Annotated in this window: 62 protein-coding genes, 1 tRNA gene, 4 pseudogenes and 1 riboswitch (2 of these 68 only partly in view); of the genes and pseudogenes, 24 read left to right on the top strand and 43 right to left on the bottom strand. The window is 44.1% G+C overall.

All coding sequences use genetic code 11. The features are described from left to right. The 22 genes from NSQ39_RS22845 to NSQ39_RS22740 form a co-directional block, all read right to left on the bottom strand. Positions 1–87: the 5' portion of a head maturation protease, ClpP-related gene (locus NSQ39_RS22845; protein WP_341017541.1), read on the bottom strand. It extends 639 nt beyond the left edge of the window; 87 of the gene's 726 nt are visible here — the first part of the coding sequence; it begins with the start codon at positions 85–87; its stop codon lies off the left edge, out of view. Continuing rightward, on the bottom strand, positions 38–1,342 hold the full coding sequence (locus tag NSQ39_RS22840) for a phage portal protein (RefSeq protein WP_341017539.1): 1,305 nt from the start codon (positions 1,340–1,342) through the stop codon (positions 38–40). Before NSQ39_RS22840 ends, NSQ39_RS22845 begins: the two co-directional genes overlap by 50 nt. Then, entirely contained in the window at positions 1,343–1,534 is a 192-nt protein-coding gene (locus tag NSQ39_RS22835; RefSeq protein ID WP_003185361.1) for a DUF1056 family protein, read from the bottom strand. Between the two features lie 11 nt (positions 1,535–1,545). Continuing rightward, positions 1,546–3,255, bottom strand: a complete 1,710-nt coding sequence (locus tag NSQ39_RS22830) for a terminase large subunit (protein WP_341017533.1) — start codon at positions 3,253–3,255, stop codon at positions 1,546–1,548. After that, positions 3,252–3,767, bottom strand: a complete 516-nt coding sequence (locus NSQ39_RS22825; protein ID WP_025807612.1) for a phage terminase small subunit P27 family — start codon at positions 3,765–3,767, stop codon at positions 3,252–3,254. Before NSQ39_RS22825 ends, NSQ39_RS22830 begins: the two co-directional genes overlap by 4 nt. Before the next feature lie 228 nt (positions 3,768–3,995). Beyond that, entirely contained in the window at positions 3,996–4,370 is a 375-nt protein-coding gene (locus NSQ39_RS22820; RefSeq protein ID WP_341017530.1) for an HNH endonuclease, read from the bottom strand. A 337-nt stretch (positions 4,371–4,707) separates the two neighbouring features. After that, positions 4,708–5,343 (bottom strand): hypothetical protein, encoded by a 636-nt coding sequence (locus tag NSQ39_RS22815; protein ID WP_341017527.1) that lies wholly within the window; start codon positions 5,341–5,343, stop codon positions 4,708–4,710. Positions 5,344–5,573: 230 nt separating this feature from the next. Then, the gene (gene cotD / locus NSQ39_RS22810; RefSeq protein ID WP_006637235.1) at positions 5,574–5,798 is read right to left on the bottom strand and encodes a spore coat protein CotD; all 225 of its coding nucleotides are present in this window, start codon (positions 5,796–5,798) and stop codon (positions 5,574–5,576) included. A 519-nt stretch (positions 5,799–6,317) separates the two neighbouring features. Next, on the bottom strand, positions 6,318–6,518 hold the full coding sequence (locus NSQ39_RS22805; RefSeq protein WP_341017526.1) for a hypothetical protein: 201 nt from the start codon (positions 6,516–6,518) through the stop codon (positions 6,318–6,320). A 462-nt stretch (positions 6,519–6,980) separates the two neighbouring features. Further along, on the bottom strand, positions 6,981–7,361 hold the full coding sequence (locus NSQ39_RS22800; RefSeq protein ID WP_006637234.1) for an ArpU family phage packaging/lysis transcriptional regulator: 381 nt from the start codon (positions 7,359–7,361) through the stop codon (positions 6,981–6,983). After that, a complete protein-coding gene (locus tag NSQ39_RS22795; RefSeq protein ID WP_341017523.1) occupies positions 7,358–8,713 on the bottom strand; it encodes a DEAD/DEAH box helicase in 1,356 nt (451 codons plus the stop codon). Before NSQ39_RS22795 ends, NSQ39_RS22800 begins: the two co-directional genes overlap by 4 nt. Further along, on the bottom strand, positions 8,703–9,038 hold the full coding sequence (locus tag NSQ39_RS22790; protein ID WP_006637232.1) for a VRR-NUC domain-containing protein: 336 nt from the start codon (positions 9,036–9,038) through the stop codon (positions 8,703–8,705). Before NSQ39_RS22790 ends, NSQ39_RS22795 begins: the two co-directional genes overlap by 11 nt. A gap of 255 nt (positions 9,039–9,293) precedes the next feature. Then, a complete protein-coding gene (locus NSQ39_RS22785) occupies positions 9,294–11,705 on the bottom strand; it encodes a virulence-associated E family protein (protein WP_341017519.1) in 2,412 nt (803 codons plus the stop codon). A gap of 25 nt (positions 11,706–11,730) precedes the next feature. Beyond that, positions 11,731–12,009 (bottom strand): DUF5052 family protein, encoded by a 279-nt coding sequence (locus tag NSQ39_RS22780; RefSeq protein WP_341017517.1) that lies wholly within the window; start codon positions 12,007–12,009, stop codon positions 11,731–11,733. Between the two features lie 333 nt (positions 12,010–12,342). Further along, positions 12,343–14,286, bottom strand: a complete 1,944-nt coding sequence (locus NSQ39_RS22775) for a DNA polymerase (protein WP_341017514.1) — start codon at positions 14,284–14,286, stop codon at positions 12,343–12,345. A 5-nt stretch (positions 14,287–14,291) separates the two neighbouring features. Further along, the gene (locus NSQ39_RS22770) at positions 14,292–14,537 is read right to left on the bottom strand and encodes a hypothetical protein (RefSeq protein ID WP_006637225.1); all 246 of its coding nucleotides are present in this window, start codon (positions 14,535–14,537) and stop codon (positions 14,292–14,294) included. Between the two features lie 61 nt (positions 14,538–14,598). After that, complete coding sequence (locus tag NSQ39_RS22765) at positions 14,599–15,165, bottom strand: DUF2815 family protein (RefSeq protein WP_048355997.1); 567 nt, start codon at positions 15,163–15,165, stop codon at positions 14,599–14,601. Positions 15,166–15,196: 31 nt separating this feature from the next. Beyond that, positions 15,197–16,369, bottom strand: a complete 1,173-nt coding sequence (locus NSQ39_RS22760; RefSeq protein WP_445662414.1) for a DUF2800 domain-containing protein — start codon at positions 16,367–16,369, stop codon at positions 15,197–15,199. Then, the gene (locus tag NSQ39_RS22755) at positions 16,369–16,731 is read right to left on the bottom strand and encodes a hypothetical protein (RefSeq protein ID WP_341017509.1); all 363 of its coding nucleotides are present in this window, start codon (positions 16,729–16,731) and stop codon (positions 16,369–16,371) included. Before NSQ39_RS22755 ends, NSQ39_RS22760 begins: the two co-directional genes overlap by 1 nt. A gap of 191 nt (positions 16,732–16,922) precedes the next feature. Further along, the gene (locus NSQ39_RS22750) at positions 16,923–17,192 is read right to left on the bottom strand and encodes a YqaH family protein (protein ID WP_341017506.1); all 270 of its coding nucleotides are present in this window, start codon (positions 17,190–17,192) and stop codon (positions 16,923–16,925) included. Positions 17,193–17,344: 152 nt separating this feature from the next. Next, positions 17,345–17,617 (bottom strand): hypothetical protein, encoded by a 273-nt coding sequence (locus tag NSQ39_RS22745; RefSeq protein WP_048356264.1) that lies wholly within the window; start codon positions 17,615–17,617, stop codon positions 17,345–17,347. A gap of 1 nt (position 17,618) precedes the next feature. Then, positions 17,619–17,804: a helix-turn-helix domain-containing protein gene (locus NSQ39_RS22740; RefSeq protein WP_341017500.1), complete on the bottom strand. Its 186-nt coding sequence runs from the start codon at positions 17,802–17,804 to the stop codon at positions 17,619–17,621. Positions 17,805–18,072: 268 nt separating this feature from the next. Between NSQ39_RS22740 and NSQ39_RS22735 the strand changes: the two genes are divergently transcribed. The 6 genes from NSQ39_RS22735 (at position 18,073) to NSQ39_RS22710 (ending at position 22,892) form a co-directional block, all read left to right on the top strand. Further along, on the top strand, positions 18,073–18,501 hold the full coding sequence (locus NSQ39_RS22735) for a helix-turn-helix domain-containing protein (RefSeq protein WP_057957673.1): 429 nt from the start codon (positions 18,073–18,075) through the stop codon (positions 18,499–18,501). 10 nt (positions 18,502–18,511) lie between these two features. Next, entirely contained in the window at positions 18,512–18,934 is a 423-nt protein-coding gene (locus tag NSQ39_RS22730) for an ImmA/IrrE family metallo-endopeptidase (RefSeq protein ID WP_341017496.1), read from the top strand. A 136-nt stretch (positions 18,935–19,070) separates the two neighbouring features. Continuing rightward, positions 19,071–20,243 (top strand): tyrosine-type recombinase/integrase, encoded by a 1,173-nt coding sequence (locus NSQ39_RS22725; RefSeq protein ID WP_341017494.1) that lies wholly within the window; start codon positions 19,071–19,073, stop codon positions 20,241–20,243. Positions 20,244–20,364: 121 nt separating this feature from the next. Further along, entirely contained in the window at positions 20,365–20,778 is a 414-nt protein-coding gene (locus NSQ39_RS22720) for a YrvL family regulatory protein (protein WP_046131147.1), read from the top strand. 109 nt (positions 20,779–20,887) lie between these two features. Continuing rightward, positions 20,888–21,469, top strand: coding sequence for a TetR/AcrR family transcriptional regulator (locus NSQ39_RS22715; protein WP_046131148.1), 582 nt, complete (start codon positions 20,888–20,890; stop codon positions 21,467–21,469). 1 nt (position 21,470) lies between these two features. Then, positions 21,471–22,892, top strand: coding sequence for an MDR family MFS transporter (locus tag NSQ39_RS22710; protein ID WP_175076324.1), 1,422 nt, complete (start codon positions 21,471–21,473; stop codon positions 22,890–22,892). Between the two features lie 36 nt (positions 22,893–22,928). On the opposite strand, the pseudogene NSQ39_RS22705 reads toward NSQ39_RS22710, so the two are convergent. From NSQ39_RS22705 to NSQ39_RS22695, 3 genes and pseudogenes are all read right to left on the bottom strand, one after another. Continuing rightward, positions 22,929–23,126 (bottom strand): annotated as a pseudogene (locus NSQ39_RS22705) (peptidase G2 autoproteolytic cleavage domain-containing protein); the annotation flags it as partial. Then, a pseudogene (locus tag NSQ39_RS22700) lies at positions 23,054–23,544 on the bottom strand (peptidase G2 autoproteolytic cleavage domain-containing protein). The pseudogenes NSQ39_RS22700 and NSQ39_RS22705, both read right to left, overlap by 73 nt. 103 nt (positions 23,545–23,647) lie before the next feature. Then, complete coding sequence (locus tag NSQ39_RS22695; protein ID WP_175076325.1) at positions 23,648–24,418, bottom strand: 3D domain-containing protein; 771 nt, start codon at positions 24,416–24,418, stop codon at positions 23,648–23,650. A gap of 384 nt (positions 24,419–24,802) precedes the next feature. On the opposite strand from NSQ39_RS22695, the gene NSQ39_RS22690 reads away from it, so the two are divergent. Then, positions 24,803–25,348, top strand: coding sequence for an IseA DL-endopeptidase inhibitor family protein (locus tag NSQ39_RS22690; protein ID WP_175076326.1), 546 nt, complete (start codon positions 24,803–24,805; stop codon positions 25,346–25,348). Between the two features lie 44 nt (positions 25,349–25,392). Here NSQ39_RS22690 and NSQ39_RS22685 read toward each other — a convergent pair whose 3' ends face one another. Then, positions 25,393–25,770 carry a VOC family protein gene (locus tag NSQ39_RS22685; protein WP_046131153.1) on the bottom strand — a complete coding sequence of 126 codons (378 nt, stop codon included), beginning with the start codon at positions 25,768–25,770 and terminating at the stop codon, positions 25,393–25,395. 64 nt (positions 25,771–25,834) lie between these two features. Beyond that, positions 25,835–26,713 (bottom strand): DMT family transporter, encoded by an 879-nt coding sequence (locus NSQ39_RS22680; protein WP_175076327.1) that lies wholly within the window; start codon positions 26,711–26,713, stop codon positions 25,835–25,837. Positions 26,714–26,814: 101 nt separating this feature from the next. On the opposite strand from NSQ39_RS22680, the gene NSQ39_RS22675 reads away from it, so the two are divergent. Continuing rightward, the gene (locus NSQ39_RS22675; RefSeq protein WP_175076328.1) at positions 26,815–27,690 is read left to right on the top strand and encodes a LysR family transcriptional regulator; all 876 of its coding nucleotides are present in this window, start codon (positions 26,815–26,817) and stop codon (positions 27,688–27,690) included. Between the two features lie 58 nt (positions 27,691–27,748). On the opposite strand, the gene cysI is transcribed toward NSQ39_RS22675, so the two are convergent. Beyond that, on the bottom strand, positions 27,749–29,467 hold the full coding sequence (gene cysI, locus NSQ39_RS22670; protein WP_046131156.1) for an assimilatory sulfite reductase (NADPH) hemoprotein subunit: 1,719 nt from the start codon (positions 29,465–29,467) through the stop codon (positions 27,749–27,751). A gap of 26 nt (positions 29,468–29,493) precedes the next feature. Next, on the bottom strand, positions 29,494–31,320 hold the full coding sequence (locus tag NSQ39_RS22665; RefSeq protein ID WP_175076329.1) for an assimilatory sulfite reductase (NADPH) flavoprotein subunit: 1,827 nt from the start codon (positions 31,318–31,320) through the stop codon (positions 29,494–29,496). 239 nt (positions 31,321–31,559) lie between these two features. On the opposite strand from NSQ39_RS22665, the gene NSQ39_RS22660 reads away from it, so the two are divergent. The 4 genes from NSQ39_RS22660 to NSQ39_RS22645 all read left to right on the top strand — a co-directional run bounded on the left by NSQ39_RS22660 (position 31,560) and on the right by NSQ39_RS22645 (position 36,487). After that, positions 31,560–32,447 carry a LysR family transcriptional regulator gene (locus tag NSQ39_RS22660; RefSeq protein ID WP_046131158.1) on the top strand — a complete coding sequence of 296 codons (888 nt, stop codon included), beginning with the start codon at positions 31,560–31,562 and terminating at the stop codon, positions 32,445–32,447. 215 nt (positions 32,448–32,662) lie between these two features. Continuing rightward, positions 32,663–34,093 (top strand): IS1182 family transposase, encoded by a 1,431-nt coding sequence (locus NSQ39_RS22655; protein WP_065894240.1) that lies wholly within the window; start codon positions 32,663–32,665, stop codon positions 34,091–34,093. Between the two features lie 334 nt (positions 34,094–34,427). Further along, the gene (locus tag NSQ39_RS22650) at positions 34,428–34,640 is read left to right on the top strand and encodes a hypothetical protein (RefSeq protein WP_046131159.1); all 213 of its coding nucleotides are present in this window, start codon (positions 34,428–34,430) and stop codon (positions 34,638–34,640) included. 209 nt (positions 34,641–34,849) lie between these two features. Next, positions 34,850–36,487: an APC family permease gene (locus NSQ39_RS22645; RefSeq protein WP_373688026.1), complete on the top strand. Its 1,638-nt coding sequence runs from the start codon at positions 34,850–34,852 to the stop codon at positions 36,485–36,487. A 57-nt stretch (positions 36,488–36,544) separates the two neighbouring features. Here the strand turns inward: NSQ39_RS22645 and NSQ39_RS22640 are convergent, their stop codons facing one another. The 9 genes from NSQ39_RS22640 to NSQ39_RS22600 all read right to left on the bottom strand — a co-directional run bounded on the left by NSQ39_RS22640 (position 36,545) and on the right by NSQ39_RS22600 (position 42,902). Beyond that, entirely contained in the window at positions 36,545–37,711 is a 1,167-nt protein-coding gene (locus NSQ39_RS22640; RefSeq protein WP_175077610.1) for a Gfo/Idh/MocA family protein, read from the bottom strand. Between the two features lie 25 nt (positions 37,712–37,736). Continuing rightward, positions 37,737–37,970 carry a sugar phosphate isomerase/epimerase family protein gene (locus NSQ39_RS22635; RefSeq protein ID WP_419761782.1) on the bottom strand — a complete coding sequence of 78 codons (234 nt, stop codon included), beginning with the start codon at positions 37,968–37,970 and terminating at the stop codon, positions 37,737–37,739. Then, on the bottom strand, positions 37,955–38,653 hold the full coding sequence (locus NSQ39_RS22630; RefSeq protein WP_272901922.1) for a sugar phosphate isomerase/epimerase family protein: 699 nt from the start codon (positions 38,651–38,653) through the stop codon (positions 37,955–37,957). The genes NSQ39_RS22635 and NSQ39_RS22630 overlap by 16 nt, the downstream gene beginning before the upstream one ends. Positions 38,654–38,791: 138 nt before the next feature. Further along, the gene (locus tag NSQ39_RS22625; RefSeq protein ID WP_175077609.1) at positions 38,792–39,661 is read right to left on the bottom strand and encodes a helix-turn-helix transcriptional regulator; all 870 of its coding nucleotides are present in this window, start codon (positions 39,659–39,661) and stop codon (positions 38,792–38,794) included. A gap of 272 nt (positions 39,662–39,933) precedes the next feature. Then, entirely contained in the window at positions 39,934–40,263 is a 330-nt protein-coding gene (locus NSQ39_RS22620; RefSeq protein ID WP_175077608.1) for an HIT domain-containing protein, read from the bottom strand. Between the two features lie 76 nt (positions 40,264–40,339). Next, positions 40,340–40,747, bottom strand: coding sequence for a hypothetical protein (locus NSQ39_RS22615; protein ID WP_046131162.1), 408 nt, complete (start codon positions 40,745–40,747; stop codon positions 40,340–40,342). A gap of 393 nt (positions 40,748–41,140) precedes the next feature. Then, positions 41,141–41,920, bottom strand: a complete 780-nt coding sequence (locus tag NSQ39_RS22610; RefSeq protein WP_175077607.1) for an alpha/beta fold hydrolase — start codon at positions 41,918–41,920, stop codon at positions 41,141–41,143. 169 nt (positions 41,921–42,089) lie between these two features. Continuing rightward, complete coding sequence (locus NSQ39_RS22605) at positions 42,090–42,296, bottom strand: DUF1657 domain-containing protein (RefSeq protein WP_046131163.1); 207 nt, start codon at positions 42,294–42,296, stop codon at positions 42,090–42,092. A gap of 99 nt (positions 42,297–42,395) precedes the next feature. Further along, a complete protein-coding gene (locus tag NSQ39_RS22600) occupies positions 42,396–42,902 on the bottom strand; it encodes a hypothetical protein (RefSeq protein WP_373688023.1) in 507 nt (168 codons plus the stop codon). A gap of 705 nt (positions 42,903–43,607) precedes the next feature. On the opposite strand from NSQ39_RS22600, the pseudogene NSQ39_RS22595 reads away from it, so the two are divergent. From NSQ39_RS22595 to NSQ39_RS22575, 5 genes and pseudogenes are all read left to right on the top strand, one after another. After that, a pseudogene (locus NSQ39_RS22595) lies at positions 43,608–43,796 on the top strand (DUF6597 domain-containing transcriptional factor); the annotation flags it as partial. 51 nt (positions 43,797–43,847) lie between these two features. Continuing rightward, positions 43,848–44,315, top strand: coding sequence for a helix-turn-helix domain-containing protein (locus tag NSQ39_RS22590; RefSeq protein ID WP_341017590.1), 468 nt, complete (start codon positions 43,848–43,850; stop codon positions 44,313–44,315). Positions 44,316–44,366: 51 nt separating this feature from the next. Then, positions 44,367–44,729 carry a VOC family protein gene (locus tag NSQ39_RS22585; protein ID WP_046131165.1) on the top strand — a complete coding sequence of 121 codons (363 nt, stop codon included), beginning with the start codon at positions 44,367–44,369 and terminating at the stop codon, positions 44,727–44,729. A 1,001-nt stretch (positions 44,730–45,730) separates the two neighbouring features. Next, positions 45,731–46,504: an acetoin reductase gene (locus tag NSQ39_RS22580; protein WP_046131166.1), complete on the top strand. Its 774-nt coding sequence runs from the start codon at positions 45,731–45,733 to the stop codon at positions 46,502–46,504. A 158-nt stretch (positions 46,505–46,662) separates the two neighbouring features. Continuing rightward, a protein-coding gene (locus NSQ39_RS22575; RefSeq protein WP_341017483.1) for an IS3 family transposase occupies positions 46,663–48,218 on the top strand; the annotation gives its coding sequence in 2 pieces (ribosomal slippage) (positions 46,663–47,320 and positions 47,320–48,218; 1,557 coding nt in all). 263 nt (positions 48,219–48,481) lie between these two features. On the opposite strand, the pseudogene NSQ39_RS22570 reads toward NSQ39_RS22575, so the two are convergent. From NSQ39_RS22570 to NSQ39_RS22540, 5 genes and pseudogenes are all read right to left on the bottom strand, one after another. After that, a pseudogene (locus NSQ39_RS22570) lies at positions 48,482–48,792 on the bottom strand (putative quinol monooxygenase). Between the two features lie 275 nt (positions 48,793–49,067). Further along, positions 49,068–49,418 carry a DUF3888 domain-containing protein gene (locus tag NSQ39_RS22565; RefSeq protein WP_046131168.1) on the bottom strand — a complete coding sequence of 117 codons (351 nt, stop codon included), beginning with the start codon at positions 49,416–49,418 and terminating at the stop codon, positions 49,068–49,070. Between the two features lie 339 nt (positions 49,419–49,757). Next, positions 49,758–49,830: transfer RNA gene (locus tag NSQ39_RS22555), tRNA-Val, on the bottom strand. A gap of 433 nt (positions 49,831–50,263) precedes the next feature. Beyond that, complete coding sequence (metC, locus tag NSQ39_RS22545; RefSeq protein ID WP_175076123.1) at positions 50,264–51,442, bottom strand: cystathionine beta-lyase; 1,179 nt, start codon at positions 51,440–51,442, stop codon at positions 50,264–50,266. After that, a complete protein-coding gene (locus NSQ39_RS22540) occupies positions 51,439–52,557 on the bottom strand; it encodes a methionine biosynthesis PLP-dependent protein (protein WP_175076124.1) in 1,119 nt (372 codons plus the stop codon). Before NSQ39_RS22540 ends, metC begins: the two co-directional genes overlap by 4 nt. A gap of 64 nt (positions 52,558–52,621) precedes the next feature. Then, a riboswitch (SAM riboswitch) is annotated at positions 52,622–52,739 on the bottom strand. 163 nt (positions 52,740–52,902) lie between these two features. On the opposite strand from NSQ39_RS22540, the gene NSQ39_RS22535 reads away from it, so the two are divergent. The 7 genes from NSQ39_RS22535 to galU form a co-directional block, all read left to right on the top strand. After that, a complete protein-coding gene (locus tag NSQ39_RS22535; protein WP_175076125.1) occupies positions 52,903–53,334 on the top strand; it encodes a hypothetical protein in 432 nt (143 codons plus the stop codon). A gap of 13 nt (positions 53,335–53,347) precedes the next feature. After that, positions 53,348–53,800, top strand: coding sequence for a helix-hairpin-helix domain-containing protein (locus NSQ39_RS22530; protein ID WP_216899195.1), 453 nt, complete (start codon positions 53,348–53,350; stop codon positions 53,798–53,800). A gap of 113 nt (positions 53,801–53,913) precedes the next feature. Next, positions 53,914–54,636, top strand: coding sequence for an esterase family protein (locus tag NSQ39_RS22525; protein ID WP_216899197.1), 723 nt, complete (start codon positions 53,914–53,916; stop codon positions 54,634–54,636). A gap of 65 nt (positions 54,637–54,701) precedes the next feature. Next, entirely contained in the window at positions 54,702–55,211 is a 510-nt protein-coding gene (locus NSQ39_RS22520; RefSeq protein WP_216899199.1) for a YjcG family protein, read from the top strand. A 9-nt stretch (positions 55,212–55,220) separates the two neighbouring features. Continuing rightward, a complete protein-coding gene (locus NSQ39_RS22515; protein ID WP_216899201.1) occupies positions 55,221–55,649 on the top strand; it encodes a GNAT family N-acetyltransferase in 429 nt (142 codons plus the stop codon). Positions 55,650–55,849: 200 nt separating this feature from the next. Beyond that, positions 55,850–56,242 carry a GtrA family protein gene (locus NSQ39_RS22510; RefSeq protein ID WP_216899204.1) on the top strand — a complete coding sequence of 131 codons (393 nt, stop codon included), beginning with the start codon at positions 55,850–55,852 and terminating at the stop codon, positions 56,240–56,242. A 28-nt stretch (positions 56,243–56,270) separates the two neighbouring features. Then, positions 56,271–56,695, top strand: the 5' portion of a protein-coding gene (gene galU, locus NSQ39_RS22505; RefSeq protein ID WP_302052214.1) for a UTP--glucose-1-phosphate uridylyltransferase GalU. Its footprint extends 466 nt past the window's final position; only the first 425 of its 891 coding nucleotides appear in the window; the start codon lies at positions 56,271–56,273; the stop codon falls past the right edge of the window.

Raw genomic sequence — 56,695 nt, 5'->3', positions numbered from 1 at the left:
AGTTATCGAACCGTAAAGCGTAATTTCAGCAGTCGAATCATTCAGAACCTTCATGTTCCAATACTTGTTTTTCTTCTTCGTTGCCATCACCCCCTTTCAGGCGATTTGAAGACCGTCTGACCTTGCTAAGTTGATACTCTTTCATAATCGAAAGGGGAACAAGGTTTAAGTTTCCATAATGCTCATCGCCGATCTCCCCGATACCTGTCATGTCCTCTTTTTGAAGAATAGTATTGACGCTAAAGGCGCCTACGCTTTGCATCGTTTTATAAAATTCAGCACGTGATTTACTATCCCCGCGAAGCTCTGATTCCAAGTTAAATTTAAAGTAATAGCCAGCTTCCCGCTGCTTCTCTGTCAAAACCTTATCGTTTAACTCTTGTTCAATATTTGTGACGATTGGCTGTAAAGTGGTTTTGACATAATCTAAAGATTGTTGCTCTATATTTGAAAATGTTGCCCGGTCCAGCTCACCTATTTTATGAGGCGGCACCTTGTAAATCGATGCAATCTGCTGACGATTCCACTTCATTGACTCTATAAATTGAGCATCCTTCATAGGCATTGTTACTTGTGAATAATCGAGGCCGGCGTCTAAAACTGCAATAGACTGCCCCGCATTCACCCGCTCCCAGTCTTCTCTAAGAATTTGTTTGCTTTTTCGGTCTAAAAGGGTCGGCGCTTTTACAACGCCAAATGGCGCGCCCCCATTCTTGTAAAATTTCGCGTTAAATTTTGTGGCAGCTCTATTTGATCCGATATTGTCCCGAATAACTGAAATCGGGGTTTGACCTACAATTCCGTCAAGAGATAGGTTTTTAAAATGCAGTACCTCTTCGTAAAAAAATTCACGGTACTTGCCGTCAAGTGTGGTTGAATACCATACCCGGCCGTTATTTGGATCAATATTCGTATTTGTCGCTTCAGGGTCTAATGGTCTGATACCAGCCACATTCCCGTCTTTATCAAAAAGCAAAAGATTATAGCTGTTTCCCCAAGTACACAGTCCCGTAACCAACAGCCGTTTCCACACAAAGCTTGTCATGAAGTCATTGACTTTGTTCAGAATAATGTCGCTTACTTCATTTTGAATCTGTTGTATGTTTCCGTTTTGATTCTGAAAAAGTTTAATCGGCAGTTTTGCAATATCATCAGCTAAAACAATCACGCAAGCATATACATCCGGATGCAAAACGGCCGTTTTTGTTGATACTCTTTCACCAGATGAACTCTCTGTCCCGGCAAAAATATTTCTAAACCAATTAGCCGGATGGAGAAGGGAACCGCTATCCTCTTCAGCAATTTCATTTTTTATTCCGCTCTTTAAACGGCTTAATAGCATCTATTTCCCTCCCTCATCCTTATTTTTTTGACGAACAAATCCTGCCAAGCTGGCAAGAGAAAATAAAAAAACACCGGTTGCAATTAAACCCGCGTTTACGTTTATTCGGTATATGGCTATTGAAATGAATACCATGCCCGCAATAAGCAAGATATCCTCTAAAAATAGCTGTAAGGTTTTTAAAATTTTCAAGTGCTCACCCCCTACAGACTGAAAGATCCAGACTGAATATAAGCGTTTAAGTCGATCGCCGTATCAATTTGTGAAGCCCGAACATGTGCATTAATAAGCGCGGCTGCCGGGTCAATCCGTTGTGTGGACTTGGACTTATCCAGCATTATATTTTCCTGGGCATCCACTTTTGTAACGGCGTTCCCCATAGCCCAAGTCAGCAGATCGTTTTTATTATGGATGATCTTTTTCGCCTTCACTTTTTCACGGAAGTCTTTCGTAGGCTCTGAAAGTGTGGCTACACCCTGTCGAATTTCAATCATCACATATCCGTCTGCTTCCATCTGTTGGGCAAACTGTGTAGCATTGTACGGATCGTAGGCTATTTCTTTTATCCGCCAGCCTTTTTCTTTCTCCATTTTTTTAATGTAGGTTCTGATATAGTCATAATCGACAACAGCGCCGTCGGTAACGGTTAGCCAGTTCTTTTTTCTCCACAGATCATAAGGTACGTTATCGGTCTTCATACGCTCATAGAAAGTATCTTCAGGCATAAAGCCGTGACTCTCAACAGCAAAGCTCCCATTATCCAATGGGAAAATAAACGAGACAGCTGTCAGGTCAATTCGTTTTGACAAGTCAATCCCTACATAGCACTCACGGCCGGATAGATTAGGGAACTGATCAGATCCGCAATCCTTCCAAGCCTGCATATCCATGTATCCACCGTCGCGCATATTAACCCAAACATTCATATTCTTGGTCAGGAAATCCCTCATCTTTTCAGGAACAGCCAGAGCCATTTCAAGACGATCTCGCAAATATTTTTTCCCAACTTCATGAGAAGCTAATATCGGATTAGCCTTTATCCAATTCCTTTCATCCTTTATGTCATCGTCTTTATCTATTTCGTTCACCATGACAAAATACTGTTCATTTGTCTCTACTTTGTTTGGATCGAGAAGACGTGAAACATAATCATACTCCACACGATAGGCCGGATTGTTTAACTCGTGCCCCGCTGTCGTGATAATAACCATGATCGGCTGCGTTCTTGCGCCCATCCCCGACTCCAGGATATCGTAAATCTCTGACGTTTTATGAGCATGATATTCATCGATTATGCCGCATTGCGGGTTAAATCCGTCACCGGTCTTCCCTGCATCTTTAGATAAAGCTTTGATGGTTGAATTTGTTTTTGGGTGTTCAATGGTGCTGTATGCTATCCTGTATTTTTGCTCAGGTTTGTTTAGAAGTTCGCACCCTTCTATTTGGGCTTTTATCTCCTTCCAACATATTTGAGCCTGCTCCGTCTTTGTTGCCCCTATATAAACTTCAGACATTTTCTCATTGTTTGCCATTGCTTCATAGGATGCAACACATGCTAGACTCTGAGTCTTTGCATTTTTACGGCCAACCTGCCAATACACTTTTGTAAAACGGCGGTATCCTGTATCTTTATGAATCCAGCCATAAACATTACCGAAAATAAAGATTTGAATACGATCTGGAACTATGTTTTCACCAGCTAATGGCCCTTTTGTATGTTTGAATTGCGTCATCCAGTAAAGAAAGCGACGGGCTTTTTCATCGTCAAACACGTAAGGAAACTCTCTTGTTCCTTCTCTTTTAATATCATTTAAAAACCGTTGACAAGCCCATATATGCTTTTCGCACGCAACAATCTCGCCCGATATCACATCGCGCGAGTAATCAATCATAAACTGTTTAATTGTATTCATACATTACTAAACTCCTTTTCTGCTAAAGTCTTCTCCCGTTCTTCCTGGGTTTTCGTGATCGCGAGCTTGGCACGTGCAGACGGTGTGAGTCCGAAATCATTAGCAGCCGATTTCATTTGATCGTAGAAATTTTTCTGCCGTTTCAGCAGAGGGTGCTCTTCTCCAACCAACTTGATCGGCTCTCCGTTTTCATCTTGACCCTCTGTATGAATCATGATGCCGTCTTCTTCAATAATTTTCGAAATAGAGATGTACTGAGAATACGCATTACAGTAGGCAGCCAACATGCTGATATCTGCCTCCGTGATGATTTCCACCTCAGATAAAAGAGCAGCAACCCGTTTAAATTCTTTTTTAGCCACCTTATCCAACCAGGAAGGAGGTTTGATATTGTCAGCGCGCATTTTCATTTTTTGTTCGTGTTTAGCCCGCGCGGCCAGTTCTTCCGTATTCTTTTTATTCGGATTGCCCTGTATTAATTGAAGGGCCGCGGATTTTGCAGGTCTCGGCATGTTTTTCACCTCATTCCTTTTAAAAAATCGCAATTTTTCGCTTGTTTTTTTCACAAAGCATGCTATGATGAAAGTAACAACAAAACCAGTCATATCAAGCCCTCTCGGCAAATCTGTCGAGAGGGTATTTTGCGTTTCGGGAACTTTGAAAAGCGGTGTTTGTTTACAGAAAAGGGGGCGCCGTTCCCGTGGCGGTTGTTTTCCAAGGATTTTCATAGGGGGGTATCCCTACTTGATCGGCTTGCTCCGGTCGCCGTGAACCTTGTTATGGCAAGCATTGCAGAGACTTTCAAGGTTTGAAAGGTCTAAACGCTTGGACCAGTCCTGCTTTACCTCCACAATATGATGGACCATGTCGGCGGGAGTGAATCGATGTTCTCTCAAGCATCGCTGGCAAAGACGATTGTCTCGAAGCAAAACAAGTTCTCTTGTTCGTTTCCATTCAGTTGATTTATAAAAACTTGTTATTGTTTTGTTTCTTGAATGTTTGTTGTAATGTTTCGTTTCCTCCTGTTGGATGTGCCTATGGTCAGGGCAGTACCCCTCCCTAGTAAGGGCCTTACACCCATAGGCCTTACATTCCCTTAATGGCTTAAGTGGCATTGTAGTCCTCCTTCAATGCAAATCGTTCATTGGTTCAGCTCTTTATTTGCCTGATCTATTAACGGCTGCATAAGTAGGCCTATACGCTCCTTTAAATTGAAATACTCTGTCAAAAGGCGCTCGGCTTTCTTTAGCCTCTTGGCTTTGTCATACTGACTCTTCACACTTCTGATACGTTTTTGCAGCTCTCTAATTTGTGGAGTTGTCACGGAGAACACAGTCCTATGCTGGCAGGCCGGGCACTGGATATACCCCACGACAACACTATTCTTTCTTCTCTGCTCCTGTAACACGATTGCATGAACGTCTCCACAATGCTCACATTTACTAAGAGGTTTCATGATCTTTCCCTCTGATCATGGAAATGCCGATTATAAACGATTGCCTTTGTTCCAAACTTGCTTTCCTTATCCATGTATTCAATATCAATATGTGTCGGATTGATTGTCGAATCATCATTTGTTAGATAAGAAAAATCTGCGTTTATAATCGAATCAATCTGTTTGCCTTTGTAGAAAATACGAGGCACAGAATCAATATCCTCAAGCTCAATCTGCAGCAAAGGAGTTGTTTTTTTCGATGGTGCAGAATAACCAAGAGAAACGCCTTGGTCAACTCCTATATTTTCGTAAACGTTCTCTAATATAAATCCGGTTAACAGAATTCCGCGTTTGTGAAGCCTTTTAACAGCATCCTTTGGTATGCCTTCATCACAAACGACATTATAAAGCCCATCGAGTTCTGATCCGTCTACATATCCGATAATATTCAGATCAGGATATCTTCGCTGGTAACTTCTTGCTACCTCTCTTTTTGCCAGGACAGGATAATTATTTTTTCTGGCAAACTCCAATAGGGCAGTTGTTTTACCAACACGTCTTTGCCTCGCTCTTACATAAATTAGTTCATTCTTTTCAGCAGCCTTTTCTAACAACTCTAAAATACTCGTATGCGCTAAATTCAATTCAAACATGCTTGATCCTCCCTTAAATAAAAAACGCCCTCCCATTTGGGAAAGCGCCTGGTATATTCTTTCTAAACCGAGCCCACACTCAAAGGCTCTCATTGGCCGCCGATCGTTTATTCTGAGATTTACTGGACCCGGTTTACAGAGAACATAAAAAAGCACCCTTCATTTGGGTGCTCATTTGGGTGCTATATATGATGATGCACTGTAAACCATACAGACATTGTTTAATCCCACTAGTTACAACATGGTTTACCACAATGAGTATGAGAGTGTGTAACAGGATCGTAACTAGAATAAGTGTGTGGATATTGATGGACATGCTGGAAATGCTTATGATGCACATTTGTTATATGCTGCGGATGAATATGCGGCACAATTGTTTTAGAAAAAGTATGAGTTTGACAACAATTAGTCGGGTGTACAATTGGCGGCATCACATTTGGTTTGCAATGAAACATGACTAAGCTCTCCTTTCATTCATTTATCATATTCATTATCAAACTATGATAAACAATGTATACATGTACCATTACAATCACCTATATTTGTCCGATTGCATACTATCCACAGCCTAAAATCAAAAAAGTATCCTAGAAGATCACTTTTAAGGATACTTAAACAGAAAGGAGAAAAGTTAATGTGTCGGGTCAATATTTGCAACTTATCTATTCCCATTAATTCGAATTCGTTCTAAAAAAAATCAAGAAGCACCTTCAGGGTACCTCTTGAAAAGGGGTAATTCTCGATGTATTTCATTTTATGAAAGTAATCAAGAAAAATAAACTTGTCTATTCGCTTAATACCATATTAACCGATCTAAAACAAAACAGAGTGCCAACGTTGTGCCATAATTGTGCCAAAATCATTTTGCTGTCATCCTCTGATTTAAAATATATTTCATTTCTTTGTGCTCGTGAGTCCATTCTTGGACTGTCCTTTTTCTGGATAGCCTGAATGGCCATCGGATGGCGGTTTTATTATGAATCCTCCCCGATGAAAATAACATTCGTGTGCTCTCCGTCATCAATTACAATAGCCTTTTTACCACTCAGTAATGCATCACATAATTCTTTTGCTTCTTCCTTTGATACCATATGATCGGTACTTTTCCAACCGCGATCTAGAACTTCCAATCGACTTTCTTGTGTATTTTCAATGATTTCAATACCGTATTTCATCGCTCAACTTTACCTCCTTCAATTTTTTCTACATTATACCATGAAGGAGTTTTTATTTATCCACAAGTGAACCCTATTCTAAATGTAAATTGAGCAGCCAGCCGGTTATTCTTTTTTATCCACTCCTTACGCTAAACGCTTATTAAAATTTGCGCCTTACACATACTCCGGGAGGAAGCCAAGCATTGTAAGACGGCATGTCCAAAAAATATACTGCTTACAAATCTCCCGATACCAAAGCCGCAAGACTAGCGCGATCCGGCTCAGAATGTTCCTCCCGTTTGGCTTCATTCTTCATCACCTTAATTTGAGTATCCGAATTCACCTTGATAAGGGAATGGTGCATCTCCCGTTATTTCTTGATAAATAAATCTTATCGACAAATCAAAAATAAATAGTCTCCTTTTTTGTCTCTATTTTTGTCCTCAAAAAGTTTATTTTTTGTCCCAATAAAAAAAGCACTCAGATGATTCCGAGTGCTGTAGCAAGGCGATAAATCGCTCTTTTCTTTAACCTGTAATAAGCATTTTTGGTAATACCCAAATCCATATAGATGTTGATGTCTTTCACCCTGGCAGCCGTCAGATATTTCTTTTCGATGATTAAACGTTCCTCATCGTCCAAGCTGTTTTGTAAAGCTCGTTCCATCTGTTTGACCTTGAGCTCGTTAAAAGCGGATGAATCCCGGAGGGAAGGAAATGCCTTCATGCCGCGATTTTCGCATTCCTTTTGATTTTCAAGCTGGACTTTGATTGCCCTATAATCTTTCAATTCTTTAATCACAATTTCACGTACAGCTCTAGTGTCTACTGGTTCGAAAAATGTTAATTGTTCAATGCTCATGCCAATTTCTCCAATCGTGCTTTTACTGCTTCTAATAAAGCATCTTGCCCCAATGCCTTCCCTTCCAGGGCTCTCATTACATCCTCGTCCACGGTCCCTTCTGTCACCAGGTGATGAACGATGACGCTTTGCTTTTGCCCCTGTCTGTCCAGCCTGGCATTTGCCTGTTGGTATAGCTCCAGGCTCCAGGTCATACCGAACCAAACAATGATATGGCCGCCATCTTGAAGGTTTAGCCCGTGTCCGGTAGAAGCCGGATGCGCCAGAAGCATTTCTATTTTCCCGGCATTCCAGGCTTTTATATCTTTGCTGCCATTTAAAGTCCTTGCATTTTTGAATCTGTTTTGAATCCGTGAAAGATCGTGCTGATAACAATAAAACACCAGGATCGGGTTTCCGTTGGCTGCCTCCACTATGTCTTCCAGTTTGTTTAGCTTTTCATCGTGTATTTCTTGAATTTTTCCGTTCTCATCATAAACCGCACCATTTGCCAGCTGCATCAATTTGTTAGAAAGAACAGCCGCCGTATCAGCCACAACATCACCGCCAGCGAAAGGCAACAGCAATTCTTTTTCAAGTTGCTTATATTTCTCCTTGGCTTTTGCCGGAAGAGTCACTTTCATTATGTTGTTGATTCTTTTCGGCAGATCGAGCCAGTCTTTTGCCTGCATGCTAATGCAGATATCAGAAATCTTTTCGTGTATTGATTGCTCGGCCCCGTCTCTTAACTTCCAACTATAAATGATCGTTCGGTTACGCTTATCGGGCTGAAAATATTTTTCTCGATAACTGGTTACCGTTTTGCCCAGACGTTCCCCCTGGTCTAACAGATACATTTGCGGCCATAGATCAATTAAACTATTTGGGGCTGGCGTTCCCGTCAATCCCACAATTCTTTTGATAAAAGGGCGAACCTTTTTTAAGGCTCTGAATCTTTTAGCCTTGGAAGATTTAAAGCTTGATAGCTCATCTATCACAACCATGTCAAAGGGCCATTTCTTGCCGTAGTAATTGACAAGCCATTCAACGTTTTCACGATTGATCACATAAATGTCCGCGGACGCATGTAAAGCTGAAACCCTTTGGTGTTCGGGGCCCAACACTTTTGATACACGAAGGTATTGCGTATGATCCCACTTCTCCGCCTCGCGGCTCCAGGTGTCTTCTGCCACCCTCAACGGTGCGATTACTAAAACCTTCAAAACCTCGAAATAATCATGAAGCAGATCGGAAACCGCGGTTAACGTGCTTACCGTTTTTCCCATCCCCATATCAAGGAAAAGGCCGGCGGCCTCACTTTTGATAATGTGCTGAATGGCATGCTCCTGGTATTGGTGAGGCTTAAACTTCATGAAAGAACCTCCTAATAAAAGCGTCTATTGTTTCCCGGGAATCAAGTTTGCAAACGGTAAACCCTAAACTTTCTAGGTCCCGTTTTCTTTTCTCCTGCAAGGGCCGAAGGTTTTTCCCTGGCGCTTTCATTTCTGCAAAGACTGCCCTTCCTCCCGGAATCAAAACAAGTCTATCCGGCACCCCTGACATTCCCGGAGAAACAAATTTAAGTGCCTGACCCCCCAAGCTCTCAACCTTCCGTTTGAGAAGTCGCTCCAATTGACTTTCCTGCAAAACTGCCTCCACTCCTTTTATGAATACGTCCATAACGCCCATGACAACCATTTTCTATATAGACTGCTGAAATAAAGAGATTATAGAGATTTTATTACGTGTGTACTCTATATTCTTTTATATATCTTTTATATAAATATTATGGATGTATTGGATGTATAAAAGGGTTAATCCCTTGATGCTATTGGGTTTTTCATACGTCCATACCCTTAAAATATGGATGTATTTCATGGACGTATGGACGTATGATTTTCAAGTACCCAAAATCAGTATGGACGTATATTTTTGACTTATGGTCGTATGTTTTTAACCCTTAATAAAGGCCCTCTGGTATCCATAGTTTTTACCGAAATACAGGCGGCCCCGATTTTTGGTGTATTCGGTCCAGCCTGGTATGCGTCTAAGGATATCGTTAATTTCACGCGCTTGGATTGGTGACATTTGTTTTGGGTCGCCCTCAAACAATTCAACCCATACCTCCATCGCACAAACCTTGTCCCTTTGGACTGTTCCCTCGTCCGTTTCTCCAAAGTCGACGCCATGGATGAATCGTCTTCGCTCGCCGATGTCTTTTTTGGCCCAATCCTCGGGAAGCAACCGGTTTAAATATTCCTCGATCAAACCGGCTTTGACGCTTTCCTCAGTATGTGCCTCCTGAGCTTCTTTTGCGGCCTCTGCCAATTTACCGGACAGGTAAAGAGGCTCTTTTTCGTTCCAACAGTCAACAGCCTCCGCCCAAATCTGATCAATTTCATATTGGTTCATGTCCGTCCAGAGGTTTTTTGTACGCTTTTGAACGGCAACCACAACGGGCCAAAACCGCCGGTTCCCGGTTCGGTCTTTCAGAAATGTCACATCATTCGTTGAACCAAAGAAAACGCACTGCCGTGGGAAAACGGAAATCTGGCGGCCGTATGCTACCCGATAGCTGTCCTCCTGTTTCGATATGAAATGCTTAACGGCCTCCGCCTCAGCTTTCCGGGTAGCGGACAGCTCGGCTAGCTCAATGAGCCAGGCGCCTTGTAATTGTTCATAGGCTTCTTTCCCTTGAACGGTAGTGATCGAATCAGAGTGCCAGCCCATACCAAGTTTTTTGATAATGTAGCTTTTCCCGACTCCCTGCGGCCCCACCATAACTAGGACATTATCGAATTTCAGTCCAGGTTTCAGGACCCTGCCAACTGCTGCCGTGAATATCTTACGGGTTACGGCCCGGACATACTCAGAGTCTTCAGCACCCAGGTATTCAATGAACAGCGTGTCAAGACGGGGCAGCCCATCCCATTCCAGGCTATTGAGATAATCTTGTACCGGATGGAATTTGTTTTTCCCCTGCACCTCCATAAGCGCATCATGAACCTTTCCTTGACCTGAAATTCTATAAACAGTTTCAAGGTAGTTACGTAAAGAAGCATCGTCTCTGTCCGTCCAATAATCCCCCTCTGATAGCTTGCGCCAAGGTAGATCACCTAAGACGGCGGCCCGATGGGAAAAATCATTCCAGGCAATCTTCCCGGCCAGGTGCGGATCATTTTGTAATATCAAAATTATATTTTTGGCGGTAGAAAGAATATCGCCGTTCTTTTTGACGTCAAGCTTTTCAAACCAATCGCTATCTACATCCTCAATAACTCCAAATTCTTCGCTTGCTGCCTTTAGTCTTTCCTGACCTAAAGTTCGCTTGACGTTTTTATCCGCCTGAGCGAACTCAGTCATGGCCGTAAAAGACGGGAGCCGGACGACCGGCGTCCCTGGCTCGGCTTCCTCATCGCGCATGCCGAATTTATGAATACGAACCAGATCAAACGCATTGACCAGTTGCCCGCCTATCGGGTCCGTACCATGATGGGAATAGGCAAATTTATCGTCATCATAGAGAATCAGGCCGCCGGTCGTAGAACCGGCTTTATAGGTAAAGCGCCCCGGCCCTGCTTCTTCATACACATCAGATAGAAATGCTTCGATTGCCTCAGTAATTGAATACGTGCGGCAGAAGGCCCCGACCATTCCGTTTTTCTCGTGGGGGTCACCTTGCTTGTCCGCGAGCTTCTGACGTTGTTTTTGAAGCCTGGACGATTCAGGCCAATAAGACGGGTCTTTCCAATCTGTGTACCGGGATAAGACCTCGTCAGGATCAAGCCAGGGCAAATCTTGCAGCCTGAAAACGAACTCTCCATCTTTAGAAGTTGACGGCCAATACATAAGCCGATGCGGCTGATATGTTGTATCATCGAAAAAATCAATGCCTAAATCCGCCGCCAAGCGTCGGGAGACTGCCTGATACTCGTCAGGTGTTATAGGCCGTTTTAACGGAATAACCAGGCGCAACCTTGGAGCTGTGCTGCTGTGCTTATGCGTTGAGTACGCGGCGCACGCAAAATCGAACATCATTTCAACCGACGCCCACAGATCACCTTTGATAAAGTCAGCATCCAGCGTAACCACCTGGCGCCAGACAACAGAGTCAGTTTTTCGCCGGCCACCCTTTAAAGTACCGCCGACGAACCCGCCGACGTCTTTTATTTGGTCCTGCTGCGCCTTCGACATTTTTTTATACTCTGCCAAGGTTTCAGATGTGTAATTTGGTGTTGATAGCTTCTTCAGCAGATCGGACCAAAGAATGTCTTTGTTCTTCCAAGCCTTGTCCCAACGGTTGCGACCTGTTGCGATGGTGATAGACCCGTCATGCTGCACTCGTTTTTTAAAAGCTGTTTCCATCACCGGCAAGCTCCCTCCATTCCTTTCAATTTTCTTCAACGATCACAACAGCGTTGTTAATTATGATTCGTTTGCCGTCCAGATCGAATTTCACTTTGTTCCCATAGTCATTAACTTCAACATCAAACTTGCCTTTGTAGGTTTTGATCTTGTTTCCATTCTGATCGTAGACGGTTGCTGTTCGATTCAATCCGTTATGCTCTGACTCAATGTCTTTTGCTGTTCTGTCCCACGACTCTGATTGGCAGCCGGTTATAATAGCGACAAGCAGCAGGACTACAATAGTTGCGATAGCTTTTTTCATCTTCATTCTCCTTCCCGACTCCGGCCGATTATATTTTTTCAGTTGCGAAATAAAAAACGCTATGAAAATCAACTTTGAAAGGCTTTTTGCATCTTACACAATGCATTTCAAATTCTCCCGCCTCATCACCCACCTCTAAATAATCGTGAATGTTCGATATTTTCCATTTGCAATGAGGGCATTCTATTACATCTGCTATATGATCAATCATCAGGCATCATCTCCCGTCTTTTTCAATCCATTTCATATATTCGGAATCTCTTTTCCTAGCAAACAAGAAAAGCCCGAGCAGGGCTATAAGGCTTCTCAAAAATCGCATGCTTTCAGCCCCTATCAATCTTTTTTATAGTAATCTGTGACAAACCCGTCAGCTGTCAGCGGCAGCCCCTTCGCCCAAGGGATAGGCTCACCCATCACCTTTTCAACGTGTTCCAGCGAGCCGGTTCCTTCCTCAGTATCCAAAACGGCTTCGTCATGAATGTGCATAACCGTCCGGTAGCCGGCAGCATCCAAACGCTTCAATGCGACAGCGAGACAGTCGCGGGCGACGGCCTGGACAATGTTCTCCGTAAGCTTCCCGCCGTAAGTATTCAGCCTAGTCCATTTGCCGTTTTCCGTGCCCTCATAAGTCAGAGCGTCTTTTCCAAAACGTTCATCGCGTATAAGCTTTGGCCGGGCATATGCCAGGCGGCGGCCAGATGGAAGTTGAATAAATAGAATGCCGGACTCATAGAAGAAAATTAATCCGTGCTGCAACCGTTGTTCCTTGCGGTCGCGAACTGCCGAGATTGCAGCCTTTTCAACGTCATACCAAAATTTCACGATGTTTGAGTTGGACTCACGCCAAGCGCTAACCAATTCCGGGAGCTCTTCTTCCTTGAGCCCCATGTCTAAGGCGCCCATTTGTATTAGCGCGCCCTTTCCGCCCTGATAGCCTAGGGCCAATTCAGCGATTTTCCCCTTTTGCCGCAATGGGTTTCCTTTGGTGATCGATTCAACCGGCACACTGAACATTTGAGAGGCAGAGGCTTCGTAAATCTTGCCGTGTGTATTGAAAACATCTAAGCGCCATTTTTCACCTGAAAGCCAGGCAATGACCCGTGCCTCTATTGCGGCGAAATCCGAAACAATAAACCGGCAGCCCTCAGATGGTATGAACGCTGTCCGGATAAGCTGCGATAATACAAAAGGCACTTGGTCAAAAAGAAGTTCGATCATTTCATACTGACCGGCTTTTAACAGCTTACGGGCGGTGTTCAGGTCTGATAGTTTGTTTTGCGGCAGGTTCTGAACCTGGACAAGCCTGCCGGCCCACCTACCCGTTCTGCCCGCACCGTAAAATTGAAGCAGTCCCCGGACGCGGTTATCCTGGCAAAGCGCCCTTTCTATCGCTTGATACTTTTTAACGGAAGTTTTGGATAGCTCCTGGCGGAGCTTCAAAACCCGTTTGACGGTTTCATCTTCTGTCTTATCAACCATCTTCGAAATAGCATCTTTATTGAGGCTCGTTACCTTTAGTCCTTTTTCTTCTAGCCAGGCTTTTAATTGAGAAACGCTATTTGGGTTTTCTAAGCCCGTCAGTTCCTTTGCTTCTGCAATCAGTTTGTTTTGATATGACGTGTCACAAGCTATAGCATGCTTGACCAATTCCGTATCTACCCGGACCCCGCGGTCATTGATCTCCTGATCAAGCGCCCATAAAGATTGTTCTGATTGTGGAACCTCGTATTTTATTAGGCGTTTCCGAATAGCCCGTTCCACTTCAACGTCCTGGATACAATAAGCCTTAAATTTTTCCCATTTCTCCGGATCGTGTTCAGGAAGGTTACGGGTTCGCCCACCGTTCGCCTTTGTTGGCTTACACGGAATGGAAAAATACCTGATTAACGCTTTGCCGGCTTTATCTTTTTGAGCTTCCAGCTTCATTGATTTTGCTACGCCATCAAGATTGCCTGGGAGCCCGAGCGTTGTCGCATGCACGGCCGTACAACGCCATTGATCCGGCAGCATCAAAAGGTCAAAATGTTTGGCGATACACGTTCTTTCAAAATTGGCGTTATATGCGGTTTTAATGACTTTGGAGCTCGTCAAAGCTGCCAAAAGTTCAGGGGGGAGCTTTTCGCCCTGGGCTAAATCAATTATTTGGATCGGCTCATCATCAAAAGCATAAGCAAACAGCAAAATTTCAAAGTCCGGAGCCTCCGTATAGGCGTAGACGCCTGACTTGATCAGATCAACGCTGGAATAGGTTTCTATGTCAATGGCTAACGTTTTCATGAATTTCACGCCTTTTTCTTTTCAATACAGAGCTTCCCGTTTGAAAGCTTTAGATCCATTTCAGACAGCTCACCTTTCAGTAAGTCGAGCTCAAATATTTTTTCGAGAAAACGGGTCTTAGAAGTCACTATATCGCCTAAGTATTCAAGCATTGCCCTGTCCTCTTTCTCGGTGAAAGTCGCTAAAATTTCTTTATCTTCGTACTCATCGACATCCCTATATTGAGTTACTACAAGCCAAACTTTTTTCATATTTACAGCCTCCTACTCTTTTAAAAGAGGGGAAACAATCGTCTCCCCTAAAGCCTTCAAATTAGCTTAAAAAGTCGTCGTCATCGTCTTCCTCGATATCGAGGGCGTCAAAGTCATCTTGAGCGCGAGAGCGACCGCCGAGATAGTCCCCGTCTTCCCATTTCTGTACGTTGTTTAGGCCGCATGCAATTCCTTTGTTTCCGGCTGTGTTAAACGGGTAGAAGTTGATAGACACGCGGCCATAGCATCCGGAATAGACTTCCTCAGAGTCAATAATTTCATTTAGGTGAGCATCGACAACACCAGGTCGCGTCTTGCTGGAAGCATTTAAGAAGTAAGCTCCTGCGTATTCTTCCTGATCCGGTCTTTCCTCGTCACCGTCACGTAGAGGGGTTTTGAGGTTTTTCGGGATTTTACCGCCCCACTTGCTGGCCCCTGCTTGCTTTGCTGCCTCTACTGCAGCTTTAATTTTTTTCAGTGTTGCTTTATCTGACTTTGGAATGATGATTGACATGCTGTATTTTGGTTCCTGGCCTTCTTCAATCGCGTGCGGTTGAAAAATATGAACGTAAGAAAAGCGAACCTTTCCTGTGATTACCTTTGTGCTTGAATTTGTGTTAACTGCCATTGTTTCATTTCTCCTTTGTTTTTAAGTTTTTTTATTGAAAATCAGCTTGCGCCGATTCAACTGAATTGATCTCGGGGCGCTTGTCCGATTCTGGAACCAGGGTCGGTTTCCCCGTAGGCTTCACGACAAGATCGCCAAGGTGTTCATTAAATGCTTTTTTACCGATTGATTTTTCCAGGGCGGATATGCCAAGAAGCTCTTTATTGTATATCTCTCCTTCCGAATAGCCAGCTTCAAGAAGCTTGGCGGCTGCCTCGGTTTTATCGGCATATTTCCGGATACTCCGGCCTTCGACAAGCTTCCACCCTGGGAACCTCTTGCCGTGGTTTTCTGCTTGCGATAAAGCATAATCCTGGACGTCTTTCGCCCACCGTTTTAATTCCTCAGCCTCATAAAGAATCTGGCCGAGCTCTTCTTCTGAAAGTAGTTCAGGCGCTTTGAAATCATATTTTGCAAGCTCCAGGTTTGCTTCTGCCCGCTTTCTGCAAGTAAAGCGCGCACGACAGAACCGGCAATGATCACCGGAAATAAATTCCCCTTCTCCTGCTGCGGCCATTTCAGCCCGAGGCTTAACAAATTCCTCAGCCCAGGCCAAAAGCTGATCAGTTTTGATTTCGTCTGTTGATACACTATCGAGACGGGGTTGAATAATTGTCATGCGGACAGTTTCAATGTCATAAAGCATTCCGAATTGATTGATAGCGCCCAAGGCATACAGACGCATCTGTGTGTTTTCCTGAGCGGAGACAGGCACACCTTTCCCGTATTTCAGATCAATAATCTCCATTACGTTGTCACTGATCGCCACCACGTCACCGGTCCCAAAGCCTTCCGGCACCCATTCGCTATAATCTAAGCGCTGCTCGAGAAGGATAGTAGCGTCCCTTGTCCCAGCCTGTAGCGCGTTGATCCTTTCAACCACAAGATCAGTATAGCTTGTGACATAGTCGAGCATGGATTGAGAGAAAAGATCATGTTTTTTTAGTTTGTTCAGCCGTCGCGTCCTGGCCGTTTTAGAAATTTGCCCGAAATGGTATTGTAAAAGAACTTCTGATAATTCATGGGCCAGGGTACCTTCTTCGGCAAAAACGCTCGTAGACTCTTCAAACTCCTGCTCCAGCCGGGCACTTGGTGTACAAGTGAGCCACCTTTTTGAGCCAGAGGCGGAAAGCAGGGCGTGCGCCCGGCTTGAATGGTCTGCCATTATAGGGCCTCCGCATGCTTGAGTAGTTCAGCGTATTTTTCGGGCAGAACGTCTGAAAGCTTTTTCGCACCAAACTTCGCGAATAGTTTTTTGACCTCGGCTTGCTTGCCTTCCTGGGCCAATGCCGCAAGCTTATCCCTGACAACTTCCTTGCTAATAGTCGGCGTTTCTTCTTCTTCCTCTTGGGTTGACGGCTCTTCTTTTACGTCCTCAGTAGGCGGCGTTTCAACCTGTGGGGCCTTTTCTGTTTCTTGGGCAACGGCCTTGCTGTCCAAAACTACTTCTATATTGTCCAGAGCTTTTGCAAGCGCTTGGATAGCATCAGCCAATCCAGGTGCCTTAATATTCACAGTGATATTCATTAAAAATTACCTCCTATTTTCTTCAATGCAGCCACATGATATAATGGCGCTGAATAAGTATTCTTCTAGGTCGCCTCTGCCAAGGCGGCTTTTTTATTTGTCATCATCCTGCCCGTCCTCGTCTTCATACTTCAAATATTCCAAAGGATAGCCGTAACGGTTGATCTCCGTGATCATTGGATGTTCGATATTCATTGAAACGTTCTCCTTACAGTTGAAACGTTTAACCCTCTACCTGCGAATTTGGACGCGATTTCGTGAAGCCGGACTACCTGTTCCGGGTGCTCCATCCGTTTAAGGTCCTTGCAATTTGAAATGATTGTCGCCGCAATTTCCACGCACCCAATAAAGTCCTGGTCCTCAATGGCAGCGGGAAGCAATTCAGAAATAAGGTATTGAGTTGACTCGATCAGCCTTCCCGCCTTTTCGCGGTCAGCTTTTAGAAAATGATTTAGGTTCATGCTTGAGCTCCTTTCGATTTTGTAAATGCTTGATAAATCTTCATAAAACGCTCCGCTTCACTTAGAGCAAGCCATTCTTTTGTTTTGATCTTCAATTCCTCACCCCCCTTCAAAGATTAGGATTTTAAAGCGTCTGTCCACGCGTATTTTTTTTACCATTCGTCCATGATCTCTTTCATGACAACTAAACTTTGTTCATAAAACCAAAACCGCTTACCCTTTTCTTTTCTTCTTTCGAGAAGCTTCATCCGGGGATCGCGCAAGAACTCATTTTCCAAAAACGATTTACTCATACAAGTTCTTTTTGACATTTCATCAAGATCCCAAGTGAAAAGCGTATTTTTAAGGGTTTCGTCTAATTTTTGATTGATGTAATCTCTAATTTCTGACTGATTCACATCAATATTGATCTCAGCAATCGGCAAATTATGAAACCTCCTTCATGTCTAGGATCTTGACAATTTTCTCTCTGATTTTTTTGCCTTCTCTTTTACCGTGTAAAATGTCGGAGAGATAGGGGCCTGAAATGTTTAGCATTTCGGCTAATTCTTTTTGCTGCATACCATTGAGTATTAACCAGGTCTTAACCCTTTTTCCGAAATCCAATTCCACAGAAAACACCTCCTATATATTTTTTGCTAATTATTTAGCTTTTTGTTGACTGAAAAATAGGATATATGCTAATATCTAAGCATAGCGAATAAACCCTACAATTACAGCCTTTTACGTTGGGGAACGTGGTCTTAGGCTTTAGTTTGTAGTGTCCTGAAAGCTAAATAAGTAGCTTATGAACACAGTTTAATAAACTATATGCTAATTGTCAACACAAAAATAGCATAAAGTTTAATTTTTGTCATAGGCTCATTTAAGGATGGTTGATATGACAATAGTTGAAAGGATAAAAAAGTTGGCAAAAGAGCATAAAATATCTTTGGCTGAACTTGAAAGGAAGACCAAATTATCAAATGGGACAATTAGAAGATGGGATGAAAAAACTCCAGGTATAGACAAAGTTCAAAAAGTAGCTGATTATTTTAACGTCTCAGTTGATTACCTTCTCGGCAGAACAGAAAAAGAAAACTTTGAGCCTGAACTTACTGCTAAAGATGAAAGAGATATACAAAAAGAGCTACAAAAAATTATAGAAGGATTAGAAGGCAAGAACGGATATGCTGCATTTGACGGCCAAACTCTTGACGATATGGACGACGAAGATAGAGAGCTGTTAATTGCAAGCTTGGAAAACTCCCTACGTCTTGCCAAAAGAATTTCAAAACAAAAATTCACTCCTAAAAAATATCGTAAGTAGGTGCCTTTTTGTGGAGTCAATTACTGCAAAAATCAAATCAATAACAAAGAAATTTGAAACAAACAATCCATTTAAAATTGCAAAAGAATTAGGAATTGAGGTGGTTTATGAAGATTTAGGAAAAGCTTTGGGGTACTACAGTAGGCATTTCAGAGTTAAAGTCATCCACATTAATCAGAATGCGAATGAACATAGTAAGGAGTTTATTTGCGCCCATGAATTAGGTCATGCGATCTTTCATCCAGACGCAAACACTCCTTTTTTAAAAAGGCAGACTCTATTTTCAACAGATCGAATCGAGTTGGAAGCGAATTTTTTCGCAATTAATTTGTTGTTCTCATCCTTTAATGGCTGTGTAACTGTGAAAGAAGCAATTGAACAATACGGAATCCCAGAACAGTTAGTCATATCTAACATCGCTAAAAATTTTTAACCTAAAAACAGAACATATATTCTGTTCATTAAAGGAGGTGATGCCCTTAAATGATCTGACCGTGATTTGTGATTTTTACGGCAGATATCTTCTCCCCTTTTAAAGCGTCTGTCCACGCACGAAAGGGAAGATTTAAATGAAATTGTATAAATCAAAAAAAGATCAAGAACTGTATTATTATTTCAATGCCAAAAAGGAAAAACGATGGTGCTATAGACATCGGTATTATGATGCCTTGGGGAACAGAAGAGAAAAAGGCAAGATGGGCTTCAAAAATGAAAATGACGCCTATAGGGCTTTACTTGAAGTGAAGGCCTCAATATTAGACCGTGGCGCTAAACAAGTTGAAAAATCCAATTTAACGGTTTCAGAATGGATGGATATATGGTTTGAATCCTATAAAAACGATTGGGAAATCTCTACCCAGAAATATCGTAAGAATGCTATTAGGTATCATATAAAACCTTTACTGGGTAAATATAAATTATCCAATTTAGACAAAACACTCTATAAACGTGTTTTCATCAATGAACTCTTAAAGGATTACAAACCTAGAACCGTCCAACTATTCCACGGTGTTTTCAAAACAGCTGTAAATGCAGCAGTGGATGATGAAATCATTCCTAGAAATCGTTTTAATAGAATAACCATTTCGTTGAAAAAGGATGATGAAAATTTTTTAACTCCCGACGAGTTATACAGATTTCTAACTACTGCAAAAGAAAAATTAGATATCACAGAATACTCACTTGCTTTACTGTTAGCATTTACAGGGTTGCGGAAAGGTGAGGCTTTCGGTCTAAAATGGGGAAATATTGATTTTGGAGAGAAGACTCTCACAGTAGAGCGAACACGAGATGAAAACGGAGTTAGATCACCCAAAACTAAAAATAGTTACAGGACAATTCCCGTTGATGACATAATAATAGAGAAGCTAAAAACTTACCGAGCCTGGTGTAAACAGGCCATGCTCAAAGTGGGGAAACATCTATCTGATGATGATTTTGTCTTCATTTCCACTAAGACAGCCGAGCCGGCAAGCTACCGTACCCTTAGTGATAAAATAAAACCTATCTGTGCAAAGGCTGGCTGTAAGCCGATTACGGTTCACGGCTTACGCCACACCCATGCAACAGTTTTAATAAGTCAGCGAATACCCGTCAAAGTGATCGCAGACCGTTTGGGAAACACCCCACAAATGATTTTAAAGATTTATGGTCACTCATTCAAGGATCTGGAACAAGAAACTGTGGAGGCATTTAGTCACGCTTTAAAAGCAGCTGGGGGAAGTTTTGGGGGAGCTTTTTAAAATATCCCCTTTCCCTTCAGTATTCATAAGGTTTAAATAAACTTACTCCGATTGTAAATTACATTTTCTAATTTTTTTGTTATGATCAGAAGTATACTGTCAGATTAGGAATGAATGCCAAATGATGAAAAATATACTCGGGAACATGCTTGTCGTTACGCTCATCTTTCTTCTGATCATATTTGCCCTTGCGCTACTCGTCGGCACCTGTTTTTTCGGAGTGACCGGCTTTTTCGCGATTTTCGGCGTTACCTATGATTCGCCGGGCTCCCTGCTGCTGTTTATTCTTTTAAGCTTTGTGATCGGTTTTATTTTTGAAATTCCCGAAAAAATTCTCGCCCTGCTGATCGGGCATAAATTCATAACATTTGCAATCGAATGCTTCTTTACCTGGCTCGCGATTCACATTGCCGATGAGATGATGGACAGCATCACGATCCCTCTTGATGTTGAAATCATAGCCTGTATGTTTTTATTCGTGATCCAGCAGGCGTTTGAAGACATTGACGAAAAGAACAAGGCGGAAAATATCTGAAAAAAATAGTCCATTGCAATCATTTCAAAATAGGGCCTTTAGAAAAGGCTCTTTTTTTCGCTATAATTTATATAGACCGATCAGTATAAAATGAAAGGTGATAAAACGGATGAAGGAAAAAACAAGCAGCCGGGACAACATCTTACGCACGGCTTCGCGATTATTCCGCAAGCAAGGCTACCATGCGACAGGCTTAAATCAAATCACGGCAGAAAGCGGCGCTCCCAGAGGCTCGCTTTATTACTACTTCCCCGGAGGCAAAGAAGAGCTTGCAGCAGAAGCCATCAAAATGACCGGTGAAGCGGTTAAAGCATTTATCAGGTCTGCGATCAGCCGATCACCGGATCCTGCAGAAGCGTTTCAAGCCTATCTTCAGACGATGGCCGACGGGTTTGAGGAATACATCATGGAGGATTACGAGGACATTCCGATCGTCTCTTTCGCTTCAGAAACATGGTCATTCAGCGAAACGCTCAGACAAGCGTGTGATCAAGTTTACGAAGACTGGCGGCTTGTTTACGAAGAAAAGCTCATACGGTCCGGCTTTCAGAAAGAAAAAGCCAAAACGCTGAGCATCGCGATACAAGCCATGATAGAAGGCGCTTATGTGCTGTCCGTCACGAAAAAAAGCGGGCTGCCGTTAAGCGCCGCCGCCGAACACATTCAAACGATAATCAAGGAGGGGAAATGAAATGGAGCATACCAATAGAAGCACATTTATGATCATCGCCATTTTAATCGTGGGCAATTTCCTCGCTTTGATAAATGAAACGGTAATGAATGTTGCATTGCCGAAGATGATCGAAGACTTTAACGTATCAGCAAATACGGCACAGTGGATGTCAACAGGATACATGCTGATGATCGGAATCGCCGTGCCGGTTACTGCCTTTTTCATGCAGCGCTTTACGACAAGACAGCTGTTTCTTACAGCGATGAGCTTATTTACAGCGGGAACCCTTTTGGCAGGCATTGCCCCCGTCTTTCCCCTCGTCCTCACAGGGCGGATTATTCAAGGTTCGGGGACGGGACTTATTTTACCGCTGGTGATGAATGTCATCCTGACACTCGTTCCGCCGCAGAAGCGCGGAACGATGACGGGGATGATGACGCTTGTGATTTTATTTGCGCCTGCTATCGGTCCAGTCATTTCAGGCTTCATCGTCGAACATTATTCATGGCGGGTCGTCTTTTTCATGATGCTGCCCGTTGCGCTTTTCATGATCATTTATGCGGCATTCCGCTTAGAAAATGTGACCGAACAGACCAACCCGAAAATTGATATTCTATCGATCATGTTGTCTACCATCGGATTCGGTGGAATCGTATTTGGCTTCAGCAACGCGGGAGAAGCCGGCTGGAACAGCCCGAAGGTCGTCATCGGACTGGCGGCGGGGATCATCGGATTAGTCTTATTTGTACGCCGGCAGCTCACATTAAAAGAGCCGATGCTCGATATGCGGCCATTCCGGTCCAAGGTGTTTTCAACGACAGTCGTCCTCGTGTGGCTCATCATGATGCTGCAATTTTCGATGATGCTGATTTTGCCGCTCTACTTCCAAATGGCGCTCGACCTTTCGCCTTTGTCTACCGGCTTGCTGATGCTGCCTGGCGGACTGGTCCTTGCTTTGACTTCTCTTGTTGCAGGACGCCTTTTTGATAAGCTCGGCTTCAGGCCGCTTCTTCTCGCCGGTTTAATCATTGTCATCTGCGTTCTCCTGCTGTTTACAAAGATCTCAAGCGGCACATCGATGGCTGCCGCCATGATGCTGTACGCGGGCTTTACGCTCGGCGTCGGTTTCACGATGGCCCCTGTCATGACGCTCGGATTAAACCAGGTGCCCAAGCCCTTGTACCCGCATGGTTCAGCGATTATGAATACGGTCAACCAAGTATCAGGCGCGATCGGCCCGGCTTTATACACGACAATCTTGACAACCGTTTCAAACCGGTTTATCCGGCAATCTGCGATTACAAACGAAAAAGATTTGCAAATGCAGGGGATGACAGCGGGCGTTCATACGGCTTACTTTGTCGCGATAGGGTTCGCCGTTGTCGCACTGGCGCTCTCTTTTCTGATCAAGGCCAAAAATAAAGAGGTGCAGCATATGTAAAAAAAGCAGTCCGGGATCAAGCCGGACTGCTTTTTTTCAGAGAATAAATACGAGGGCAATTCCATATCCGCGCTGAGCATCATATTCCGACGTAATCCTCATGGCCTGCCAGCGCTGTTCCGGTTGATCTGCTTTCGTTGCGATTCCCGAGTCTGCTACAATCAAACCGTCTGCCTTGACTGTTTCGCCACATCTGATATACACCTGTCCGGCAAGGCCGACCACATTCCATTCATCGCGATCGTTTCTTGACTCGTATTCTTGGTCAGGGCGGTAATCCGGATTTTCTTTAGGGCCATGACCTTTTCGCCGTCAGGGCCTGCTTGCAGTTCATACACATATCCGCCAAACTCATTCTTGACGTAGCGGCCTGACCAGTGAAGGCTTGCTTCCCCGAGGACCACACCGGCGGTTTCCGAGATGACGCCGAAGAGATTGTCGCCTTTTTCCGCCGGTCTGATCTTATCGCCTTCAAGTGCGACAATCGTTCCAGCCGGAATCTTTTTCCCGTCGGGCTTTCGAGATACTCGGCGTAGCCTGTAAAGGTTTGGGGACCGGTTATGCTTCCAGAGGCTTTGATCATGCCGTTTCTGGCGTGCAATTCAATCTTTCTGCTCGCCGTAGAAGGAGTGCTGCCCACAACCCATTCCATTGCTACCGAATTGGAGTTCGAGAGAAGAAATCGCTTTCATCTATAGGTGGCAAACGTATGACATATAAAAAAGACACGGAATACAAATCCGTGCCTTTCTATATCAATCTAATATTTTCACTTTAACCGTTCTAACGCCCCAATCAAGCGCGTCTGCTTTATTTGGAATAAATACGTCGATTTTATGCCCGGTAATGGCGCTTCCGGTGTCTTCAGCGGTCGCTTCGCCGTAGCCTTCAACATACACTTTGGAACCTAGCGGTATCACGTCCGGGTCAACCGCGATTACTTTGGCATCCCGGTTGGCATTCAGATCGACTCCTGTTTTCGTAATGCCTGAAATGCCGCCGTCGTTTGCCGTATATGCTGTTGCTGTAACGGTGATTTCTTTTGCAGCCGATTCCGGCTTGCTGCTTGAGACTGCTTTCTGTTTTGCAGGCGCCTCAGGCTGTTCGCTTCGGACGGCTGCTTGTTTAACAGGTGCTTTCAGACCCGTCCCACCTCCGGTTACCGCCAGCGTTTTTCCGGCAAAAATCAAGTCCGATTTGAGGTTGTTCCACTTTTGAAGATCGTTCACAGAAACACCGAACTCTCGAGCGATTTTTGATAATGTATCTCCCGGTTTGATGGTGTACTGCTTTTGATCTGAGTTTTCTTCTTGAGAAGAAATGTTCAGCTTTTGACCAGGCAAAATAATGTCTGTGGAAAGCTGATTCCATTTTTTCAAGTCCTTTAGGTTCATCCCGTATTCGCGGGAAATCCCCCAGAGCGTGTCCCCTTTTTCAACACTAATCTCTTTTGCTGAGGCGCTTGCTCCGAATGCAGTCGCTGACATAGCTGCGGCTGCAGCCAAGGACATTATTGTCTTCTTCATAAGTTAAAATCCTCCCTTGTTAGCTCTTTTGAAACTAACAGGGAAAATCGTAACACAGCAAAATGTCATCCCCGTGACAGATCGGTGTGAATTCAGTTACAGTTTGTTTACTGATATAGTTGGATTTTATAAAAAATTTTAAATTTTTAAAAAATGATCAAACTGTTTATATTTAAAGGGAATGGGGTATTGGTATTGTGGACAGACCCTAACGCCGATGTTTGCCGAAGTCTCATTTTATATCATTTATCAAGGAGAAAAAAAGATTTTTTCAGCAAAACAGCGGACGGAAAAATTTTCTTCGAAAACATATTGTAATCTAACCGTAATTATTGTAACATTTGTAACATAAGAGATATTATTTTTCTTAAGGAGAGAGTTACATTGAAAAAATTTATCGTTTTTGCCTTGACTGCCTTCTTGATTCTGCCGATCCATACGACAATTGCCGCGAAACATACATCAGGTGACTTAACGAAACAACAGGTTTTGACGATGACATTACAGGCCCGCGAACATTTTTGGAATACAATGACCGGCCACAATCCGAAAGCAAAACACTCGACATGCGTAACGAAAACGTTTGAATATCAAAATTTGCCTTATGTTTACATGTGCAGTGAATTCGGCACGAAAGCAAAATTGACGAATTACTTGACCCCCGTTTTCACAAAAGATGCGATCACGAACGGATTAAAAAAATACAATATCATCAGTTATAAAGGAAAAATGGCCGTTCCGGTCGGCGACGGGGACAACCTGTTAGATTGGAAGAAAGCAACATTCAAACTGATCTCCAAAAAAGGCAATGCCCGCACGTATGAATTTACCGTGCCTGCCAAGGACGGATCGCCTTCTGCAAAAAGAAAAATCACATTCGTAAAGGAAAACAACAAGTGGAAAATCAATCAGCTGGATGCCGCCATCTAAATAAAAAAGCTAATGTCTAAAAAAGACATTAGCTTTTTTCACCGTTATACCGTCAGTTCAACAAGGTTGCCGTCCGGATCCTGAATGACGCTTTCATAATAGCCGTCTCCGGTCAACCGGGGCTCTCCGGCGATACGGACGCCTTCCTCTTTTAACCGGCGGGTCGTTTCATCTACCTTTTCACGTGAACCCAGAGAGAACGCCATATGCGCATAGCCTTCTTTTTCCCCGCTTCCGTCTGCGACATCCGGCCGCCTCATCAGCTCAAGCCGGGTTCCTGATTCAAACTGTATAAAATATGATTCAAACTGCTTTTTCGGATTGACGTATTTTTCGTTTGCCGTGCCGTTGAAAACCCTCGTATAAAAATCTTTCATTTCCTCTAAGTTATTCGTCCAAATTGCAATATGTTCAATTTTCATTTTTCATCCCCCCATTTGATATTACCATATCTTTTTTAGAGGGAGATGTATCGACATAGAAAATTCATGCTTTGTTTTGGGCAAATTTGAACGTATTCATGAAGATCCCGCAGCATATCAAGACTGCTCCGATCATGATCTGGATCGTAATCTGCTCATGCAACTCCAGCCACCCAAACAAGAGTCCGAGCACGGGGACGAACATTAAAGCCATGGATGCCTTAGACGCTTCGATTTGATTGAGCACCCAAAACCAAACGACAAATGTAAAAGCGGTCGAAAACAAACCATTAAATAATAATGACAGAACAGCGCTGCTTGACCACTCGATTGCATGAGCAGGTTCCAATATAAAGGAACAGGCGAGCAGCATGACAGCTCCCATCATGAGATGCCAGGCATTCATATGAATGATATCAATATCCTTGAATCGCAGTTTGCTGAAAACATTCGCGATCCCCCAGCTGAGCGCCGCCGTAAGGACGCAAAGCTCCCCTATGATCGCACCGTGGCCGGCATTGAAACTGTCTTTGCCGAATATGAATAAAAGCCCGGTGAAACCGCATATCAAGCCGAGCGTTTTATAAACGTTCATTTTCTCGTTTAATGTAAAATGGCTGATCACGGTAACAAAAATCGGCATGGTATACACCAAAACAGACGTTTTTCCCGAATCGACGAATTGCATGCCGTACGTTAAGATCCCCATATATCCGAGACCCATTAGCAGACTCATGATGATATAGTTTTTTAGATGCGCTTTTCCGATCGAGAGTTTTTTCCTTCTGATGAAGAGAATGAAAAATAAAGGAACCGCTCCGATGAACAGCCGCAAAGCTGAAAACAGCAACGGGGGAATGTCGTGGATCGCCAGTTTCATCGTCACCCATGTATAGCCCCAAATGAGCGTAACCGAAACGATTCCAAGTATGACCTTGATCATAAAATCCAGCCGCCTTTCTTGTAAGATGTTGTGCTCGTTTTTATGATATGCTACCTTTACATATAACTGAAATACATATTAATTATCGGGGGTATAACCAATTGGTGATGAATATGAATTACCTGCACATATTTGTGAAGGTCGCAGAAAAACTGAATATTACAGAAGCCGCCAAAGAATTGTTCATCTCACAGCCGGCGGTAAGCAAAGCGATTAAAAATCTGGAGAACGCGCTGCATGTCCGATTATTTATTAGGGATAAACAGAACGGCTTAATCCTGACTGACGTCGGAAAGGAAATACTGCTGCTGGCAAGGCAAATGAAAGCAATCGAAAGCAAAATGCAGCAAGTGGCCGACCGGGAAAACAAACTGTTAAGCGGGAAGGTGAAGATCGGTTCGTTCCCTGCCGTCTCGACGAATCTTTTGCCGCAGGCCATCGCGGCATTTAGAGCGCAATACCCGCTCGTTCACATCGAATTAACCGAAGGGACGTCAGAGCAGATCAAAGGATGGGTAGAGGATCGAACGGTTGATTTCGGGATCGTCACATCCCCGTTTGAACCGTTTGACCGTCAAGTATTGTTCGGCGATTACATGGTAGCCGTCATCCCTGAGGAGCATGCAGGCTTAAAGGACGCTGCACTCGTCGACCTTAAAGCGTACCGGGACGATATAATATTTTGCAAAGGCGGCCATGAAATCGCCGTATCGCAAACGCTAGAGCAGCACGGAATCGAATTAAGGGAAACCTTGACGGTCCAAAACGCAGAAACATTGATGAATATGGTCAAACATCAATTAGGAATCGGCATCATTTCAAACTTTACGCTTTCGTCTGTATCACATGAGCTGGTCAAAAAGGATATCTTTCCCCGAATCACCCGCGAGATCGGCATTATTGCGCACTCATTCGATGAAATCTCCCCGGCGGCGCATGAGTTTATCAAGGTCTTGAGCCAATGTACAGTCCGATAAAGCCTGTGTCATACCCGAAAAAAAACCGCTTCGGCCAATAAGCCAAGGCGGTTTTTCATCAATCGTGAAAATTCGTGCCGTCTGTCGTTTCTTTAACGATGCCCGCGCGGATGACGAAGTCGCCGAAACGCTCGCCTTCCTCGCGCTCTTTTGCATAGCGCGGAAGAATCGTGCGAAGTTCGTTTAAAATCTCTTCCTCGCCGATGTTTTCCCGGTACATTTTGCTCAGGCGGCTGCCGTCAAACGCGGCGCCGAGATACATGTTGTACTTGCCGGGCGCTTTGCCGACAAACCCGATTTCGCCGAGCGCGTGCCGGGCGCAGCCGTTCGGACAGCCGGTCATCCGGATCGTGATCTCTTCATTGCGAAGTCCGTTTTCTTCGATAATCTCATCGATCTTGTCAATCAAAACAGGCAAATAGCGTTCCGATTCTGCCATAGCCAGTCCGCACGTCGGCAGCGCGACGCACGCGATCGAGCTGCGGCGTAGCGCCGTATAATGCTTGCCGTCTGTCAAGCCGTACTGCTCGATCAGCTCGCTGATTTTTTTCTTTTTCTGGCTTGAGACATTGGCGATGATCAAGTTTTGATTCGCAGTCAGCCGGAATTCGCCTGTATGGACTTTGGCGATTTCGCGCAGGCCGGTCATCAGCTTGTAGTCATCGTAGTCTGTGACGCGTCCGCCTTCGATAAACAGCGTTAAATGCCATTTTCCTTTTACGCCTTTCACCCAGCCGAAGCGGTCGCCGTTACGATCAAATTGAAACGGTTTTGCTTCAGCGAGACTCCAGCCGAGGCGGCTTTCAAGCTCGTTTTTGACCGTTTCAAGCCCGAGGCGGTCAACCGTGTACTTGAAGCGGGCGTTTTTGCGGACGGAGCGGTTGCCGTAGTCGCGCTGAATCGTAATCGTTTTTTCGGCTACATCATAGATTTGTTCCGGTTTGCAAAAGCCGATGACTTTGGCAAGCTGCGGATATGTCGCTTTGTCCCCGTGCGTCATGCCCATTCCGCCGCCGATCGCCACGTTGAAGCCGATAAGCTTGCCGTCTTCGACGATCGCGATAAAACCGAGATCCTGCGAAAACACGTCGATATCGTTTGACGGCGGAACGGCAATTCCGATTTTGAATTTCCGGGGCAAATAAAGCGGTCCGTACATTGGTTCGACTTCTTCCGCTTCCGGCGTGCCGGCGACCTTTTCCTCATCAAGCCAAATTTCATGATATGCTCGCGTCTTAGGAAGCAGGTCATCGCTCAATTTTTTCGACCATTCATAGACTTCGGCATGAACGTCAGACTGATACGGATTTGAAGCGCACATCACATTGCGGTTGACATCGCCGCATGCCGCGATCGTATCCAACAATACCGAATTGATTTTCTGAATCGTTTTTTTCATATTCCATTTTAAAATGCCGTGCATTTGAAAGGTTTCCCTCGTCGTCAGCTTCAGTGTGCCGTTACCGTACTGGCGGGCAAGCTCATCCATGACAAGCCATTGTTCAGGCGTGGCCACTCCGCCCGGCATGCGCACGCGAAGCATGAACTGATACGCGGGCTCAAGCTTCTGCTTTTGGCGCTCATTGCGAAGGTCGCGGTCATCTTGCAAATAGCTGCCGTGATGCTTCATCAGACGGTTATCGTCATCGGAAATTCCGGCTGAGATCTTCTCCAGCATCGACTCCTTCAAGGTGCCGCGCAAATAGTCGCTTTCCCTTTTGATGCGTTCAACATCGCTTGGCGGGCCTTCAGGCGCTTTTAATATTTGATTCCCCATGTTGGAAAAACCCCTTTCAGTCAAAATCAGTATACATCGCGCAAATAGCGTTTTTGCTGCTTCATCTCGGCTAAGTAAGCTTCCGCTTCTTCACGGCTCATGCCGCCTTCTTTTTCGATAATGTCCAGCAAAGCGTTTTGAACGTCATGCGCCATGTTTTTCTTATCGCCGCAAACGTAGAATACCGCCCCTTCTTGAAGCCACTCAAACAGTTCTTTGCTGTGCTCAAGCATCCGGTGCTGTACATACACTTTTTCTTCCGTATCACGGGAAAATGCGACATCCATTTTTGTCAGCACGCCGTCTTTCAGCCATTTTTGCCATTCCGTCTGATAGAGGAAATCTGTAACGAAATGCTGGTCGCCGAAGAACATCCATGACTTCCCTTTTGCCCCGGTTTCTTCGCGCTCCTGCATAAACGAGCGGAACGGCGCGACACCTGTGCCGGGTCCGACCATGATAATCGGCGCATCAGGATTTTCCGGAAGCTTGAAGTGTTTGTTCGGCTGGATGAATACCGGCAGCGTATCCCCCGGCTGAAGGCGTTCGGCGCACAAAACGGAGCATACCCCTTTCCTGTCCCTCCCGTGTGCATGATAGCGGACGGCGCCGATCGTCAAATGCACTTCGTCAGGGTTCGCTTGAAAGCTGCTCGCGATTGAGTAAAGACGCGGAGGCATTTTCCGGAGAATCGAAACGAACTCCTGCGCTGATGCGCTGAACGGCCCGAAATCTCTCACAAAATCAAGCAAATCGCGCCCTTGTAGATACTCTTTTAATTGTGCTTCGTTTCCCGGCGACGTGAGTTCTTGCAGCTTTTCATTCTCAGAAAATCCAGCAGCCTGCTGAAGAAACTTTTTCGTTAAAACAGTGATTTCAAAGTGCGAAGTCAACGCTTCTTTAAGCGGGAGGCGCTCCCCTTGTTTATCAACGGTGACGACTTCCTCAGGATTCCATTTGAGCTCCTTCAACACAAGCTCAACAAGCTCCGGGTCATTTTCCGGATAAATGCCGAGCGCATCACCCGGCTCATATGTGAGGCCTGATCCTTCGAGCGATAGTTCGAGATGGCGCGTTTCTTTGTTTGAACCGCGTCCATTAAGATTGATATTTTCCAGCACTTCTGCCCGAAACGGGTTTTTTCTCGAATAGACCGTTTCAGCGGCTTGAGGAGCTGCAGCCTGGCTTTGTACCGGGCTTCCGCTTTGTCCCCCGGCTTCACTCAGACCGCCGAGAACGCCTTCAAGCCAGGCGGACGCAGGTTCGTCAAAGTCAACATCACAGTCAACGCGCGGATAAAGCCTTTTCCCGCCGAGTTCTTCAAGGCGCTGATCGAAATCTTTTCCCGTCTTGCAGAAAAACTCGTACGAAGTGTCTCCGAGGGCCAATACGGAAAAACGGAGATCATCAAGCTTTGGCGCCCGTCTGCCATGGAGAAACTCATGGAAGGACAGCGCGTTATCCGGCGGCTCCCCTTCACCGTGCGTACTGACGACGATCAGCAGGTTTTTGATCTTTTTCAGCTGATTCGCCTTAAAGTCGCTCATGGATGAAACGGTTACTTCGAAGCCGTGCTCCTTTAGTTTTTTGCCGGCATTTTCTGCAAGTCCGTGGGCATTTCCTGTCTGTGATCCGTAAAGAATGGTCACTTCTTTTGAAACAGACTGCACCGGTTGAGCCGCCGGAGCTTCCGCCGTCGGCGCCTCCAGCGCGGCCGCTGCCTCAAAGGACTGGGACGCCGCCAGATAACCGCTCAGCCAGGCTTTCTGCGATTCTGTCAATGTCGGCAGAAGACGGTTGAGGAGCTCTGCCTGCTCCTGATTAAACGGACTGTTCATTACCTGAAGTTGCAACGATATCCACCTCGCTATGGAATAAAAAAATAACAAGCACCACTATTCCCATCAATCAAATCGGTTTTAATGACGCAAAAATGTTCAACGCGTATCTTCGTATGACTCGTAACCTGCGGTCTGATGAACATTTCCTAAAAAAGATTCTAATTTAAAGTTTACTGGAATACGCGGCATTAGTAAAATATATATTAATTATTGCAGCTATTAATATTTTTAATAGATAAGGTGGGATTCTTTTGCATTATGATGCGCTAAAGACATTTGTCACCCTTGCCGAAGTGAAAAACTTTACAAAAACTGCCGAAATTCTGCTTATGTCGCAGCCAAGCGTGAGCATGCACATTAAAAACCTTGAGAAAGAATTCCAGACAAAGCTGTTTGAACGCTCACCGAAATTGTTAAAGATCACCCCTACAGGTGAAATTCTATACGACCGGGCAAAACAAATGATCACGATATATGAACAGACAAAACAGGACATTCTCGACCATCACAATTCCATTAAAGGCGAGTTGAAAATCGGGGCTAGCTTTACGATCGGCGAGTATATTCTGCCCGCTTTGCTGTTTGACCTCCAAAACGACTATCCGGAGCTTGAACTTCAAGTCGTCATCGGCAATACGGAAGAAATCGTGCAATCCGTCCGTCTGTATAAGGTTGACATCGGTTTAATTGAAGGGCAGACAAACGAAAAAGATCTTTCCGTCCATGCTTTCATGCAGGACGAACTGTACATCGCCGCTTCAAGCGATCATCCGCTCGCAAAAAAACAGGAAGTGACGATGGCCGATCTTCAGAATCAGACATGGGTAACGAGGGAAGTCGGATCAGGAACCCGCGAATACCTTAATCACGTCATTCGGTCAAACGGTTTAAAAGTGAAGTCGTTTCTTATGATCAGCAGCAATCAAGGCATAAAAGAAACCTTGATGACGGGCATCGGGCTTTCCCTGCTGTCTAGGAGCGTCATCGACAGAGACGTCCAGCACGGAAACCTTTCCTTAATCAAGCTGAAAAACCAAACGTTTAACAGAACCCTTTCCTATATTTATTCCCCCATTATGCAGGATAAGAAAAACGTGAAGACGTTTATCAATGCGCTGGACAAATCTGCTCAATTTTAATGAAAAAAGTGAAATATTTAAAAACAATAAAAAGCTGTGCTAACTGAAAAAACAGAGAATAATTAAGAGTATTTTGTTATCGAGCTCTAAAAAGGAAGAAAGCACCCGATTCATTCGGGTGCTCAGCTTGTCGACAAAGTCACAAAAAAAGTGGCTTGATCGACAAGCTTTTTTTGTTAAAATGTGTGTGGAATCTAATTTTTGGAGGTTTTACCATGTTGACCAAACACTCTAAAGATCAGCGTGAACAGCTTGAAGTCTTTGCCTTAAGTGAGCTTGTACCTGAAGACCATTTGGTCAGGAAGATGGAAGAAGCCATTGATTTTTCATTTATTTATGAAAAAGTTGCCCCTCTTTATTCTTCAAAAGGGCGTCCAAGTATTGATCCTGTTGTACTGATTAAAATGGTGCTCATTCAATACGTGTTTGGTCATCGCTCCATGCGCGAAACCATTAAGCGAATCGAAACTGATGTAGCCTATCGCTGGTTTATTGGATATGGATTCTCTGAAAAAATCCCTCATTTTTCAACCTTCAGTAAAAACTATGAACGTCGCTTTCATGACACAGACCTATTTGAAACAATCTTCTATAAGATTTTACGTCAAGCCATGGATCTCGGCCTCGTCGATCCTTCGGTCGCCTTCATCGACAGCACACATGTCAAAGCGAATGCCAATAAGAAAAAGTTTGTGAAAAAGATCGTAAGAAAAGAAACAAGAGCTTATCAGGAGCAGCTAGATCAAGAAATTAATGCCGATCGCGAAGCGAACGGAAAAAAGCCCTTAAAGCCCAGGCGATGCTTAGAGGAACGAGAAGTAAAGGAAAGTACAACTGATCCTGAGAGCGGATATTTTGTCAAAGGCGAACGAGAACGTCTTTTTGCCTATGGATTTCATACAGCTTGTGATCGGAACGGATTTGTGCTGGGAACGGTTGTTGAGCCTGCCAATATCCATGACAGCCAAGTGTTCGCGTCGCTGTTTCAACAAGTAAAAGAGCGCGTTGCCAAGCCTCATACGGTCGCAGTTGATGCCGGATACAAAACACCGGTTATCGCAAAATTTCTTCATGAAGAAAACGTTCGCCCTGTTATGCCTTACACGCGTCCGCAAACCAAAAAAGGATTCATGAGAAAACACGAGTATGTTTACGATGAATTTTATGATGTCTATATCTGCCCGCAAGACCATATTCTCTCCTATCGCACAACCAATCGGCAAGGTTATCGAGAGTATGCTTCAGATCCAAAACGATGTAAACCATGTCCATTACTACATACATGTACAGAAAGTAGAGATCATCGAAAGATGATTCACAGACATATCTGGCAGGATCATTTAGACGAAGCTGATCATCTTCGGCATACGGAAGAGAATAAACAAATCTATGCCAAACGTAAAGAGACGATCGAACGAGTTTTTGCCGATTTAAAACATAAGCATGGCCTGCGCTGGACAACCCTACGGGGAAAGAAAAAATTGTCCATGCAGGCGATGCTTGTTTTCGCTGCCATGAATCTGAAAAAGCTGGCGAATTGGACCTGGAAAGGTCCTAACCGCCAGCCTTCTGATCGAAATAATAGAATAAAATGGACAAAAACAGGTCGGATTTTAAAAATCCGACCTGTTTTGTCAACGGTCTGAGCACCCGATTCATTCGGGTGCTTTGCTTAAGTAATGTCCTTACCGTACATTTACGCTGTGTTTACAAACCAAAACCTTCAGCTATGGAAGGGAAAATTTTATATCGTATTAAAAATACTGTAAGTTTCACATTGTCCAAGTTGATGGTTGTATGTTCCGATTGCCTCAAACCGCTTTGGTGATTCAGCTATGATTTTTTTTGCCTCAAGATAATGGATCATTTGCACAAAACCAGTCCCTGCCAAAGCAAAGTTCCCCCCGAAATTTCGCCATTACATTACTCCTTTCTCACATTTTATTTCAAGAAATACTTTCATATAGAGGTGGGAAACGCATGACAAAACTTAAATTCAGAAGGCTATGGATCCCGCCTTATCAAGCGCAGGATAAAAGGAAGCGTGCAAAAGGAGAAACACCATCAATGCAATCAAAAATGGCTAAAGAAACGTTCCCGCCCTGCTGTCTGAGCCCGGTCCATCTTTCCGCTCAAATAGCACCATCGCCTGACATGCAAATCTTTATCGATCCGACTATTTCCCCGTTTTAAGGACGGCATCTGCCAAATATCTATATTCCAAAATTCCGATCGATTTTAAGATATATTGATATACTAAAATTCCCCTCAAATCGCTTCCCTTCAGTTATTTTTCGGGCTTCGAAATGATCATGTTTCTTCATCCAAAAAAAAAGATATTGACAAGGCAGAAGATTTCGAAAGATAATAATGAAAATGAATGTTATATTTTATTACACGACATGAAGGGTGACATCAATATGAATTTACAACGAAAGATGGGAACGTTTTCACTTATGATGGTCGGTCTTGGTTCAATGATCGGCTCAGGCTGGCTGTTCGGAGCGTGGAGAGCCGCGCAGATCGCAGGTCCGGCCGCTATATTTTCGTGGATTATCGGAATGATTGTCATATTGTTTATCGCACTGTCTTACAGTGAGCTTGGTGCGATGTTTCCGGAAGCGGGAGGAATGGTGAAATATACGCAATATTCCCACGGTTCATTTGTCGGATTCATTTCTGCGTGGGCGAACTGGATCGCGATTGTATCCGTTATTCCGGTAGAGGCTGTCGCTTCTGTTCAATATATGAGCTCCTGGCCTTGGGAATGGGCAAAATGGACAAGCCGTTTGGTCGATAAAGGACAGCTGACGATTGAAGGGCTGGCCATTGCTTCTGTTTTACTCATCATCTACTTTTTATTAAATTATTGGACGGTCAGCCTGTTTTCCAAGGCTAACACGTTTATTACCGTCTTTAAAATCGTGATTCCGGGTCTTACGATTGGCGCTCTTTTATTTGCCGGTTTTCACAGCGGCAATTTCACTGCCGGCGAAAGCATGGCGCCAAACGGATGGGCAAGTGTGCTGACTGCCGTGGCAACGTCAGGTATCGTGTTTGCATTTAACGGATTTCAAAGCCCGGTTAACATGGCGGGCGAGGCGAAAACCCCCGGGCGTTCGATTCCGATTGCCGTGATCGGATCTATTTTGGTCGCCACCGTGATCTATGTGCTGCTGCAAGTCGCATTTATCGGATCTGTTAACCCTTCGATGATTGTAAACGGATGGAGCCATTTGAATTTCAACTCTCCATTTGCAGATTTGGCAATCGCTTTAAATATTAACTGGCTCGTCTTGGTTCTGTATGCAGACGCTTTTGTTTCCCCGTCGGGAACAGGCATCACATATACGGCGACAACATCGCGGATGATTTACGGAATGGAAAAGAACAAATACCTGCCTAGCATATTGGGCAAACTTCATCCGATCTATGGCGTACCGCGCCAGGCGATGATTTTCAACCTGATTGTATCGTTTATCTTCCTGTTTTTATTTAGAGGCTGGGGTACCTTGGCAGAAGTCATCTCAGTTGCAACATTGATTTCTTATGTTACAGGTCCTGTGACCGTCATGACGTTGAGACGGACTGGACACGATTTACACAGACCGCTGCGCCTGAAAGGATTAAGCATAATCGCGCCGCTTGGATTTATTTTCGCGTCGCTTGTCTTGTACTGGGCGCGCTGGCCGCTGACAGGACAAGTTTTATTCATTATCCTGATCGGTCTGCCCGTTTATTTCTACTATCAGGCAAAAGCAAGCTGGAAAGGCTTTGGCAAGCATTTCAAAGCCGGCATGTGGATGGCTTTCTACCTGTTGGCGATGATGCTCATTTCTTTCTTGGGCAGCGACAAATTCGGCGGCTTAAATGTGGTTCATTACGGCTGGGACATGCTGTTGATCGCCGTTGTTTCCTTAGGTTTTTACACTTGGGCGGTTAAGAGCGGATTCAGAACCGAGTATTTGGAAGATGCCAAAAAAATGAATCAAGAACTCCAGGAATCGCAAGCGGAAGCCGCTGCATCCAAAGAAATGTAACGAAAAAACCTTACGATCGGCAGGTCGTAAGGTTTTTTGTTTCCTTCGCGCCTTTTCTCATTGGTATTCAACCCACACAGCGCCGTTATCTGCAGATCGTACACAGTTCTCAACCCACCTGACGCCTTCTACTCCCGCCTCAATTCCCGGGTACCAAAGGTCTTCGCGCCAATCTCTGCGCTCGGCCGCAGCGATGGCTTTGGCAAACCGGGTGTACAAATTTGACCACGCTTCGAACAAGCCCTCAGGATGGCCTCCTCCTATCCGGTCGTCTGCCAGCGCTTCCGGATAAAGATAATTCATGCCGCGGTCTAATATCATGGCCGGTTTACCCTGAACTTCATACCTTAGCTGATTCGGATGTTCATCCCACCATTCGATGCTGGCTTTTGAACCTATAACCCGAATCTTCTGCCCGTGCATAGAACCGGCATTCACGCAAAAAGACCACACCGTCCCGATAGCACCGTTTTCATATTCCATGATGGTATATGCATTGTCCTCGAGCGGCGCCCGGCTTTTTACAAAGCTTTGGCGTGTACACATCAGTTTTTTTATTTTGAAGTTTGGCAGCATAACCTTTGATAAATATAGCGGATGTGTTCCCAAATCCCCCAAAACATAGCTCGGACCCGCCATTTTCGGATCAACGCGCCATTTCGTACTGGCATTTGCCGCTTCTACGGGTGCGGAATGGAAACCGTGTGCAAATTGCATGTTTACGATGCGAATGTCACCTAATTCTCCGTTTTCAATCATCTGGCGGGCTTGTTCAATCATCTGGTGTCCTGCGTATCCATATGTAATGCCGACCACCAGCTGTTTGTTTTTCGCGAGCTTTTCCAGTTCGATTGCTTCCTTCACCGTAAAGCACAGCGGCTTCTCACATATAACATGCAGGCCTGCATAAAGAGCCGCTTTCGTCATTTCATAATGCGTGCCATTTGGCGTTGCGATTGAAACAGCCTGAATACCGTCTTCCCGTTTTGCTTCCTTTTCAAACATTTCCTTGTAGCCGGCATAGCACCTCTCAGGTTCAACGTGCAAATTGACGCCAAAGTCTTTTCCGCGATTTGGATTGATATCGAAGGCGCCGGCCACCAATTCAAAATTATGGTCGCGAAGCGCAGATGAACGGTGAATGTAGCCGATTTGGCTTCCGCGTCCCCCGCCTATCATCGCCCAGCGTATCGGCTGCTCAACATTTTTTTCACCTTGAATCATCTTTCATTCCTCCTTTTGCCGTCATCTAAAAACCGATATTCTTTACATAGTCAATGCTTTGTTTTACATCAAGTAAACTCGAAGCGCAGGTTCTCGGGTCGCGCTCCTGCTCAATCGTGATATATCCGCGATAATTGATTTCTTTCAATAAAGAATAAATCGAGCCGTAATCGATGATTCCCTTACCGATTGGACACATCACTCCTTTTGCGCAGGCGTCAAAGAAGCGGATTCGTTTGCCCATCATCTGTTGATACATATCGGGATCAATATCTTTAAAATGAAGATAATAAGCCGGTCTGCACAGTCTCTTAGCCACTGGGCCGGGTCCATTTTCGAATAGTACAGGTGCCCGGTATCAAGGCAGAGCCCTGCCGTTTCATACGGGATGTCCTCCAGCAATTTCTTAATCTCGTCTTCAAATTCGATATAACCGCCGGCGTGCGGGTGGATGACCGGCCGCACCCTATAGCGGTTCCACGCCCGTTCTGAAAGAGCAGCGATATGCCGCATCATCTTGCTCCAATCCTTTTCAGACAGCCTTTTGGCTTGATCGGGATGCCCTGCGTGATAATCCCTTTCCTCATGCCCCCAATCGATGATGACCAAATACGGAGGCGGAAACGGGATTTCGTCTTTCAGCGGCGAACGCGGCAGCTTCGTAATTAATGAACAAATATCGTCGACCTGATGCAATAGCTTTTCTACGTTGCTCTCTGATACGAGATCATCAAAAATGGTTCCCGCAATGATGGTCAAATCGTGTTTAGATAGCTCTGCTTGAACCCTCTTGACATCCATTGGCACATATCCATACGGTCCTAATTCAATCCCGTCGAATCCCGCTTGTGATGCCTCTGAGAGAACCTGTTCCCACGGCGGCAGAAAAGGGTTCTTCGGATCGTCGACACCCCAGCAGCACGGGGCTCCGGAAATTTTCATACTCACTTGAAACACCTCCAAAACCGATACTTTTATTTTAAGCCCGGCTTAAGTGAAACGCTTTCATATTCTTGTTTTATTTAAGCAGCTTTTTCTGCTATTTCGACCGAAAATGTTCACGATCTTGTTTGACGGACTTTAGTTTTTGGAAGACTTGTTTTTCGTCCAGTGCTGGCGGTATTTTTTCGGAGATATGCCAACGATTTTAGAAAAAAGGGTCGTAAAGTAGCTCATATTATCATAGCCAACCGTGCCGGCAATCTTTGTCACGCTGTCATTTGTGTTAATAAGCAGCGACTGCGCTTCCCCGATTCGGCGTCGGATAATATATTGAATGGGCGAAAAGCCGGTGGATTTCTTAAAAGCATGAACCAAATAATATGAGCTGATGTGGAATTTTTGCGACAGCAATTGCAGCGTGATATCCTCGGAATAATGCTCATCAATATAGGCTTTAATTACGTTTGTCAATTCTGATTCTTCTGATTTTGATAGTGCTGCGTTTTCCTTTGGAATCTGCAAAATGATCGCAATCAATGCGCAAAGAAGGTAGCTGCAAATCTCCTCTGCACCGGGTTTTTCTTCAGAGATTTGCAAATACATCATCTCCAGCAATGATTCAATATCCGATCTATGCTCCCCGCTGTGCAGCACGCATGAATGTTCGCCGGAAACCAAATGATTTCTCGGCAAGCCGGGCACTTTCACATTCGTAATGCCGCAGCAAAAAACGCTCATATCCGCTTCAGATTCAGCGTATTCATCGTGAAGAACACCGTTATTATATATTAAAATATCACCTTTCATAATGCGGTATTTACGGCCGTCAATGATATGCGTGCCATTCCCCTCTTTTATAAAAATGATTTCTATCACATCATCGTGCATGTGCATCGTTCGGGGTAATCTTGTATGGGTATCGCCAACATTGCAAATATAGAGCAATTGAGGAATCAAACCGTGATCAAAGCTTTGATTCAAATGTCGTTTCACAAAATATTGAGTCAACATTTATCCCCCCTGTAGGAAACTTTCAGTGCAGACGATATCATTTTTCATGTGCGACTCTCACTCATGGATCCGGACCGATGGGAGGCGATGGCCCGTTAATCTTCATGCCGTTCGCCATCGGTATGCCCCGCAATAAAAAACAGAGGAAAAAATCCTCTGTAATAGCTTGTTAAATAAAGAAAAACCGGTTCCGGCCGATTGTATAACTTTTTTCCATCCGTGCGGGCTAAGTGTGCAGCGCGTACAACCACGCGCCAAATAGCGTATTTTTATCTCAAAGGTTTTCCTGAAACGATATGCCAATGAAGATGTTTTGAATCCTGGTAGGCGCCCAAATTTGTGATCACTCTGCAAGCACCGTTTTCTTCCGTCACCATTTGAGCCACTTTTTTAATAACATCCAGTAATTCGAGTAATAATTCTTGATCCTCTTCTTCCAACGTGATCAAAGAAGGGATATGCTTCTTAGGGATGGCCACAATATGAACAGGATAAAAAGGTCTTGTATGATAATAGGCTAGTACATTCTCGGTTTCCATCACTTTATTGACCTTTGTTTTCCCGCTCAGCACTTCATCACAATAAAAATCTTCAGTCATGATAAACCTCCTATAACCTGACTATATGTAATCATCCATCTAAAACGAGAGGGTGTATTCTCTTCACTCTTATACATCAATGATGGTGGCTGTGGCTCGTTTTTCGGAATTTATGAGTATGGCTGCCGGTTGTGCTTTTTTCCTTTTTTATATCCGACTTTTTCACCCACCATTTTGTTCCTTTATAAGCGCCGTCCAGTATTTCCAGCAAAGCCATGTCCTCTTTATTGATGAGCTTCACGGTTTTTACCCGTTGATACCTCGGGATTGATTTTATGGTGACGCCATCTTCGTTAAATACAGTAAATCTCCCTTTTTTCTTGGCTTCCTTCCAATTTTCAATCGTGTCAGCACCGTAAATCGATGTGCCGAGTTTCAGTTCATCTCCTTTTTTCATCCCCTCTTCGAGAAAGCCGGCGATGATTCCTCCTATGATACATAAGAAAATAGATCCATACAGTAATCGTTTGTAAAACTTTTTCATATCTTTTCCTCGATTTTTACTTCATTTTGGAGTGAGAATGATTCTGTCTTCCCCTCCCTTTGCATCCAGTCATTCCTCTTCAAAAACCGCCGCTGCTTTCAATGATTCTATGAATCGCCCCCTCTTTCGGAAGCAGGCCTTTTTGTCATCATTTCGATGCAGCTGTCATCAATTCGCGTCGTTCACCATTTGTGACCGGTTCATCCAAACGTTTTGTCATGAATTCGTTCAAGCTATGAATATGCGTTTGTAAAATAGACTAATGCTGATCTGCTATTCATTCGTACGAATGCCGATTTTTCAGCAAAGCAAAAACGGCTTTGTTTTCTTTTTTAGATGTCGTTGATATTATCCTACAAATTGCCTCAAACGTTAAAGACTTTCTTTAATCATCTAAGCAAACTGCGTCAAGATCCGGTTGAATTTTTCCCGCTCTTCCCAGAAAGGCCCGTGGCCGCTGTATTGAAACGGAACGAGCTCTGAATTCCTTATGTTTTGATGCAGCTCGCAGGCTTGTGCAAACGGAATGACTTTGTCATGAACGCCGTGAATGATTAAAGTAGGAACAGATATTTTCGGCAAATCGGCATACAGCTTCTCATCCCTCAGCATAACGATGACAGCTTTGGTCGACCATCCCGCTGCCTGTAAGCCGAGATGAAAAAACCAGTCTGAGAATGGTTGTGTGATATATTGAAAAAAAAACGTTTCCGTTACTTCTCGCATCATCTTCGGTCGGTCATTTAGCGCTGTGTTAAGCAAATGGTCAGCATTCTCTTTCGTAAAGCCTACAGGAGCTGCAGCGTCGATCAGGACGAGTTTTGAAACGCCGTGGCCTTTGTGCCGGGACATATACCTGATCGCGATAGATCCCCCTGTAGAATGGCCGGCAAGTATGAAGCTGTCTAACTGAAGGGCATCAACCACAATGCGGATGTCATCAGCCAAGCGGTTGTAACGGTAGCCGTCCATCGGCTTATCCGAATGTCCGAACCCCCTCCAGTCAATGCCTATGCAGCGGTATCCTTGTGCCGGCAGAACGTTAAACTGATACTCAAATTGCTTATGGCTTAACGGCCAGCCATGCAAAAAAACGACCGCTTCGCTGCTTTCAGGATTTATATCCTCCACATATAAATGAACCCCTGATTCGACTTCAACAAAATAGCCCACGCCATTCCCCTCCATAAAACGTCTTTTCACAATAAGATACTCGGGCGGTTAAATATAGGTGAATGCTGCGGGTCAAAAAAACCCCTTGATCTCTCAAAGGGTCGTCATTCTCATTCCTTATCGCATGTGTTTATAGAAAAAGGTTGGCACTTCACCAACCTTTTTCAACCTACTGCTGTTTATATTGAGGCTCTTCTTGTTGAATTTGCTGAAGACGCGGTTCAAGCGAATCAACAAGCGTCTGGGTTTGTTGAGCAGCTTGCTGATAAAGCTGCTTTGCATTCTGATTATCAGTATTCAATGAAAATGTTTCAAAGCTGGCCTGGGCGCTTTTCAGACTTGCAATGGCCTGTTTCACTTGATTGACGACAGTCATGTTTTCTTCCTCCTTCGCTTGTAAAATTGATGTATCTACATGTAGAATGAATTACTTTCCGCATTCTATCCGATCCATTTTTTTCAAATTGAACGATAATCAAAAAAGCCCTCTCTTTCCAGAAAAGGGCTTTAAGACTTTATTGCGATGCCTGTTGGTTTTGCTGCTTTTGCTGCCCTTGTTGACCTTGCTGCCCTGTTGGCTGAATGACTGTTGAGCCTGTTGAAGAGCTTGGCTCATTTGGTTCATCGCCTGATTGGTTTGAATCCCTTGAAGAGCTTGATTAAGCTGTTGAACAGCCTGCTGGATGTTTTGCTGAATTTGTTGATCAGTCTGCTGCATTTGCTGCTGAGATTGAGAACTGAATTGCTGAATTTGCTGCTTTAATTGATTGATTCCCTGATTCGTTTGAGAACCTTGCTGAGCCTGGCCGCTTTGTTGTTGAGACATTCCAAGCTGGGATACATTTTGCTCTAATTGAGCAAGCTGCTGCTGAAGGCTGCCGAGTTCTTGGGCAAGCTCAGTATCCGTAATATTCGCCCCAAGCATTTGGGCATGCTTTTGTTTTTGCTTTTGCTGATTTTGTTGTTGATTATTTTTGGTCATCAGAAAAAAATCCTCCTTTTTAATTGATCACATCCTTTATGATTTTCTTAATGCCAAAAACGATGTAAGGAAATTCCAGTATGATGAAGGATTTTCCATAATAATAAAGAAATCTGGGGGATATGCTATATGTAGTCGCAAAAAAGGCCGTCAACTTTTCAAACCATTTTTTTCTGTATAAATCGCAACATTTTTATTTCCCGTATGTAAGGCATTTCCTGCAGCCGGAGTCAGATCATCCCATCCGATGAACAGCCTGAGTTCGACCGGCTAATGATCGCTCATCATCAATGCATGGATAACTGTCATACGCGATTCATGCTGGTTCCCCTCGAGGTGAGTTTTCCGCGCCCGGAATACGAATGAATAAAGTTTTGGATTTTTGATTTGCCGGCTTGCCAACCTAAACGAGATTGCTTCCCAGTCGTTCTCCTTTACGTTTCCTCCTTCATATTCAATTTGCAGAGCTTTTTCAGGACAAGTAAGGCTGGATAAAATAAAAATATTTTAAAGTGAAAGATCTTATAGAAGAGAATGGATTATAATAATTCGGAATAACGATCATTACATAATGGAGCAAAACAAATGAGGTATGAAGAGAAAAAACCGCCAGCTGCATTAGAACCGTATATCAAATGCTTCTGGTATTTAAATAGGGAATATGATGAATCCGACAATGAGGAAGTACTTTAGCCGGATGGATGCTATGAAATGATTTTTCATTTTGGCACAAAGTACAAAGTTCAAAATCAATTAATGGATACTTCTTTTTTAATAGGGTCATTAACGCATTACCATCGATTAACCGCACACGGCAACATCCGCTTATTCGGCATTCGTCTAAAACCTTGGGGGTTAAAGTTTTGGGTTGATACAGATATAAAGGAACTGAGGGACAAATTTTTGCCTCTTGACTCACTATTTAAACAAAGCATCATTGAACAAATGGAGAGCCGATTAAAGGGCGTTGAAATAGAAGAAGGAATGACGCTACTTCATGAATTTATGTTAGATACATTCAAGCAAAACCATTTTGTTGATAAACATTTTATTCGAATTTTAACTGAATTATATGAATTCCCTGTTCAACAAGACATACAAACTTTGGTTTCAAGGAGTCATTATTCTCAAAGGCAATTTGAACGAAAAGTAGTGGAGCTGACGGGTCTGTCTCCAAAAAAGCTCAGCAAAGTAGCGAGGTTTAATCAAGTCCGGTTGAAGATATTTTTCGCTCCCGAAATAGACCTTCATGATTGTATGCACGAATTCGGCTACTATGACTATGCTCATTTTTCAAAAGACTTTAAAGAATGTATAGGTCTGACTCCGAAAGAGTATAAAAACTGGATATTAGAAAAAAAGAACCTAAGACACAACAACCAGGAGAACGTCGTTTTTTTACAAGATGAATAAAGCGGATTTTACTACTATAGGAATTGACATTGATTGAAGGAGGAATTTCTGATGATCACGAATGTAGGAACTGTTGCAGTATACGTTGAGGATCAACAAAAGGCGAAGGATTTTTGGACCAACAAAGCAGGCTTTGACGTTGTGGCAGAACACCCGATGGGACCGGAAGCATTTTGGCTTGAAGTCGCCCCGCAAAATGCCCAGACTCGTTTAGTCATTTACCCGAAGGCAATGATGAAAGGCTCTGAAAATATGAGAGCATCCATCGTATTTGAATGCGATCATGTTCTCGAAACATATAAAAAGATGAAAGCGAATGGAGTGGAGTTTAAAGGAGAGCCGCAGGAAATGCAATGGGGCACATACGTGCAATTCAGCGATGAAGACGGCAACGAATTTCTTTTAAAAGGGTAAGCAGAAGACAGACAGGTTCTTTTTTAGGAACTGTCTGTCTTTCTTGCATTATCAATTGCATTTTTACTTTGATAGATGCGAGCAGCAAAGCGCCTTCGAGTATTCTCTTCTAAAACTGCTTCAAGCTTGTCGGAGAATTGCAAGTCAACTCTTGAACTGCTGTAGACGTCTGAGCACGCTTCTCTTTTGCCGCGCGGTATCGAAATGAAGCCAACGCTTTCGCCATTTCCATCGGCATGCGAGGATTCATAAAGGCTGCCATTTGTTCAGTTTCTATTGAAAATATTTTTATTAGTGGTTTATATGATCGATATCATATATGGGCAGCGCTTCCTCGGCGTTTGTAGAGGCAAGGGCTGCAGCCCCTTGTGGGTCACATACGCAATTTTGCCTTCACCGATAGCTGATCACTGGCGGAAAGCTGCAATACTCCTCATTTAAAGAGCATGCTTCTACTGGATACAAACCAATTCACAATAACCTTCATCATTCAATATATATTGGCAGGCCCCGGGAGGCAATACGGGACACGGACGGCCACTGGCATAAACGGGATATGGGTTTATGGGAAAAGACGGGTTTATAGGATAGGAATATGCGGGTACAGGATATTGACGATGAAACAAGCCTATCACTCCTTTTTTATATTATTAAGATTGTATTTGACTGTTTGCGTTCTTGCAGATTGTCTATGGATAATTGTGCAATTGCCTAACGAAGGTTTCTTGCCAAGTTAACTTTGTTTTCATCATTAAACTATACGCGGGATAAAAAGAAATCGTACATTGATGCCTTGAGTAAGCTAAAAAAGGAGCAAAAATGGCGATCAGATAAAAAACGCGCCTCTTTTTTGTTGTTAAACAAAGAGAGATACTTAATCATTGCAGCAAAGCAACAATGTCAAGTTATACATTAGCTTTGCTTCGGACTCGTCCCGTATGTTTTGTTATACTAAAATAGACAAAACCTATCATAATTTTCTAACAAAAGGAGAGATCTCCATGAGAAAAGTAGCTATTGTTACCGGTTCTGCTGGAGGATTAGGGAAAGGCATAGCGGAGAGACTATGCCACGACGGTTTTCGTGTCGTACTACATGATATAAATGAAGCATTACTGAACGAAACTGTTTCAGAATTAAAAGAAAAGAACTTTGATGTTATCGGTGTTAAAGGGGATGTATCTAAACGAGAGGATCAATTCAATTTAGTTAAAGAATCGGTAGATGCCTTTGGCCGTTTAGATGTTTTTGTAAACAATGCGGGTATCGATGCAGTTTCTCCATTTTTGGAAATTACTGAAGAACAGCTTAATAGATTATTCAAAATTAATGTAAATGGCGTGGTTTTTGGCACTCAAGCTGCCGCTGAACAATTTATTCAGCAAGAAACAAAAGGAAAAATCATTAATGCTTGCAGCATAGCAGGTCACGAATCATTTGAAATGCTTGGCACATATTCTGCGACTAAACATGCTGTAAAATCTTTCACACATTCAGCCGCTAAAGAGCTGGCAAAATATAAAATAACTGTAAACGCATACTGTCCTGGCGTTGCAAAAACAAAAATGTGGGATAGAATTGATGAAGAAATGGTGAAATACAGCAGTGACCTTAAACCAGGGGAAGCTTTTGAAAAATTCTCCTCAGAAATTGCTCTAAAAAGATATCAAACACCTGAAGATGTTGCTAATTTAGTGTCTTTTTTAGCTTCAGATGATTCGGATTATATTACTGGTCAGGCGATATTGACTGATGGCGGTCTTGTTTATAGATAAAAAATATTTACTTAATGGGAGATGACCATATACAGTCGGATTTTTTAACCCCGATTGAATCGTGAAAAAAAATAAAAAGCCATTCTCGAATCTGATATGCTCCCCTAAAGGTAGACAGATGAAATAAAAAAATCTGTTTGCCTTGGGGGAGTTTTTTCATGGCTGGAAAATGGTTTTCAAAAGAAGAAAAATTGAATATTCTATCAGAATGTGATCAGGGCAATAATTCGGTGAAGGAGATCGCAGAAAAATATGGCATTCATGCCGAAACGATTCGTGAATGGAGAACATCGCATGATATGGCGGGTGTGGAGAGTTTGGAACGTTCAAAGCGCCATAAGTTCTATCCCGCAGAATTAAAATACAATGCCGTGAAAGACTTCTTATCCGGACGCTACTCTCAAAGAGAAATCTCGAGAAAATATAAGATTTCCAGTAAATCCGTACTCATGAAGTGGGTTGAGCTTTATAATGGTCATAAAACGTTAAAAGACAGCGGGAGAGGAAGGAATCGTTTGATGACCAAACGGAAGAACGTTTCATTGGAAGAACGGATTGAGATTGCGAAGGATTGTCTAGCTCATGGAAAGGACTACGCCAGATCAATGGAGATTCATCAAGTCTCCTACCAACAGGTGTATCAATGGGTGAAAAAGTATCAAGAAGGTGGAGAAGAAGCCTTAAAAGATACACGGGGAAAACGCAAAACCGAAGAAGAACTGACACCTGAAGAAAAAATTCAACGGGAAAACAAACGGCTGGAACAGGAAAATGAGCGTTTGCGCGCAGAGAATGCGTTCTTAAAAAAGTTGGAAGAGATCAAAAGGAGGCGGTTCTAAGTCAGGTTCGGTACGAAGATCGATATCTCGCCATTTTAGAGCTGAATCGAAAAGAAGGCTTTTCTGTCCAAATGTTATGTGAGATTGCCGAAGTTTCGCGCCAGGGGTATTACAAATGGAGGAGCCGAGTACCTTCAGCGAGAGAAAAACAGAATGAAAAGATTATCGCCAAAATGGCGCTACTTCACGAACAAATTGGCGGTATCTACGGATACCGCAGAATGACCTTAAACATGAACCGCCGCTTTAAAGAGCGCCTCAATCATAAGCGCATCTATCGGCTGATGAAAATTGCCAAGCTGGAGTGTGTCATTCGGCGGAAGAAAAAACGTTACGGCAAAGCGACGCCTCAACATGTGTCCGAAAATATCCTGAATCGAGAGTTTAAAGCGGACAAACCAAATCAAAAATGGGTGACTGATGTGACAGAGCTAAAATACGGCCATCGGAAAGCGTACCTCAGTGCCATTTTAGATCTTCATGAGGGAATGGTCGTGTCTTATGTGCTGGGGAAATCCAATAATAACGCCCTTGTGTTTAAAACCTTGAACCAAGCGCTTGAGGCAGCCCCAAACGCACGTCCTCTCCTTCACAGCGACAGAGGTTTTCAATACACGTCCCACCAGTTTAGAAGGATGATTGAAAACGCAAATATGACACAGAGTATGTCCCGCGTCGGCCGCTGTATTGATAACGGCCCCATTGAGTCGTTTTGGGGGAAATTAAAATGCGAGAAATACAGACGGAATTCGTACGAGACATTTGAGGCACTTCAAAGCGCAATTGATGAATATATCCACTTTTACAACCACGATCGTCTACAAGAAAAACTAAACGGCCTCAGCCCAGTGGAATACAGGGCTAAAGCCTTCTAGTGTGTTTTAGTTATTTCCACTGTCTACTTGACAGGGTGCAGATCAATCTCAAGAATGGCTTTTTACTGACCGTGCTAAGAGCCAGAGGCCTCTCTCCTGTCGCCTTCTGAACGAGTATATTCGATTCTGATCAGCTCTTTTATTTCAGAGCCTTTTGTTGGACATCTGATGATGTCTGATTGTTGGCAGAGTTGGACAACAATTTACCAATTAACTACAAGTGGTTGATTCTAGTCATTGAATGTCGCATGTTAAGGAGCCTTTTAATCATTTACATTGCTTTTCATTAACCATTCTACTTCCGTTATTTTTTGTTTTTGAACGTTTTTTGTGTGTTTTTTTGTGAAATGGGCTTTAACAGCTTCTTCGTTTTCCCAAATCTCCCAAAGCATTATTTTGCGTTCTGATGGTTCAAGCGGATAAGCATGGAATTTAATACATCCTTCTTCTTTGTTAGTTTCTTCCTCAAGTTTTTTGAATTCCTTCATTATTTCACCCAGGTTTTTGATTTTTAAGCATGCAGTTATGCAATGCATCGAAACTCCCCTCTTCAAATCAATTCATGGCTTTTCATTATAACATCTTCTCGAAAAATGAAAACAACGACGGAACTTGTCTAATGGTCTGACCTATGAGGTATCCAAGTACTAGAGAGCCTTAAAAGAGGGCTTCATCTCAAGAGAAGCCCTCTTTTATCCGAACCTTTTCAGAATTAAAGCTTCCAATCGATTTTCTTTTTTGAATTCTTAAAACAGAACACCTGGACGATATACGTTCCGCTTCCTGACAGTTGTCATACAGAATGAAGTAACCGTCGCATCTCCCTCGCTATATAAACCGCTCTGCTTGTCAATATTTCACACCATCTGGTTTAATTCTAAAGGTCAGCTCCTCAATTGTTTCAGGTGGGTGATGAGGACCAGTGAAAGTTCTGTATTGAACCTTTACTATAAAATCGAATGAACCATCATTTATTCTTTTCTCATCTTCTGTTCTCCCCATGTTCACACGTTCAATGGATATTATTTTTGCATCATATAACCCATAGCTTTGTTTAATGACTTTGCTTGCATAAGGATATAATAAGGTGAGAAATGCATCATACATATCTTTGTTGTTAATATTCTGAGCTTCCAGATGAACAGAATTCAGAAATGAGAGCACGATGCAAATACAAGCAACAAAAAAAGTTTTTCTCAATAGTCCGACCTCCCGAATGAATATGAACAAAAATAACTTTTCCATTTCTAATTCAGTTATTCAGAAGGGAAATTGAGTAAAAAAGTGAATTTAGGGATTAATCGTGACAAAAGATGAAAAGAAAAAAGAGGTATAAAAAAAGTATAGGATGGAGGGTGAGAAAACGGAGACAAGAGCAGGAAGATGACAAAAACTATACTAAAGAAGTTGTCATTGCCGTAACATTTGTTGTATTGTTTATTTTCTTTTTTTATACTCTTCAGGGCTTTTAACATATTAACCTGAAAAAGGTTATCAGAAATAGAAAAAAATAACCCTTGCTGCGCAAGGGTTTTCGTATGATTCCGACTGGGCTCGAACCAGCGACCTCTACCCTGTCAAGGTAGCGCTCTCCCAGCTGAGCTACGGAATCATGATGTGTTTCACTGGGTATTTGTCTTACTGACAAGTTCTATTATATGCAGTTTATATCGTTTCGTCAACTACTTTTTTTCAAAATGTTTATTTTGTATGGATCAGCCGCCGTCTTCAGATCATTCTAATGAATGCCCGCTTCTTTTGGGGGTTGTTTTTGTCGTTGTGATGACGAATCTCACTCGTTTCATTGGCCGCGGGCAAGGTGCTCCGTTTTCTGCTCGAAGAAATCCTGTTAGCCTGCAACGCATCAGGCGGAGATCTGACGACAGCGGCGGTGATGGAAATCGCCAAAGGCTGTCGCCCCGATCCTGCTCATCGGGGTGTTCGGCTATCTCATCGGCAATATGTCGGGACCTTGATCGGAAACTGATTTTCCGGCCTCTGAAAACGGCAAAGAAGCCGGGGTTTTTCCCCGGCTTTCTGTAAAGCTATGACGAATGGGCGAGCGTGCCTGATGCGGCTTGCAAGGCGTGGGCAAAATCCGCCTGTAAGTCGTCTGCATGTTCCACGCCGACGCTGAGCCTTAAAAGACCGTCGGTAATCCCCCGTTTTTCCCGCTCTTCTTTCGGCATTGCGGCATGCGACATTTTCGCCGGATATGAAAGAATCGACTCGACTGCGCCTAAGCTGACGGCGAAGACCGGGAGCGTGACATGTTCGACGAGCGTTTTGACGGCTGCGGCATTCTCGAGTTCAAATGAGAGCACCGCCCCGGCGCCGTTTGACTGGTGCTTATGCACACAGGCGCCCGGATGTGAAGAAAGTCCTGGATAATACACCCGCTTGACAGCCGGATGTTTTTCAAAAAATTCGGCGAGCTGCCGGGCCGTTCTGCTTGCTTTTTCAAGGCGGACCTGGAGCGTTTTTAATCCCCTGAGCACGAGCCAGCAGTCCTGGACGCCGAGAACAGCTCCGAACGAATTTTGCAGTTTATAAAGCGCTTCGCCGAGTTTTTTGTCCTTGACGACGGCAAGCCCTGATAAGACGTCGCTGTGCCCGCTTAAAAATTTTGTCGCACTGTGCAGCACGACATCAACCCCGAGCTCAAGCGGCCGCTGAAGCGCCGGAGTCATGAACGTGTTGTCAAGGAATGTCAGACAGCCGTGCGCTTTGGCAAGCTTGACGACGCCTCTGATATCCGTAATCCCGAGCGTCGGGTTTGAAGGCGTTTCAAGGTAGATGACTTTTGTGTTTTCCTTGATGTTTAAGGCAATTTCATTCAGATCGGTCATATCGACGAATGTATGCTCAATGCCGAAGCGGCTCAGCACCTCCGTAATCATCCGGTATGTGCCCCCGTACACATCTTTGGTGACAAGAACGTGATCCCCTTTTGACAAAAGCAAAAAGGCGGTGGAGATGGCGGCCATTCCCGAAGAAAAAGCAAAGCCGCGCGTCCCGCCTTCAAGCTCTGCGATCGCGTCTTCAAGCGCTTTTCTCGTCGGGGTGCCGGAACGGCTGTAATCGTATTCGCCAAACTGGTCAAAAGACGCCTGGTGAAAGGTCGATGCATGCTGGATCGGCACACTGACTGCTCCGGTCGCCGCATCCGTTTTCGCCTGGTTGTGTACGAGTTTTGTTTCGAGCGTCCAGTTACCCTTCGTCATGCCTGCACTGCCTCCTCTTTTACTTTTTGCAATGCCTGCTTCAGGTCATGCTTCAAGTCGGATACGTGTTCGATTCCGACGGAAAAGCGCAGCAGCCTGTTGCAGACGCCGCCGGCGATCCGGATGTCCTCAGGGATATCCATATGGGTCTGCGTCGCCGGATACGTGATAAAGCTTTCCACCCCGCCGAGGCTTTCGGCAAAGCAAATCGTTTGCAAGCTTTTCAAAAACGGGTTGACCCATTCTTCCTTTTGAATGCGGAATGACAGCATGCCGCCCCTTCCCGGGTAAAGAACGTCTGCAACTTCTTCCTGCTCCTCTAAAAATGAGGCGAGCTCCCGGGCGTTTTCCTCGTGCTGCTTCATTCTGAGGGCGAGCGTTTTCATCCCTCTCATCAAGAGCCACGAATCAAACGGGGACAAAACCGCGCCGATCGCGTTTTGATGCTGAAACATTTCCTCTGACAGCTCTTCTCCTTTCGCGACGACGAGCCCTGCCAATAGGTCGTTGTGTCCGCCGAGGTACTTTGTTGCACTGTGAATGACAAGATCGGCGCCAAGTTCAATCGGCCGCTGCAGTACCGGAGTGTAAAACGTATTGTCGACAATCATCAGCAAGTCGTGCTCCTTGGCGATTTTCGCGACTTTTTTGATATCGGTTTCCTTCATTAACGGATTTGTCGGAGTTTCTACAAAAAGGGCCTTTGTGTTTTCCGTAATTTTTGACTTGATACAGTCTTCGTCTGAAAAATCGTCGTACAAAAAGCGCAGCCCGTATTTTTTCCATTCGTTTTCAAACAGGCGGTACGTCCCTCCGTACAAATCCGAGGAAACGATCAGTTCGTCTCCGCTTTGAAACAGCGCCATAATCGTTTGAATGGCGGCCATGCCGGAGCTGAACGCAAAGCCGCGCGTCCCTCCCTCAAGCTTTGCGATCGCGTCTTCGACAAGCTGTCTTGTCGGATTTTTTGTACGAATATAGTCAAACCCCGTGGATTCTCCGATTCCTCTGTGCCTGTAAGCGGAGGAGAAATAAACCGGGGGATTGACGGTTCCTGTTATTTCATCACTGCGGTTTCCGATTTGCGCCAGTGTTGTTTGTACATGTTCAGTCATATGACACCATCCTTTAAAAAGTAAAAACCCCTTCTTCATAAGAAGAAGGGGTATTATTCGCTTCTTCTTATCTTCCAAGCATAACGCTTGCTGGATTTAGCACCTTGGTGCACTGACATCGTCAAGTGCAACAGGTTGCTGAGGTTTCAAAGGGCCAGTCCCTCCACCTCTCGTGATAAGAAAGTGTTTAATTTTCTGATTGTTCTTTACTTTACCCCAATTCAGGAGAATTTTCAAGAGTCTTTTTTCAATCTTTATGCAGGCAGTTTTGGCGTCCCTTTCCCCATAAGTTTAAGTACAAGATACAGCTTAGCTTATGATACATTTAAATAAAGAGGTGATAAAATGATAGAAATCATTTATGGTACGGATGCCCTCGAAGGCTCTTGTTACATAGAGATTCTTCCGGATAAATACCGGGGCAAGTGTTGGAACACGTCTTCGATTTACTTTACAGAAGACAACTTCGGCTATATGATGCCAGCCTTTGAAAAGTGCTATAAACCATTCGATTATTTTGCTTTCAATGAAATGGATACAGATACTTGGAAGTTGATTATGAAGGAATTTGAAGTAATGAAGCAATATTTAATCAATGATCCCGACCCGCATTCATTGAAAGATGTTTTAGGGTTTCCGTTCGTTTACTCGGAGGAAGAGTTTTTGGAAAACCATCAAGCAAACATCAAACAGCTGATCTCAATGATCTCCGAATTTCAAACGTGGATAGAGGAAAAAAGCGATTCAACTCAGTTTATATCCGTGTTAGGAATGTAAAAGAGGTGAATATATGAAACTCCCTTTGACAAATCATGAACGGGCCAACTTAAGGGCCGCCAAGATAAAATTAAAAGATACGGCAGAGATGGAGATTGCAGACCTTGCCAAGACGCTCGGCTCCCCTCTAGATCGGGCGGAATACATAAAAGCGCTCGCCCAGTTTCAAACGGTTCCTTCAATTGGGCCGAAGATGGCCCAATGTGCCGTTGATCTCGGCTTTTATTCTCTTGATGACATAAAGAATGAAACAGGCGCTGATTTGCTAAACCGTTTGGAAGAACTTAAAGGCTGCTGGGAAGACCCTTGTGTAGAGGATTCCTTGCGATGCATCGTCCATCACGCCAATCATCGTGGCAGCGTCAAAAACTGGTGGGACTTCACTGCTGACAGAAAAAGATACCGTGAACAATACGGCTATCCTGCGGAAAGACCTTCCGCCCCCTGGTATGAAAAGAAAAGCTAAACAAGCGGGACCTATGGAACCTGCCGAAAAAGACACTTATAAAGAGAATTTTCGCGCCATTCGTGTTACAATGTATGGAAACGTTAACAACCTACTTTCTGGAGGAGTTCATCTTGGCCATAAAAACAGGAGTCATTCAGGAAAAAACGCTTTTTTCGGAAGAGCTTGGCGAAGAAATGGAGCTTTTGGTTTATTTGCCAGCCAGCTATTCCCCGCTCTACAAATATCACGTTATCATCGCCCAGGATGGTCACGACTATTTCCGGCTCGGGCGCATCAGCCGGCAGATCGAAGAGCTGATAAAAAACGGTGAGATCGAACGGTGCATCGTGATCGGCGTCCCTTACAAAAACGTGCAGGAAAGAAGGCGTACATACCATCCGGAGGGAACGAAATTTGAAGCTTATAAACGCTTTTTGGCTCATGAGCTGGTTCCTTTCACAGACCGCGAGTATCCGACATTTCAAGTCGGATCGGGCAGGACGCTGATCGGAGATTCCCTCGGGGCGACGGTCTCCCTCATGACAGCTCTCGAGTATCCGAATATGTTTGGAAACGTCATCATGCAGTCACCTTACGTCGACAGTCATGTGCTTGAAAAAGTTGCGGACGCCGATTCCCTGCAGCTCATTTCGATCTATCATCAAATCGGCATAAAAGAGACCGAGGTCAAAACGACGGACGACCAGATACTCGATTTCACGGGTCCTAATGAACAGCTGAAAGAACTGCTTCAAAAAAAGAACACGAACTATCACTTTGAAGCATTCGACGGAGACCATAAATGGACATACTGGCAGCCTTTAATCACACCCGCTTTAAAAAAAATGCTCTAGCTCTCCGAATAAAAGCCTATCTTTGTTATACTAAGACCATACAAATTGTCTAAGGAGGGAACAAAATGAAATACGGTATTGTGTTATTTCCATCAAAAAAACTTCAGGACATTGCAAATTCCTACCGGAAACGCTATGATCCGAATTACGCCTTAATCCCGCCTCATCTCACATTAAGAGCGCCATTTGAATCATCTGAAGAAGACATCGCCAAAGTCGTTGCACACCTGAGGGAGCTTTCAAAAGAGATGGCGCCGGTCACGCTGAAAATTACAAAGTTCAGCTCTTTTGCCCCGGTTAATAATGTGATTTATATGAAAGCGGAACCGACACGGGAATTAACCGAGCTGCACGAAAAAATGTACAGCGGTGTTTTGGAAGGCAAGCCGGAGTATGCTTTTGTTCCCCATGTGACGATTGCCCAAAACCTTTCCGATGACGAGCATTCCGATGTGCTTGGAACGCTTAAGATGCAAGACGCGGCCCATGAAGAAGTCATCGACCGCTTTCACCTGCTTTATCAGTTGGATAACGGCTCTTGGACCGTCTATGAAACATTTATTTTAGGAGTGTGAAGAAAACAATTGGAATCTGTCATCGTCAAGAATGATCAGCAGCTAAAAGACGCTTTTTTCGTTCGAACGGAAGTATTTATTAAAGAACAAAACGTATCACCTGAAGAAGAAATGGATCATCTTGATCAGGAATCTTCACATCTCGTCATCTATGACGGAAAAGCGCCGATCGGTGCCGGCCGCCTTCGCATCGTCGACGGCTATGGAAAGCTTGAAAGAATCTGCGTCTTGCAAAACTACCGCTCTTCGGGCGTCGGCAACCTGATTATGGAGGCGCTCGAAAACGAAGCGAAAAAGCTCGGCGCCTCCCAATTTATGCTGAACGCCCAGACACAAGCCGTTCCTTTTTACGAAAAACACGGCTACCGTGTCGTTTCCGAAGAATTTTTAGACGCGAATATTCCGCACGTCAAAATGGTTAAAGGCCAGCCTCTGTAAGCGCCGGTCACGCTATATCACAGAACCGTTCCATCCGAGATGGAGCGGTTTTTTCTTTTCCCCTCTCCCCATTTTTCATAGTTTGTTCATCTTTTGTTTAACGTTTATTCAACATTATCATTTAAGGTTATTTGTAAGTTTTAGAAACGGCCTAAAAACAGCCCGTTTCTTCGGTTGGGAGGTAAACATCGAATGCCGTTATGAAAAAGAAACTCGTCACATTGCTGCGTTTCGGCACGGTCGGAATCGGAAACACGCTCATAGATTGCGGAGTATTTTTCCTGCTTACGGCGCTGAACGTCCCCTACCTGATTGCACAGGTTTGTTCATATACGGCCGGCATCTTAAACAGCTATATCTGGAATCGGACGTGGACATTTCGGGTAAAAGAAAAAGTCTGCGGGCAGGAGATCATCCGCTTTCTCATCATCAACCTGGCAGCTTCAGGAATCATCTTTCTGCTGCTGTACGGCCTTCAAAAAGCGGGCCTGTCCCTCGTTTCCAGCAAAGTGACTGCAACGGTCGGAGGAATGGTGATCAATTTTATCGGGAACCGCCTTTGGGTGTTTCAGGAGCCGGAAATAGATTCATAAGAATACAAATGTATAGGAGTGAATAATGATGAAAATAAAAAAAGCCGTCATTCCCGCTGCTGGATTAGGAACAAGATTTTTGCCGGCGACAAAAGCGCAGCCTAAGGAAATGCTGCCGATCGTCGATAAACCGGCCATTCAATACATCGTGGAGGAAGCCGTCCAGTCCGGCATAAAGGATATTTTGATTATCACAGGGAGAAACAAACGCTCGATCGAAGACCATTTTGACCGGTCTGTCGAGCTTGAACAAAATCTGCAAAGCAAAGGAAAACACGAGCTGCTGAAAGAAATTCAGACGATTGCCGATATGGCCAACATCCATTATATCCGTCAAAAAGAGCCCCTCGGACTCGGACACGCGGTGCTGTCGGCACGGCATTTCATCGATGATGAGCCGTTTGCCGTCCTGCTCGGCGACGACATCATGGTATCGGAAAAACCGGCATTGCA

The sequence above is a fragment of the Bacillus sp. FSL W8-0848 genome, assembly GCF_038007805.1.
Classification (GTDB): domain Bacteria; phylum Bacillota; class Bacilli; order Bacillales; family Bacillaceae; genus Bacillus; species Bacillus glycinifermentans.
This window is presented reverse-complemented; position numbering and strand designations above follow the sequence as displayed.

Excerpts from the sequence above, each read along its gene's own strand:
- NSQ39_RS22840 (WP_341017539.1), bottom strand. The coding sequence starts at position 1,342 with ATGCTATTAAGCCGTTTAAAGAGCGGAATAAAAAATGAAATTGCTGAA.
- NSQ39_RS22830 (WP_341017533.1), bottom strand. The coding sequence starts at position 3,255 with ATGAATACAATTAAACAGTTTATGATTGATTACTCGCGCGATGTGATA.
- NSQ39_RS22825 (WP_025807612.1), bottom strand. The coding sequence starts at position 3,767 with ATGCCGAGACCTGCAAAATCCGCGGCCCTTCAATTAATACAGGGCAAT.
- NSQ39_RS22820 (WP_341017530.1), bottom strand. The coding sequence starts at position 4,370 with ATGCCACTTAAGCCATTAAGGGAATGTAAGGCCTATGGGTGTAAGGCC.
- NSQ39_RS22815 (WP_341017527.1), bottom strand. The coding sequence starts at position 5,343 with ATGTTTGAATTGAATTTAGCGCATACGAGTATTTTAGAGTTGTTAGAA.
- cotD (WP_006637235.1), bottom strand. The coding sequence starts at position 5,798 with ATGTTTCATTGCAAACCAAATGTGATGCCGCCAATTGTACACCCGACT.
- NSQ39_RS22805 (WP_341017526.1), bottom strand. The coding sequence starts at position 6,518 with ATGAAATACGGTATTGAAATCATTGAAAATACACAAGAAAGTCGATTG.
- NSQ39_RS22800 (WP_006637234.1), bottom strand. The coding sequence starts at position 7,361 with ATGAGCATTGAACAATTAACATTTTTCGAACCAGTAGACACTAGAGCT.
- NSQ39_RS22795 (WP_341017523.1), bottom strand. The coding sequence starts at position 8,713 with ATGAAGTTTAAGCCTCACCAATACCAGGAGCATGCCATTCAGCACATT.
- NSQ39_RS22790 (WP_006637232.1), bottom strand. The coding sequence starts at position 9,038 with ATGGTTGTCATGGGCGTTATGGACGTATTCATAAAAGGAGTGGAGGCA.
- NSQ39_RS22785 (WP_341017519.1), bottom strand. The coding sequence starts at position 11,705 with ATGGAAACAGCTTTTAAAAAACGAGTGCAGCATGACGGGTCTATCACC.
- NSQ39_RS22780 (WP_341017517.1), bottom strand. The coding sequence starts at position 12,009 with ATGAAAAAAGCTATCGCAACTATTGTAGTCCTGCTGCTTGTCGCTATT.
- NSQ39_RS22775 (WP_341017514.1), bottom strand. The coding sequence starts at position 14,286 with ATGAAAACGTTAGCCATTGACATAGAAACCTATTCCAGCGTTGATCTG.
- NSQ39_RS22770 (WP_006637225.1), bottom strand. The coding sequence starts at position 14,537 with ATGAAAAAAGTTTGGCTTGTAGTAACTCAATATAGGGATGTCGATGAG.
- NSQ39_RS22765 (WP_048355997.1), bottom strand. The coding sequence starts at position 15,165 with ATGGCAGTTAACACAAATTCAAGCACAAAGGTAATCACAGGAAAGGTT.
- NSQ39_RS22760 (WP_445662414.1), bottom strand. The coding sequence starts at position 16,369 with ATGGCAGACCATTCAAGCCGGGCGCACGCCCTGCTTTCCGCCTCTGGC.
- NSQ39_RS22755 (WP_341017509.1), bottom strand. The coding sequence starts at position 16,731 with ATGAATATCACTGTGAATATTAAGGCACCTGGATTGGCTGATGCTATC.
- NSQ39_RS22750 (WP_341017506.1), bottom strand. The coding sequence starts at position 17,192 with ATGAACCTAAATCATTTTCTAAAAGCTGACCGCGAAAAGGCGGGAAGG.
- NSQ39_RS22735 (WP_057957673.1), top strand. The coding sequence starts at position 18,073 with ATGACAATAGTTGAAAGGATAAAAAAGTTGGCAAAAGAGCATAAAATA.
- NSQ39_RS22725 (WP_341017494.1), top strand. The coding sequence starts at position 19,071 with ATGAAATTGTATAAATCAAAAAAAGATCAAGAACTGTATTATTATTTC.
- NSQ39_RS22720 (WP_046131147.1), top strand. The coding sequence starts at position 20,365 with ATGATGAAAAATATACTCGGGAACATGCTTGTCGTTACGCTCATCTTT.
- NSQ39_RS22715 (WP_046131148.1), top strand. The coding sequence starts at position 20,888 with ATGAAGGAAAAAACAAGCAGCCGGGACAACATCTTACGCACGGCTTCG.
- NSQ39_RS22710 (WP_175076324.1), top strand. The coding sequence starts at position 21,471 with ATGGAGCATACCAATAGAAGCACATTTATGATCATCGCCATTTTAATC.
- NSQ39_RS22695 (WP_175076325.1), bottom strand. The coding sequence starts at position 24,418 with ATGAAGAAGACAATAATGTCCTTGGCTGCAGCCGCAGCTATGTCAGCG.
- NSQ39_RS22685 (WP_046131153.1), bottom strand. The coding sequence starts at position 25,770 with ATGAAAATTGAACATATTGCAATTTGGACGAATAACTTAGAGGAAATG.
- NSQ39_RS22680 (WP_175076327.1), bottom strand. The coding sequence starts at position 26,713 with ATGATCAAGGTCATACTTGGAATCGTTTCGGTTACGCTCATTTGGGGC.
- cysI (WP_046131156.1), bottom strand. The coding sequence starts at position 29,467 with ATGGGGAATCAAATATTAAAAGCGCCTGAAGGCCCGCCAAGCGATGTT.
- NSQ39_RS22655 (WP_065894240.1), top strand. The coding sequence starts at position 32,663 with ATGTTGACCAAACACTCTAAAGATCAGCGTGAACAGCTTGAAGTCTTT.
- NSQ39_RS22650 (WP_046131159.1), top strand. The coding sequence starts at position 34,428 with ATGACAAAACTTAAATTCAGAAGGCTATGGATCCCGCCTTATCAAGCG.
- NSQ39_RS22645 (WP_373688026.1), top strand. The coding sequence starts at position 34,850 with ATGAAGGGTGACATCAATATGAATTTACAACGAAAGATGGGAACGTTT.
- NSQ39_RS22640 (WP_175077610.1), bottom strand. The coding sequence starts at position 37,711 with ATGATTCAAGGTGAAAAAAATGTTGAGCAGCCGATACGCTGGGCGATG.
- NSQ39_RS22635 (WP_419761782.1), bottom strand. The coding sequence starts at position 37,970 with ATGTATCAACAGATGATGGGCAAACGAATCCGCTTCTTTGACGCCTGC.
- NSQ39_RS22630 (WP_272901922.1), bottom strand. The coding sequence starts at position 38,653 with ATGAAAATTTCCGGAGCCCCGTGCTGCTGGGGTGTCGACGATCCGAAG.
- NSQ39_RS22620 (WP_175077608.1), bottom strand. The coding sequence starts at position 40,263 with ATGACTGAAGATTTTTATTGTGATGAAGTGCTGAGCGGGAAAACAAAG.
- NSQ39_RS22615 (WP_046131162.1), bottom strand. The coding sequence starts at position 40,747 with ATGAAAAAGTTTTACAAACGATTACTGTATGGATCTATTTTCTTATGT.
- NSQ39_RS22605 (WP_046131163.1), bottom strand. The coding sequence starts at position 42,296 with ATGACTGTCGTCAATCAAGTGAAACAGGCCATTGCAAGTCTGAAAAGC.
- NSQ39_RS22600 (WP_373688023.1), bottom strand. The coding sequence starts at position 42,902 with ATGACCAAAAATAATCAACAACAAAATCAGCAAAAGCAAAAACAAAAG.
- NSQ39_RS22590 (WP_341017590.1), top strand. The coding sequence starts at position 43,848 with ATGGAGAGCCGATTAAAGGGCGTTGAAATAGAAGAAGGAATGACGCTA.
- NSQ39_RS22585 (WP_046131165.1), top strand. The coding sequence starts at position 44,367 with ATGATCACGAATGTAGGAACTGTTGCAGTATACGTTGAGGATCAACAA.
- NSQ39_RS22580 (WP_046131166.1), top strand. The coding sequence starts at position 45,731 with ATGAGAAAAGTAGCTATTGTTACCGGTTCTGCTGGAGGATTAGGGAAA.
- metC (WP_175076123.1), bottom strand. The coding sequence starts at position 51,442 with ATGACGAAGGGTAACTGGACGCTCGAAACAAAACTCGTACACAACCAG.
- NSQ39_RS22540 (WP_175076124.1), bottom strand. The coding sequence starts at position 52,557 with ATGACTGAACATGTACAAACAACACTGGCGCAAATCGGAAACCGCAGT.
- NSQ39_RS22535 (WP_175076125.1), top strand. The coding sequence starts at position 52,903 with ATGATAGAAATCATTTATGGTACGGATGCCCTCGAAGGCTCTTGTTAC.
- NSQ39_RS22530 (WP_216899195.1), top strand. The coding sequence starts at position 53,348 with ATGAAACTCCCTTTGACAAATCATGAACGGGCCAACTTAAGGGCCGCC.
- NSQ39_RS22520 (WP_216899199.1), top strand. The coding sequence starts at position 54,702 with ATGAAATACGGTATTGTGTTATTTCCATCAAAAAAACTTCAGGACATT.
- NSQ39_RS22510 (WP_216899204.1), top strand. The coding sequence starts at position 55,850 with ATGAAAAAGAAACTCGTCACATTGCTGCGTTTCGGCACGGTCGGAATC.